At 69.1% G+C, this 55,587-nt stretch carries 58 protein-coding genes (1 of these 58 only partly in view); 40 read left to right on the forward strand and 18 right to left on the reverse strand.

From position 1 onward, the window contains the following. Window positions 1-128: 128 nt before the first annotated feature. A complete protein-coding gene (locus tag LOK44_RS28750; RefSeq protein ID WP_237573568.1) occupies window positions 129-1,097 on the reverse strand; it encodes a TIGR03621 family F420-dependent LLM class oxidoreductase in 969 nt (322 codons plus the stop codon). A 33-nt stretch (window positions 1,098-1,130) separates the two neighbouring features. Then, a complete protein-coding gene (locus tag LOK44_RS28755) occupies window positions 1,131-1,622 on the reverse strand; it encodes a M23 family metallopeptidase (protein ID WP_237573496.1) in 492 nt (163 codons plus the stop codon). A gap of 344 nt (window positions 1,623-1,966) precedes the next feature. On the opposite strand from LOK44_RS28755, the gene rpsB reads away from it, so the two are divergent. The 8 genes from rpsB (at window position 1,967) to LOK44_RS28795 (ending at window position 11,559) form a co-directional block, all read left to right on the forward strand. Then, window positions 1,967-2,809: a 30S ribosomal protein S2 gene (gene rpsB, locus LOK44_RS28760; RefSeq protein WP_237573497.1), complete on the forward strand. Its 843-nt coding sequence runs from the start codon at window positions 1,967-1,969 to the stop codon at window positions 2,807-2,809. Between the two features lie 11 nt (window positions 2,810-2,820). After that, window positions 2,821-3,636 carry a translation elongation factor Ts gene (gene tsf / locus LOK44_RS28765; protein ID WP_237573498.1) on the forward strand — a complete coding sequence of 272 codons (816 nt, stop codon included), beginning with the start codon at window positions 2,821-2,823 and terminating at the stop codon, window positions 3,634-3,636. Window positions 3,637-3,806: 170 nt separating this feature from the next. Then, window positions 3,807-5,234, forward strand: a complete 1,428-nt coding sequence (locus LOK44_RS28770) for an amidase (RefSeq protein WP_237573569.1) — start codon at window positions 3,807-3,809, stop codon at window positions 5,232-5,234. 157 nt (window positions 5,235-5,391) lie between these two features. Beyond that, window positions 5,392-6,558: an ABC transporter permease gene (locus tag LOK44_RS28775; RefSeq protein ID WP_237573499.1), complete on the forward strand. Its 1,167-nt coding sequence runs from the start codon at window positions 5,392-5,394 to the stop codon at window positions 6,556-6,558. A gap of 95 nt (window positions 6,559-6,653) precedes the next feature. Continuing rightward, the gene (locus tag LOK44_RS28780) at window positions 6,654-7,220 is read left to right on the forward strand and encodes an FtsX-like permease family protein (RefSeq protein WP_237573500.1); all 567 of its coding nucleotides are present in this window, start codon (window positions 6,654-6,656) and stop codon (window positions 7,218-7,220) included. Between the two features lies 1 nt (window position 7,221). Then, the gene (locus LOK44_RS28785) at window positions 7,222-7,971 is read left to right on the forward strand and encodes an ABC transporter ATP-binding protein (RefSeq protein WP_237573501.1); all 750 of its coding nucleotides are present in this window, start codon (window positions 7,222-7,224) and stop codon (window positions 7,969-7,971) included. A 46-nt stretch (window positions 7,972-8,017) separates the two neighbouring features. Next, window positions 8,018-9,544, forward strand: coding sequence for an APC family permease (locus LOK44_RS28790; RefSeq protein ID WP_237573502.1), 1,527 nt, complete (start codon window positions 8,018-8,020; stop codon window positions 9,542-9,544). Between the two features lie 5 nt (window positions 9,545-9,549). Continuing rightward, on the forward strand, window positions 9,550-11,559 hold the full coding sequence (locus tag LOK44_RS28795) for a primary-amine oxidase (RefSeq protein ID WP_237573503.1): 2,010 nt from the start codon (window positions 9,550-9,552) through the stop codon (window positions 11,557-11,559). A gap of 157 nt (window positions 11,560-11,716) precedes the next feature. Here the strand turns inward: LOK44_RS28795 and LOK44_RS28800 are convergent, their stop codons facing one another. After that, a complete protein-coding gene (locus LOK44_RS28800) occupies window positions 11,717-12,142 on the reverse strand; it encodes a MarR family winged helix-turn-helix transcriptional regulator (RefSeq protein WP_237573504.1) in 426 nt (141 codons plus the stop codon). A 36-nt stretch (window positions 12,143-12,178) separates the two neighbouring features. Between LOK44_RS28800 and LOK44_RS28805 the strand changes: the two genes are divergently transcribed. From LOK44_RS28805 to LOK44_RS28820, 4 genes are all read left to right on the forward strand, one after another. Then, entirely contained in the window at window positions 12,179-12,862 is a 684-nt protein-coding gene (locus LOK44_RS28805) for a class I SAM-dependent methyltransferase (protein WP_237573505.1), read from the forward strand. 200 nt (window positions 12,863-13,062) lie between these two features. Beyond that, the gene (gene pyrH, locus LOK44_RS28810) at window positions 13,063-13,806 is read left to right on the forward strand and encodes a UMP kinase (protein ID WP_237573506.1); all 744 of its coding nucleotides are present in this window, start codon (window positions 13,063-13,065) and stop codon (window positions 13,804-13,806) included. Between the two features lie 68 nt (window positions 13,807-13,874). After that, window positions 13,875-14,432 carry a ribosome recycling factor gene (frr, locus tag LOK44_RS28815; RefSeq protein WP_237573507.1) on the forward strand — a complete coding sequence of 186 codons (558 nt, stop codon included), beginning with the start codon at window positions 13,875-13,877 and terminating at the stop codon, window positions 14,430-14,432. A gap of 36 nt (window positions 14,433-14,468) precedes the next feature. Beyond that, on the forward strand, window positions 14,469-15,329 hold the full coding sequence (locus LOK44_RS28820) for a phosphatidate cytidylyltransferase (protein WP_237573508.1): 861 nt from the start codon (window positions 14,469-14,471) through the stop codon (window positions 15,327-15,329). Here the strand turns inward: LOK44_RS28820 and LOK44_RS28825 are convergent. Continuing rightward, window positions 15,240-16,184: a DMT family transporter gene (locus LOK44_RS28825; protein ID WP_237573571.1), complete on the reverse strand. Its 945-nt coding sequence runs from the start codon at window positions 16,182-16,184 to the stop codon at window positions 15,240-15,242. The genes LOK44_RS28820 and LOK44_RS28825 overlap by 90 nt on opposite strands. Window positions 16,185-16,353: 169 nt before the next feature. Between LOK44_RS28825 and LOK44_RS28830 the strand changes: the two genes are divergently transcribed. Continuing rightward, the gene (locus LOK44_RS28830; RefSeq protein ID WP_237573509.1) at window positions 16,354-17,205 is read left to right on the forward strand and encodes a LysR family transcriptional regulator; all 852 of its coding nucleotides are present in this window, start codon (window positions 16,354-16,356) and stop codon (window positions 17,203-17,205) included. A 13-nt stretch (window positions 17,206-17,218) separates the two neighbouring features. Then, window positions 17,219-18,346: a dual-specificity RNA methyltransferase RlmN gene (rlmN, locus tag LOK44_RS28835; RefSeq protein ID WP_237573510.1), complete on the forward strand. Its 1,128-nt coding sequence runs from the start codon at window positions 17,219-17,221 to the stop codon at window positions 18,344-18,346. 7 nt (window positions 18,347-18,353) lie between these two features. Here rlmN and LOK44_RS28840 read toward each other — a convergent pair whose 3' ends face one another. From LOK44_RS28840 to LOK44_RS28850, 3 genes are all read right to left on the reverse strand, one after another. Further along, window positions 18,354-18,770 (reverse strand): nuclear transport factor 2 family protein, encoded by a 417-nt coding sequence (locus LOK44_RS28840; RefSeq protein ID WP_372481332.1) that lies wholly within the window; start codon window positions 18,768-18,770, stop codon window positions 18,354-18,356. 5 nt (window positions 18,771-18,775) lie between these two features. Further along, window positions 18,776-20,260, reverse strand: coding sequence for an aldehyde dehydrogenase family protein (locus LOK44_RS28845; protein ID WP_237573512.1), 1,485 nt, complete (start codon window positions 20,258-20,260; stop codon window positions 18,776-18,778). Between the two features lie 121 nt (window positions 20,261-20,381). Beyond that, window positions 20,382-20,933: a TetR/AcrR family transcriptional regulator gene (locus LOK44_RS28850; RefSeq protein ID WP_237573513.1), complete on the reverse strand. Its 552-nt coding sequence runs from the start codon at window positions 20,931-20,933 to the stop codon at window positions 20,382-20,384. 146 nt (window positions 20,934-21,079) lie between these two features. On the opposite strand from LOK44_RS28850, the gene LOK44_RS28855 reads away from it, so the two are divergent. Next, on the forward strand, window positions 21,080-22,252 hold the full coding sequence (locus LOK44_RS28855) for a CaiB/BaiF CoA transferase family protein (RefSeq protein WP_237573514.1): 1,173 nt from the start codon (window positions 21,080-21,082) through the stop codon (window positions 22,250-22,252). 15 nt (window positions 22,253-22,267) lie between these two features. Here LOK44_RS28855 and LOK44_RS28860 read toward each other — a convergent pair whose 3' ends face one another. The 3 genes from LOK44_RS28860 to LOK44_RS28870 are packed head-to-tail and all read right to left on the reverse strand — an operon-like array spanning window position 22,268 to window position 24,513. After that, on the reverse strand, window positions 22,268-22,813 hold the full coding sequence (locus LOK44_RS28860) for a TetR/AcrR family transcriptional regulator (protein ID WP_237573515.1): 546 nt from the start codon (window positions 22,811-22,813) through the stop codon (window positions 22,268-22,270). Window positions 22,814-22,825: 12 nt separating this feature from the next. Beyond that, entirely contained in the window at window positions 22,826-23,638 is an 813-nt protein-coding gene (locus LOK44_RS28865) for a thioesterase family protein (protein ID WP_237573516.1), read from the reverse strand. Between the two features lie 26 nt (window positions 23,639-23,664). Further along, complete coding sequence (locus LOK44_RS28870) at window positions 23,665-24,513, reverse strand: SMP-30/gluconolactonase/LRE family protein (protein ID WP_237573517.1); 849 nt, start codon at window positions 24,511-24,513, stop codon at window positions 23,665-23,667. A gap of 117 nt (window positions 24,514-24,630) precedes the next feature. On the opposite strand from LOK44_RS28870, the gene LOK44_RS28875 reads away from it, so the two are divergent. Genes LOK44_RS28875 through LOK44_RS28900 form a run of 6 tightly spaced genes read left to right on the forward strand, consistent with a single transcriptional unit; the run spans window position 24,631 to window position 30,825 of the window. Further along, window positions 24,631-25,884: a cytochrome P450 gene (locus LOK44_RS28875; RefSeq protein WP_237573573.1), complete on the forward strand. Its 1,254-nt coding sequence runs from the start codon at window positions 24,631-24,633 to the stop codon at window positions 25,882-25,884. Window positions 25,885-25,887: 3 nt separating this feature from the next. Beyond that, on the forward strand, window positions 25,888-26,853 hold the full coding sequence (locus tag LOK44_RS28880) for a zinc-binding dehydrogenase (protein ID WP_237573518.1): 966 nt from the start codon (window positions 25,888-25,890) through the stop codon (window positions 26,851-26,853). After that, on the forward strand, window positions 26,850-27,635 hold the full coding sequence (locus LOK44_RS28885; RefSeq protein ID WP_237573519.1) for an HpcH/HpaI aldolase family protein: 786 nt from the start codon (window positions 26,850-26,852) through the stop codon (window positions 27,633-27,635). The genes LOK44_RS28880 and LOK44_RS28885 overlap by 4 nt, the downstream gene beginning before the upstream one ends. Before the next feature lie 17 nt (window positions 27,636-27,652). Continuing rightward, window positions 27,653-28,375 (forward strand): SDR family NAD(P)-dependent oxidoreductase, encoded by a 723-nt coding sequence (locus LOK44_RS28890; RefSeq protein ID WP_237573575.1) that lies wholly within the window; start codon window positions 27,653-27,655, stop codon window positions 28,373-28,375. 6 nt (window positions 28,376-28,381) lie between these two features. Further along, window positions 28,382-29,896, forward strand: a complete 1,515-nt coding sequence (locus LOK44_RS28895) for a flavin-containing monooxygenase (protein ID WP_237573520.1) — start codon at window positions 28,382-28,384, stop codon at window positions 29,894-29,896. After that, window positions 29,893-30,825 carry an alpha/beta hydrolase gene (locus tag LOK44_RS28900; protein ID WP_237573522.1) on the forward strand — a complete coding sequence of 311 codons (933 nt, stop codon included), beginning with the start codon at window positions 29,893-29,895 and terminating at the stop codon, window positions 30,823-30,825. Before LOK44_RS28895 ends, LOK44_RS28900 begins: the two co-directional genes overlap by 4 nt. On the opposite strand, the gene LOK44_RS28905 is transcribed toward LOK44_RS28900, so the two are convergent. Continuing rightward, entirely contained in the window at window positions 30,822-31,304 is a 483-nt protein-coding gene (locus LOK44_RS28905; RefSeq protein ID WP_237573523.1) for an SRPBCC family protein, read from the reverse strand. The genes LOK44_RS28900 and LOK44_RS28905 overlap by 4 nt on opposite strands. Window positions 31,305-31,409: 105 nt before the next feature. On the opposite strand from LOK44_RS28905, the gene LOK44_RS28910 reads away from it, so the two are divergent. The 4 genes from LOK44_RS28910 to LOK44_RS28925 all read left to right on the forward strand — a co-directional run bounded on the left by LOK44_RS28910 (window position 31,410) and on the right by LOK44_RS28925 (window position 36,269). Further along, on the forward strand, window positions 31,410-32,537 hold the full coding sequence (locus LOK44_RS28910; protein ID WP_372481333.1) for a phosphotransferase family protein: 1,128 nt from the start codon (window positions 31,410-31,412) through the stop codon (window positions 32,535-32,537). Between the two features lie 51 nt (window positions 32,538-32,588). Further along, window positions 32,589-33,791 carry an acyl-CoA dehydrogenase family protein gene (locus LOK44_RS28915; protein WP_237573524.1) on the forward strand — a complete coding sequence of 401 codons (1,203 nt, stop codon included), beginning with the start codon at window positions 32,589-32,591 and terminating at the stop codon, window positions 33,789-33,791. Next, complete coding sequence (locus LOK44_RS28920; RefSeq protein ID WP_237573525.1) at window positions 33,791-34,711, forward strand: LLM class F420-dependent oxidoreductase; 921 nt, start codon at window positions 33,791-33,793, stop codon at window positions 34,709-34,711. Before LOK44_RS28915 ends, LOK44_RS28920 begins: the two co-directional genes overlap by 1 nt. Window positions 34,712-34,841: 130 nt before the next feature. Beyond that, window positions 34,842-36,269 carry a WS/DGAT/MGAT family O-acyltransferase gene (locus LOK44_RS28925; protein WP_237573527.1) on the forward strand — a complete coding sequence of 476 codons (1,428 nt, stop codon included), beginning with the start codon at window positions 34,842-34,844 and terminating at the stop codon, window positions 36,267-36,269. A 22-nt stretch (window positions 36,270-36,291) separates the two neighbouring features. Here the strand turns inward: LOK44_RS28925 and LOK44_RS28930 are convergent, their stop codons facing one another. Further along, window positions 36,292-36,546 (reverse strand): DUF2631 domain-containing protein, encoded by a 255-nt coding sequence (locus LOK44_RS28930; RefSeq protein WP_163918129.1) that lies wholly within the window; start codon window positions 36,544-36,546, stop codon window positions 36,292-36,294. A 92-nt stretch (window positions 36,547-36,638) separates the two neighbouring features. Then, entirely contained in the window at window positions 36,639-37,937 is a 1,299-nt protein-coding gene (locus LOK44_RS28935; protein WP_237573528.1) for a cryptochrome/photolyase family protein, read from the reverse strand. A gap of 59 nt (window positions 37,938-37,996) precedes the next feature. On the opposite strand from LOK44_RS28935, the gene LOK44_RS28940 reads away from it, so the two are divergent. The 4 genes from LOK44_RS28940 to LOK44_RS28955 are packed head-to-tail and all read left to right on the forward strand — an operon-like array spanning window position 37,997 to window position 41,301. After that, on the forward strand, window positions 37,997-38,863 hold the full coding sequence (locus tag LOK44_RS28940; protein ID WP_237573530.1) for a TIGR03619 family F420-dependent LLM class oxidoreductase: 867 nt from the start codon (window positions 37,997-37,999) through the stop codon (window positions 38,861-38,863). A gap of 20 nt (window positions 38,864-38,883) precedes the next feature. Further along, window positions 38,884-39,660 (forward strand): polysaccharide deacetylase family protein, encoded by a 777-nt coding sequence (locus LOK44_RS28945; protein WP_237573531.1) that lies wholly within the window; start codon window positions 38,884-38,886, stop codon window positions 39,658-39,660. Between the two features lie 46 nt (window positions 39,661-39,706). Further along, entirely contained in the window at window positions 39,707-40,525 is an 819-nt protein-coding gene (locus LOK44_RS28950; protein ID WP_237573532.1) for a MerR family transcriptional regulator, read from the forward strand. Next, window positions 40,522-41,301: an SDR family oxidoreductase gene (locus LOK44_RS28955; protein WP_237573533.1), complete on the forward strand. Its 780-nt coding sequence runs from the start codon at window positions 40,522-40,524 to the stop codon at window positions 41,299-41,301. Before LOK44_RS28950 ends, LOK44_RS28955 begins: the two co-directional genes overlap by 4 nt. A gap of 56 nt (window positions 41,302-41,357) precedes the next feature. On the opposite strand, the gene LOK44_RS28960 is transcribed toward LOK44_RS28955, so the two are convergent. Continuing rightward, on the reverse strand, window positions 41,358-41,915 hold the full coding sequence (locus tag LOK44_RS28960) for a fasciclin domain-containing protein (RefSeq protein ID WP_237573577.1): 558 nt from the start codon (window positions 41,913-41,915) through the stop codon (window positions 41,358-41,360). A gap of 160 nt (window positions 41,916-42,075) precedes the next feature. After that, entirely contained in the window at window positions 42,076-42,762 is a 687-nt protein-coding gene (locus tag LOK44_RS28965) for a fasciclin domain-containing protein (protein WP_237573534.1), read from the reverse strand. Between the two features lie 192 nt (window positions 42,763-42,954). On the opposite strand from LOK44_RS28965, the gene dxr reads away from it, so the two are divergent. From dxr to LOK44_RS28995, 6 genes are all read left to right on the forward strand, one after another. Then, window positions 42,955-44,136: a 1-deoxy-D-xylulose-5-phosphate reductoisomerase gene (gene dxr / locus LOK44_RS28970; protein WP_237573578.1), complete on the forward strand. Its 1,182-nt coding sequence runs from the start codon at window positions 42,955-42,957 to the stop codon at window positions 44,134-44,136. Further along, entirely contained in the window at window positions 44,133-45,362 is a 1,230-nt protein-coding gene (locus LOK44_RS28975; protein ID WP_237573535.1) for a M50 family metallopeptidase, read from the forward strand. Before dxr ends, LOK44_RS28975 begins: the two co-directional genes overlap by 4 nt. Window positions 45,363-45,394: 32 nt before the next feature. Beyond that, window positions 45,395-46,543 (forward strand): flavodoxin-dependent (E)-4-hydroxy-3-methylbut-2-enyl-diphosphate synthase, encoded by a 1,149-nt coding sequence (gene ispG, locus LOK44_RS28980; protein ID WP_237573579.1) that lies wholly within the window; start codon window positions 45,395-45,397, stop codon window positions 46,541-46,543. Window positions 46,544-46,598: 55 nt separating this feature from the next. Continuing rightward, complete coding sequence (locus LOK44_RS28985) at window positions 46,599-47,453, forward strand: GNAT family N-acetyltransferase (RefSeq protein ID WP_237573536.1); 855 nt, start codon at window positions 46,599-46,601, stop codon at window positions 47,451-47,453. A gap of 333 nt (window positions 47,454-47,786) precedes the next feature. Next, window positions 47,787-49,604 carry a penicillin-binding transpeptidase domain-containing protein gene (locus LOK44_RS28990; protein ID WP_237573537.1) on the forward strand — a complete coding sequence of 606 codons (1,818 nt, stop codon included), beginning with the start codon at window positions 47,787-47,789 and terminating at the stop codon, window positions 49,602-49,604. A gap of 24 nt (window positions 49,605-49,628) precedes the next feature. Continuing rightward, the gene (locus LOK44_RS28995; protein ID WP_237573538.1) at window positions 49,629-50,237 is read left to right on the forward strand and encodes a DUF1707 SHOCT-like domain-containing protein; all 609 of its coding nucleotides are present in this window, start codon (window positions 49,629-49,631) and stop codon (window positions 50,235-50,237) included. 35 nt (window positions 50,238-50,272) lie between these two features. Here LOK44_RS28995 and LOK44_RS29000 read toward each other — a convergent pair whose 3' ends face one another. Next, the gene (locus LOK44_RS29000; RefSeq protein WP_237573581.1) at window positions 50,273-50,632 is read right to left on the reverse strand and encodes a PaaI family thioesterase; all 360 of its coding nucleotides are present in this window, start codon (window positions 50,630-50,632) and stop codon (window positions 50,273-50,275) included. Window positions 50,633-50,735: 103 nt separating this feature from the next. Between LOK44_RS29000 and map the strand changes: the two genes are divergently transcribed. From map to LOK44_RS29020, 4 genes are all read left to right on the forward strand, one after another. Then, window positions 50,736-51,611 (forward strand): type I methionyl aminopeptidase, encoded by an 876-nt coding sequence (gene map / locus LOK44_RS29005; RefSeq protein ID WP_237573539.1) that lies wholly within the window; start codon window positions 50,736-50,738, stop codon window positions 51,609-51,611. Further along, entirely contained in the window at window positions 51,608-53,092 is a 1,485-nt protein-coding gene (locus tag LOK44_RS29010) for a cobyric acid synthase (protein WP_283817948.1), read from the forward strand. Before map ends, LOK44_RS29010 begins: the two co-directional genes overlap by 4 nt. A 9-nt stretch (window positions 53,093-53,101) precedes the next feature. Then, window positions 53,102-53,797: a hypothetical protein gene (locus LOK44_RS29015; RefSeq protein ID WP_372481334.1), complete on the forward strand. Its 696-nt coding sequence runs from the start codon at window positions 53,102-53,104 to the stop codon at window positions 53,795-53,797. Between the two features lie 63 nt (window positions 53,798-53,860). Next, window positions 53,861-54,424, forward strand: a complete 564-nt coding sequence (locus LOK44_RS29020; protein ID WP_163918117.1) for an alpha/beta fold hydrolase — start codon at window positions 53,861-53,863, stop codon at window positions 54,422-54,424. On the opposite strand, the gene LOK44_RS29025 is transcribed toward LOK44_RS29020, so the two are convergent. Continuing rightward, window positions 54,402-54,809 carry a DUF6463 family protein gene (locus LOK44_RS29025; RefSeq protein ID WP_237573540.1) on the reverse strand — a complete coding sequence of 136 codons (408 nt, stop codon included), beginning with the start codon at window positions 54,807-54,809 and terminating at the stop codon, window positions 54,402-54,404. The two genes, LOK44_RS29020 and LOK44_RS29025, sit on opposite strands and share 23 nt — an antisense overlap. Before the next feature lie 61 nt (window positions 54,810-54,870). Here LOK44_RS29025 and LOK44_RS29030 point away from each other — a divergent pair, with 61 nt between their 5' ends. Then, a complete protein-coding gene (locus LOK44_RS29030; protein ID WP_237573541.1) occupies window positions 54,871-55,449 on the forward strand; it encodes a TetR/AcrR family transcriptional regulator in 579 nt (192 codons plus the stop codon). A 4-nt stretch (window positions 55,450-55,453) separates the two neighbouring features. Here LOK44_RS29030 and LOK44_RS29035 read toward each other — a convergent pair whose 3' ends face one another. After that, a protein-coding gene (locus LOK44_RS29035) for an amino acid permease (RefSeq protein ID WP_237573542.1) crosses the window boundary here: on the reverse strand, window positions 55,454-55,587 show its 3' portion. It continues 1,447 nt past the right edge of the window; only the last 134 of its 1,581 coding nucleotides appear in the window; the start codon falls outside the window, past its right edge; the stop codon is at window positions 55,454-55,456.

Below are 55,587 nucleotides of genomic sequence, written 5' to 3' on the forward strand. Positions count from 1 at the left end.
GGGGCATTACGGTGGGACACGAAGACCTCCGGAGTGAGTTGGTGCGTTCCTAGACAGCTCGCACTTCACTCGGAGGTCTTCGTTATGTCACCACGCCACGCCGTACCTAACGTCCGTGGTCAGTACACCTAGCCGCGCAGCAGTGCGATCACCTTCGCCATGTCGGGCAGCGCCGACGTGCGGCCGGGCACCTCGTCGAACACGGTCCAGTAGCTGATCCCGTAGCGGCGTTGCCGATCGACGAGCGTCTCGGCCATCTCGTCGTGGGTGCCGAGCAGGACGAACGGCGATTCGAGGATCAGTCCGGACGGGACGTGGAACATCGCGGCCAGTTCCGCCGCCGCCGACGCCCGGTCAGACGTCGGAACGACGAACTGAATCAGGGCGTTCAACTCGATCGCGTCGAACCGGTCGCCCGCCGCCTCGCGCACCACCGCGATGCGCTCGGCGAGGCCCGCGTCGTCGAAGTGCGACAGCGTGACCCGCGACGCGTCGTGGCTGTGCGTGATGCCTGCGAAGCCCGCGATGTCGGCGAATGCCCCGGCCAGTTGGAGCACGCGAGTTCCGTTGCCGCCGATCAACAGTGGCACGTCCTTTGGTGCGGGCGACACCAATTCGCCGGCGGCTGCGTGCACCCGGTAATGCTCGCCGGAGACGTCGACCGGATGTCCGGCTAGCAGCGCGCGAATGACCTCGACCGACTCGACCAGCCGGTCCACCCGCGTCCCGCTCCAGTCGAACTTCAGTCCCGCCGCGTCGTATTCGGGCTTCATGTGGCCAGCGCCCAGCCCCAGCTCGAACCGCCCGCCCGAGACCGCCGCCAGCGACACGGTCTCCCTGGCGACCTCGACGGGATGACGGAAGTCGTTGTTGAGTACCAGCGTGCCGGTGTGCATCCGGGTGGTGGCCATCGCGGCGGTGGTTGCGCCCACGAACGGCGAGATCGTGGGAACCAGGTGGTCCGCGAACGTCATGACGTCGAACCCGACGCTCTCGACTGCCACCGCGTAATCCGCGAACTCTCGGCCACGCGGAAGTGCGGTCGTCAGCCCGAACCTCATGGGCCGGGTGCGGTGTGTCTCTGCGGCGATCACCATGCGGACGTGTTCCCGCAACGCGGGGATCTTCAATCACGTGCGTAGCGGCTTGAGCCTGATCCGGGTGGTGACCAGCAGTCCGAGTGGATCGACGTAGTCCGCGCGCGACGCCGCACCCCACATCGCGCCCCAGTGCAGGCACGCCGGCGCCGAGCAGCCGGAGTGGCCGACAGCCAGTTGGCCGATCGGCGTGCCGGCGCCAACGAGCGCGCCAGGCCTGACCGTCGCCCGCACGGGCTCGTAGCTCGTCCGCAACCCGCCGGGATGCGCGACCGACACCACGGGCCGGCCGGCCAGTTCGCCCGCGAACACCACGGTGCCCGGCGCGGCTGCGTACACGGTCTGACCGTCGACGCCCTCGAGGTCGACGCCGCGGTGGCCGGGCTTCCAGTCGGGTTTCGGCCCGTCGAACACCCGCACCACCGCCGGTCGTGGGCGCAGCGGCCAGTCCAGCCGTCCGTCGTCGGCGGCTGCCGGCGAGGCGGCGACCAGCCCAACCGTCAGCAGTGCCATCAGAATCCGCATAAGTCCAGCTCAGCGCATTCGACTCGGAGACGGAAGGGGTCCGGGTCGCGCCTGGGGATAAACGCAGCACCGTCGTGGAGTTCGCGGCTGCGGCCACCGGTTGCGCGTGGCGAAAGCACGCACGTCAACGGTGTAAACTCAGTCCCGCAGTTCGCTTCGGCGGACTGACTTCGCGCGCCTGTGCCGCAGTCCGACCCCGGAGTTCACACGACAGGGTCCAAGGCTGCACACGCATGCCGGGCGGTCCCGCCTCCTATGAGGCGGGTCCGGCACGCAACAGACGCCAGGGTTCGGTGTCACCCGATGCCGGACGGCAACCGTCAACATGTAAGGACAAGGCAATCATGCCTGTTGTAACAATGAAGCAGCTGCTCGACAGCGGCGCGCACTTCGGGCACCAGACCCGTCGCTGGAATCCCAAGATGAAGCGGTTCATCTTCACCGACCGCAACGGCATCTACATCATCGACCTGCAGCAGACGCTGACCTACATCGACTCGGCGTACGAGTACGTCAAGGAGACCGTCGCCCACGGTGGCACGGTTCTGTTCGTCGGCACCAAGAAGCAGGCGCAGGAGTCGATCGCCGACGAGTCCACCCGCGTCGGCATGCCGTACGTGAACCAGCGCTGGCTGGGCGGCATGCTCACCAACTTCCAGACCGTGCACAAGCGCCTTCAGCGGATGAAGGAACTCGAGGCGATGGAGCAGACCGGTGGCTTCGAGGGTCGCACCAAGAAGGAAATCTTGATGCTGACCCGCGAGAAGAACAAGCTCGAGCGCAGCCTCGGCGGTATCCGCGACATGGCCAAGGTGCCGTCGGCGATCTGGGTCGTCGACACCAACAAGGAGCACCTCGCCGTTGCCGAGGCCCGCAAGCTGAACATCCCGGTCATCGCGATCCTGGACACCAACTGCGATCCCGACCTGGTCGACTACCCGATCCCGGGTAACGACGACGCGATCCGCTCGGCCGCGCTGCTCACCAAGGTGATCGCCTCCGCGGTCGCCGAGGGCCTGCAGGCCCGGGCCGGCGCAGGCAAGACCGAAGCCGGCACCGAAGGCGCCGTCGAGCCGCTCGCCGAGTGGGAGCAGGAGCTGCTGGCAGGCGCCACGGCGTCTGCACCCGCCGCACCTGCGGCCGGCGGAGACGCCGCGCCCACCGAAATGACCACTGAATCCTCCTAGGAGAGCCGAGAATGGCGAACTACACCGCTGCCGACGTCAAGCGACTTCGGGAGCTGACCGGCGCTGGAATGATGGACTGCAAGAACGCGCTGGCCGAGTCCGATGGTGACTTCGACAAGGCCGTCGAGGTGCTCCGCATCAAGGGCGCCAAGGACGTCGGCAAGCGCGCTGAGCGTGCGACCGCCGAGGGCCTGGTTGCGGCCAAGGACGGCGCGCTCATCGAGCTGAACTCCGAGACCGACTTCGTCGCGAAGAATGCGGAGTTCCAGGGCGTCGCCGATCAGATCGTCACCGCTGCGGCGGCCGCCAAGGCCACCGACGTTGCCGAGCTGCAGGCTGCCAAGGTCGGCGACACCACCGTCGAGCAGGTCATCGCCGAGTTGAGTGCGAAGATCGGCGAGAAGCTCGTGCTTCGCCGTGCCGCGTACTTCGACGGCCAGGTCGAGACCTACCTGCACAAGCGCTCAGCCGACCTGCCGCCCGCGGTGGGCGTGCTGGTCGAGTACAAGGGTGACTCCAAGGAGGCGGCGCACGCCGTCGCTCTGCAGATCGCCGCGCTGAAGGCCAAGTACCTGACGCGTGACGAGGTGCCCGAGGAGCTGGTGGCCAACGAGCGCCGCATCGCCGAGGAGACCGCCCGCAACGAGGGCAAGCCCGAGCAGGCGCTGCAGAAGATCATCGAGGGTCGCCTCAACGGCTTCTTCAAGGACGTCGTGCTGCTCGACCAGCCCTCGGTGTCCGACAGCAAGAAGTCCGTCAAGGCGCTGCTCGACGACGCCGGCGTGACCGTGACGCGGTTCGTCCGCTTCGAGGTCGGCCAGGCCTAGTCAGCATCAGCGCAACGAAGGACCCCGCGCCCCTCCCTGGGGCGCGGGGTCTTCTCGTTTGCGGGGTCTCAGCCTCGCCGAACTGGAGCGTAGCGTCGCGCAGAGGTGGTTCGGGCGACGTGACGCTCCAGTTCGACGGCACCGCGGTACGGGTTGGTACCGTCAGCGCCATGGATACCGCCCAGCCCATCTCCGCTTTCGCCGACGACGCGCTCGGTGACCTCGACGCCATGGGCGTCGCCGAAGCACTCGCCGCGGGCCGGGTGTCGCGCGCCGAGGTGGTCGAGGCGGCCATCGCGCGCACCGAGAAGGTGAACCCCGCGCTCAACGGACTGGCGTACGAGGCGTTCGACCGTGCGCGAGCCCGCGCCGCGACCCCGCATCGCTTCGGTGGCGCCTTCGACGGGGTGCCCACGTTCGTCAAGGACAACGTCGACGTGGCGGGCATGCCGACGATGGACGGTACGGATGCCTGGGATCCGCGTCCGGCCAAGGTGGACGGCGACTTCGCGCGGGCCTACCTCTCGACGGGCCTCATACCGCTGGGCAAGACCCAGCTGTCGGAGTTCGGGTTCAGTGCCTCGGCCGAGCACTCGCGCATCGGGCCGGTCCGCAACCCGTGGGACACCGAGCGCACGGCCGGTGCCTCGTCGTCGGGGTCCGGCGCCTTCGTCGCCGCAGGCGTGGTCCCGATCGCCCACGCGAACGACGGTGGTGGCTCGATCCGGATTCCGGCCGCGTGCAACGGGTTGGTGGGGCTCAAGCCGACCCGTGGGCGGCTGCCGCTGGACGCCGACATGCGCGAGATGCCGATCAGGATCGTCGCCAACGGCGTCGTGACGCGTTCGGTGCGCGACACGGCGACGTTCTACCGCAACGTCGAAACCGTCTGGCGCAACCCGAAGTTGCCACCCATCGGCGCCATCACCGGGCCCGGCAGCAGACGTCTGCGCGTCGCGGTCTACACCAAGTCGGTGCTGCGCGAAGCCGGCCCGGAGATCCGTGATCGGACGCTGGACACCGGGGCGCTGCTCGAGCGCCTCGGACATCACGTCGAGTACCTGGACGTGCCGCCCGTGCCGGAGTCCTTCATCGACGACTTCCTGCTGTACTGGTCGCTGCTCGCGTTCGCCCTCGTGCGCAGTGGCCGCAAGCGGTTTGGACCGTCGTTCGACCGGACAAAGCTCGACAACCTCACGCTCGGGCTGGAGCGGCACGCCGGGCGCAATCTGCACCGACTACCGCTGACCATCGCCCGGCTCTCCACCATCCGCAGGCGGATGCAGCGCCAACTCGCGGGCTACGACGTGCTGCTGACGCCCACGCTGGCGGAGGAGACCCCGCGGATTGGCCACCTCGACCCGACCGCGGACTACGACCAGATCATCTCGCGACTGGTGGAGTGGGTGGCGTTCACCCCGCTGCAGAACGTCACCGGCGACCCGGCGATCTCGCTGCCGCTCGCTCGGTCCACCTCGGGCCTGCCGGTCGGCATGATGTTCAGCTCGCGGGCAGGGCGTGAGGACGTGTTGCTCGAACTGGCCTACGAGTTGGAGGCGGCGGCACCGTGGCCGCAGCTGCGGAATCCTTCGGGCTAATTCCTAGCTCCAGAACATAATTCGAGTTATGGCCCTGCGAGGTCGACGAAATCCGTTGGTGCACCGAAATCCCTCGGTAACGCAGGGGCATGGCCGTTAACCTTGACGACACCGTAAATAGCTATGCGCGAAACGTGCTGCTCCCAACATCTCTCGTGTGGAGACATCTGCGACCGCCACCGCTCGACCACCGGAGATCGCCACCTCGGCATCGGGAAGCACGTTCATGTGCCTCGTGCGATTCGCGCTGGCGAACATCCGTCGTCGACCCGAGCGGTTCGTGCTGTCGGTGCTGGGCATCGCCCTGGCGATCGCGTGCGTGACGATCGTCAGGACCATCTCGGCGAGTTTCGCAATCACCGGAGCGGATTCGGTCACCGACGTCCTCGACGGCGCCCAGTTGTGGGCGGTGCCCGCGGCCGGAGTGCAGTACGACCCGGAGTCCGAGGCGCTGATCGCGGAGGGAGAGACACCGGCGATCACCGTGCCCGACGGCTGGCGTGCCGTGCGCACCCTGTCGGGTGTGACGGACGTCGACGGCGTCCGGGTGTCCGTGCGCGGGCGGGACGACATTCCTTCGGGGCAAGCAGTTCTCGGCTCGGCCCTCGCCGAGCGGCTGGGCGTGGCGCCCGGTGACTCGATCGTCGTCGGCGGCCAACCGCTCGAGGCGCAGATCACCGGGGAGGGGCAGAGCGTCACCGTCGCCTCGGCCCTGGCGCAGAGCGTCGTCGGCACCAACGGCTGGTGGACGGTGTTCGCGCCGCCGGGGGAGGAGCAGCGTCGCGACCTCGCGCAGCGATTCGGCGCTGCGGTCGATCTGCCCGCCACGGCTGACCCGTCGGTGACGCCGGATCCCGCCGGAGCCGGGCTGATCTACGACACCGTCGGCGGCTCCGGGCCGCTGACCTTCGAGCAGAAATTCTCGGCGCTGTTCTCCGGCAAGGTGACCAGTTCGACGCTCGGGCTCATCTCGATGATCGGGTTGGGGCTGGGCTTCGTCATCGCACTGTCGTCGTTCCTCGCGGCCGTCGCCGAACGCAAGCGCGAGTTCGGCATCATGTCGAGCATCGGGCTGGCCGACGAGGTCCTGTACTTCTTCCTCGTGGAGTCGGCCATCGTGTTCGTCGTCGCCTATCTGGTGGGCGTGCTGGGTGCGGGAGCCGCTGTGGCACTTGTCATCCCGAGTATCGCGACTCCGTTGGCCTGGGCTCAGGCGGCGGGGATGGTGGCGGCCTTCCTGCCCGCGATGGCGATCGTCGGAGCGCTGGTGCCGGTGCACAAGCTGTTGCAACAGAAGCCGGTCGATCTCTTGGGTGACCGATGAGCGCTTTCGCGAAGAGAATCGGACAACGATGAGCGCTCGCGCGAAGAGAATCCGACAACGATGAGCGCTCGCGCGAAGACGAGAGGACCGGAGACATGCTGAGCAAGGGTCTGGCCTACGGCTGGCTGTCCGCGCGTCGCCGCATCGGTGAGATGGTGCTGCCGGTCATCACGACCGCGACGGGCGCATTCCTGGTGGTCATCGTGTTCGGCATGGCCGATGGCATCAGGGCGCAGTCGGCGTCACTCGGCCATGCCGACGAGATCGGACGCGCAGTGATGCTGATCGCCGTCACCGTGCTGCTGGTCGGCGTCGTCGAGGTGGCGGTCGCAACCACGCGCACCGTCGCGCACCGCACCAAGGAACTCGGTGTGTTGGGTGCCAACGGAATTCCGCGCAAGCCCGTGATCGCCGCGCTGCTCGTCGAGCCGATGGTCGCCGCGGTGCTGGGCGCCGTCGCCGGTGCCGCTCTGGCTGCCGTGATCGGTCTCGCGCTCGGTGCCCTCGGTCTGGTCGCCACCGGCGTCTCGACGGTGGGGCTGTTGGCCGGCGCCGGCATCGCCATCGTGGTGAGCATCGCCGCCGCGATCGCCACCAGCATCCTGCCCACCTGGACCGCAGCGTCGCGGCCGCCCATCCGCTCACTGTCCACGGGAGGCTGACATGACCACCATCGACGACGCAGGCGAGATCACCGAGGTCGCCGCTCCGGCAACGGCCTTCGTGGCGGACCCTGGCGCCGCACCCGTCATCGAGGTCTCCGACGTGTGGAAGCTACACAAGTTGGGCGACGAGGTCGTCAAGGCTCTCGTTGCTGCCGAACTCACCGTGATGCCAGGGGAATTCGTCTGCCTCATGGGGCCCAGCGGCAGCGGCAAGTCCACCCTGCTCAACATCATCGGCGGCCTCGACCGTCCGACCAAGGGCGTGGTGAAGGTCGGCGGCCGCGACACCGCGCAACTGTCGGAGAGCCAGTTCGCCGCGCTCCGCCACGACACGATCGGTTTCATCTTTCAGAGCTACAACCTGATCCCGTTCCTCTCGGCGGTCGAGAACGTCGAACTGCCACTGATGTTCGAACCGTACGACCGCAAGGCACTGCGCAAGCGTGCGACCGAGTTGCTCGAACTCGTCGGCCTCGGTCACCGCGTGAACCACCAGCCCACCAAGATGTCCGGCGGTGAGCAGCAGCGCACCGCGATCGCGCGGTCGCTGATCAGCAACCCGACGCTCGTCCTGGCCGACGAACCGACCGCCAACCTCGATCACCGGACCGGCGAGACGGTAGTTCGCATGCTGCGCGAGCTGTGCTCCACACTCGGCGTCACGGTCGTCGCCAGCACCCACGATCCCACGGTGGCCGATGAAGCGAGCCGTGTCGTCCGCATGAGAGACGGACAGATCGTCACCTGACCAGCACCTCACCCCCTGCCGTTCGATCCCCCCTGAAAGAGAACGCATGACACAGAACATCGAGGCGTCACCGCCTTCCACGCCCGCTGACCGCGACAAACTCATGACCACCGAACTCGTCCCCGAGCAGATCCTGCCCAAGGTGATGAGCACGTTCGGCCTTACCGCCGCATACGTTTTCATCATCTGCTGGGTCACCGGCTCCTCGATCATGGCCGCGGGCGGCTGGACGGCGATCCCCATGTGGGTGCTCGGCATCCTCACGTTCCTGGTCCCCGCTGGCATGGCCGTCGTCGAACTGGGCAACCTCTGGCCCGGCCAGGGCGGCGTCTACATCTGGGCCTACCGGACCATGGGTGAGACCTGGGGCTTCATCGGCGGCTACCTGTCCTGGGTGCCAGTCATCCTCAACGCCGCGTCGTCGCCCGCCGTCGTGCTGCAGTTCCTGCTCCTGGCCTTCCACACCGAACTCGGCCTGACCACCAGCATCATCCTGCAGCTGGTCATCCTGTGGACGGTGATCGGTCTGGCGCTGGCGAAGCTGTCGGCGAACCAGAAGATCATGAACGTCGTCTTCGTCGTCTACGGCGTCCTGACGCTGACGATCTTCGTCTGCGGACTGCTCTTCGCGGTCGAGAACGGGTCGGCCACGCCGTTCAGCTGGGCCGAAGCCACCATCCCGAACTTCGCCGTCGCCGGTTTCCTCTACGGCACCGTGCTGCTGTACCTGCTCGGTGTGGAGACGCCCTACAACATGGGAGCGGAGTTCCTGTCGGTGCGCAGGAGCGGCCCGCGGATGATCCTCTGGGGCTCCACCGCTTTGGTGGCGATCTACCTGCTGACGACGCTGGGCACGATGATGGCTCTACCGAGCGACGAAATCGACCCCGTGACCGGGATCATCGGCATGCTCGACGTCGCAGGCTTCCCGGGCCTCATGGAGGTCTCGGCGGTGATCCTCGCAGGCATCATCATCGTGGCGTTGATGACCTACCAGGTCGCCTACTCGCGGCTGATCTTCGTATCCGGCCTCGAGCGTCACCTGCCGCGCATCTTCACCCACCTCAACCCGCGCACCCGTAACCCGGTGTCGGCCATCCTGATTCAAGGCGTGATCTCGTCGCTGATCCTGGTGGGGCTGTACTCGCAGAGCAGCATGGCCAACGTGACGATCTACCTGCAGGGCGGCCTGAGCACGGTGTGGCTGCTGTCCGGGTTCTTCTTCCTGATCCCGGTGGTCGTCGCCCGCAAGAAGTACGCCGATCGCTACGACACCGAGAAGTTCTGGCGCATCCCCGGCGGCATGGTCGGCGTCTGGATCGTGGTCATCGTCGGATCGATCGGCACCATCGGCGGCATCTACTACTCGTTCGTCACCCCCTGGATCGACGTGCCGCAAGCCACGTGGATGACGTGGGTCGGCGGAATCAGCCTGGGCATGTTCGCCCTCGGCGTGGTCGTGTACTTCTTCGGCCGCCGGTCGGCACACAAGGTAAGTCAGGAAGACGCGCTGGCACACCTGGCAGTCTTCGACCTCAACAAGGACGCGAAGTCCGACACGGAAGCGGTGTAATACACATGACGATGGAAGACACGGTTGCCACGTCGACCGGCGAGTCGACGACGCGGTATCCGCTGGATCCGTTGAGCGGGGCGGAGATCGAGGCCGCGGCGTCGACCATAATGGCCTCCGAGTACGGCACGCCCACACTGAAGTTCGTGATGATTCAGCTGGCGGAGCCGTCGAAGAACGCGGGCCTGACGTTCGAGGGCGTGCTCGACGTGCCGCGGTGCGCGTTCGCCAGCATGTACGACGCGGCCGCGAAGATGATCTACGAGGCGGTCGTCGACCTCGGCGCTCGGGTCATCGATTCGTGGAAGGCAGTGCCCGGGCGCTTCCCCTCCTACCTGGTCGAGCACATGGCCGGCGTCGAGGAGAAAGTCCGCGAGGACCCGCGGTGGCAGGAGGCGATGCGCAAGCGTGGCGTCACCGACTTCGGCCTCGCGATGATCGACCCCTGGCCCGCAGGCTATTACGGCGCCCAGGACCACTACGAGAACGCGCCGCTGCTCTGCCGTCCGCTGACGTTCATGCGCTCGGCACCGTCCGAGCACGGGTACGCCCGTCCGGTAGAGGGCCTGATCGTCACCTTCGACCTCGACCAGATGAAGGTCATCGACATCGAGGACCACGGCGTGGTGCCGTTGCCTCCGACCGCGGGCAACTACTCCGAGCAGTTCATGTTCGACCCGAACAACCGGCCGGCGTTCACCGAGTTCCGGTCCGACGTCAAGCCGATCGAGATCACTCAGCCCGAGGGCCCCAGCTTCACCGTCGACGGGTGGAAGGTGCAGTGGCAGAAGTGGTCCCTGCGCATCGGGTTCAACCCGCGCGAGGGCATCACCCTGCACGAGATCACCTACACCGACCGCGGGGAGGTGCGGCCCATCATGTACCGCGGTTCGCTGTCGGAGATGGTGGTGCCGTACGGCGACACGTCGCCCACGCACTGGAACAAGAACGTGTTCGACATGGGCGAGGTCGGCATGGGGTTCTCGGCCAATCCGCTGACGCTGGGCTGTGACTGTCTAGGCGAGATCCACTACTTCGACGGCACGGTCAACGACTCGAGCGGCAATGCGGTGGTGATTCCCAATGCCATCTGCATGCACGAGGAGGACTTCGGAATCTCGTGGAAGCACACCGACTTCCGTACCGAGGAGGTCGAGGTGCGGCGGTCGCGCAGGCTGGTCATCTCGATGATCTGCACCGTCGGCAACTACGAGTACGGGTTCTTCTGGTATCTCTACAACGATGCCTCGATCGAGGTCGAGGTGAAGCTGTCGGGCGTGCTGACCACCGGTGCCGTCGCCGAGGGTGAGGTGCCACGGTGGGGCAAGATGGTGGCGCCGGGCATCTACGGCCCGAATCACCAGCACTTCTTCAACTTCCGGCTCGACATGAGCGTCGACGGTGCGAGCAACAGTGTGTACGAGGTGGATTCGGTTCCCGAGCCGGATCCGGAGCTGAACCCGTACCACAATGCCTGGATCACCAAGGACACGCTGGTGGCATCGGAGGCCGAAGGCGCGCGCGACTGGGATTGGAAGACCGGCCGGTACTGGAAGATCGCCAACCCGTCGAAGCAGAACGAACTCGGTGCGCCGGTGGCCTACAAGCTGGTGCCCAAGGAGATCGTTCCGGTGATGGTGCAGGAGGGCTCCTACATCTACGACCGGGCCCGCTTCGTCCAGCACAACCTCTGGGTCACCAAGTACGACCCCGCGGAGATGTTCGCCGCGGGCGACTACATGTACCAGTCGAACGACGCCCAAGGGTTGCCGGAGTTCATCGCCGACGATGCGCCGCTCGAAGACACCGACGTCGTGCTCTGGTACACCCTGGGTGCACACCACGTGGTGCGGCCCGAGGACTGGCCCGTGATGCCCTGTGCGTACACGGGTTTCCACCTCAAGCCGGTCGGGTTCTTCGATGGCAACCCAGCACTCGACCTACCGCCGTCACCGCCGAAGGCGTGCCACGCCGCAGCGGGCCTGCCGGTCGCGGAGCGCGCCCGGGAGTCCTGACACGTTCGACCCACGTCGGCGACCGCGATCCCTGCGGTCGCCGACGTTGGCGTGTGGGGAGGCAGCAGGCGCGAACGCGTTCCCGTCGCGAGCGTGCGTGAACTCGCGTTCTGCGGCGGCGTGTCGCCCGCAGACACGCACGCTCGCGGGAGAACCGTCAGGTCAGGTTGGCGAGCAGGCGGCGCAGGTGGTGTTGGTCGTTCTGGTCGAGGGGGGCCAGCACCTTGGCCTCCGCGTCGCGCACGCCCGCATCGATGCTCGCGAGCAGGGCCGTGCCGTCGCGGGACAGTTCGGCGGGCAGCGAGCGCCCCGACGACACGCTGGCGGGCCTGACCACCAGCCCCTGTTCCTCCAGACTGCGGACGACGATGTTCATCGCCTGCGGGGAGACGTTGACGTCGCGGGCGAGTTCGGCGTTCGACCGGCCCGGCGAGTGCGACAGGATCCGCATGCAGACGTACTGCGGGAACGACAGCGTGATCGGGTCCAGCACCGTGGCGGTCACCTCGGTGCGCAGCGCCGTCGCCACCCTGGTCAACAGGTAGCCCAGGGGCTGACCTTCATCTCCTGTCATGTCAATCATATTGACACATATCAACTACATTGATAAACAGGAACGATGACGCGACCGACAGACGAGATGTTCGACTCCGCCTACCGCGGCGAGGCCGACGTGGTGGGATTCGGCACCAAGCCGCCGTGGAGCATCGGCGAACCTCAGCCCGAGATCGCCGCACTGATCAACGCGGGCCGGTTCCACGGCGACGTGCTCGACGCCGGCTGCGGGGAGGCAGCGACGGCGCTCCACCTCGCCGAGCGCGGTGTCACGGCCGTCGGCCTGGACCAGTCCGAGACCGCGATCGACCTCGCCCGCGCCGAAGCCCAGCGCCGCGGCCTGTCCAACGTCACCTTCGACGTCGCCGACATCAGCGACTTCACCGGATACGACGGCCGATTCGGCACGATCGTCGACAGCACTCTCTTTCACTCGATGCCCGTCGAGTTGCGGGACGGGTACCAGCAGTCGATCGTCCGCGCCGCGGCACCGGGCGCGTCATACTTCGTGCTGGTCTTCGATGCCACCACGATGCCCGCGGGCACCGTCAACGCGGTCACCGAGCCCGAGCTGCGTGCCGCCGTCGCGCCGTACTGGACCGTCGAGGAGATCCGTCCCGCGCGCATCCACGTCCAGGTCGCCGCGAGCTACACCGGGTTCAAGGAGTTCGCAGGCGAGAGCCTCGAGAACCTGGGCAACGGCCGCATGACGGTCGGTGCGTGGTTGCTGTCCGCCCACCTGGCCTGAGTCGGCACTGGCGAGCGTGCGCTAACTCGGGTTCGGGCGCGGCGTGTCGCCCGCAGACACGCACGCTCGCGGGGAAAGTGCCTCAGGGGAAAGTGCATCGACCCGTTGGCGCCCCTGGTCCTGTCGTTTGGCAGGATTGGGGGCGCTGTCGTACGGGAATCTCCTCCGATGGCGACGAGGTGCGGACCCGAAGGAGTCAGATGGCGGAGACGGTCCTGGCAGCCGACCCGGACGAGCAGTCCGGTTACTCGCGCGTCCTGCTCAAGCTGGGCGGCGAGATGTTCGGCGGCGGGCAGGTGGGTCTCGACCCCGACGTCGTCGCGCTGGTCGCCCGCCAGATCGCCGAGGTCGTCCGCACCGGCGTGCAGGTGGCCGTCGTCATCGGTGGCGGCAACTTCTTCCGCGGCGCGCAGTTGCAGCAGCGCGGGATGGAGCGCAGCCGGTCGGACTACATGGGCATGCTCGGCACCGTGATGAACAGCCTTGCGCTGCAGGACTTCCTGCAGAAGGAGGGCATCGACACCCGCGTGCAGACCGCGATCACCATGGGTCAGGTCGCCGAGCCCTACATCCCGGGACGCGCCCGCAGGCACCTCGAGAAGGGCCGTGTCGTCATCTTCGGCGCGGGCATGGGCCTGCCCTACTTCTCGACCGACACCACCGCTGCCCAACGGGCGCTGGAGATCGGCGCCGACGTCGTCCTGATGGCCAAGGCCGTCGACGGCGTGTTCACCGCCGACCCCCGCACGGACCCCGACGCCCAACTCCTCGCCGCCATCACGCACCGCGAGGTCATCGACCGCGGACTCCAGGTCGCCGACTCCACGGCGTTCAGCCTCTGCATGGACAACCGCATGCCCATCCTGGTGTTCAACCTCCTGACCGACGGAAATATCGCTCGCGCGGTCGCAGGTGAGAAGATCGGAACACTGGTCACCACCTGACCGGGCACCGCAGCGGTACGGGTTCGAGATGAGGCGGCGCAGATGAGAAGCGATATGAGGCAGATGCAGTGATCGACGAAACGCTCTTCGACGCCGAGGAGAAGATGGAGAAGGCGGTGTCGGTGGCGCGCGACGACCTCGCAGCCATCCGGACCGGCCGAGCCAACCCCGGCATGTTCAACCGCATCAACATCGACTACTACGGCGCGATGACACCCATCACGCAGCTCTCGAGCGTCAACGTGCCCGAGGCGCGCATGGTGGTCATCAAGCCCTACGAGGCGACGATGCTCCGTCAGATCGAGGACGCCATCCGCAACTCCGATCTGGGCGTCAACCCGAGCAACGACGGCAACATCATCCGCATCTCGATCCCGCAGCTCACCGAGGAGCGCAGGCGCGACCTGGTGAAGCAGGCCAAGTCCAAGGGCGAGGACGCGAAGGTCTCGGTACGCAACATCCGTCGCAAGGCGATGGAGGAGCTGGCCCGGATCAAGAAGGACGGCGAAGCCGGCGAGGACGAGGTCAGCCGCGCCGAGAAGGAACTCGACAAGAGCACCTCCACCTACACCGGCCAGATCGACGACCTGGTCAAGCACAAAGAAGGCGAGCTGCTGGAGGTCTAGGTCATCACCAGACCAGACCTTTCAGCAATCAGCACGGTGGCCGAAACCGACACCGCTCCCGCCGGGGAGCCCAAGAAGTCCTCGCGGGCCGGGCGCAACCTCCCCGCCGCCATCGGGGTGGGAGCGTTCCTGGGGTTCGGCGTCATCGCGATCCTGTTGTTCGCTCCGCGCCTCTGGGTTCCGGTCGTGGCGGTGGCCATGGTGGTCGCGACGCTGGAGGTGACGCGCAGGCTCACCGAGGGCGGCTACTCCATACCGCTGCTCCCGCTGCTCGTCGGCGGGCAGGCGATGATCTGGCTGACGTGGCCGTACGGCGCGGCCGGTGCGCTTGGTGCCTTCGGCGGAACCGTCGTCACCTGCCTGATCTGGCGGCTGCTGAGCGGCGGGCTGAAGGCGCCGCCGGTCAACTACCTGCGCGACGTCGCGGTGACGGTCTTTCTGGCGACGTGGATACCGCTGTTCGGCGCCTTCGGGGTGCTGCTGGTCTACCCCGAGGACGGGGCGGGTCGGGTGTTCTGCCTGATGCTCGGCGTCGTGTTCTCCGACATCGGCGGCTACACCGCGGGCGTTCTGTTCGGCAAGCACCCGATGGCCCCGGCGATCAGCCCGAAGAAGTCCTGGGAGGGTCTCGGCGGCTCACTGGTGTTTGGCATCGCCGTGTCCGTGCTGGCGGTCGAGTTCCTGCTCGAGAAGCCGTGGTGGGTCGGCATCCCGCTGGGCATCATGCTGGTGATCACCGGAACGCTCGGCGACCTCATCGAGTCTCAGGTCAAGCGCGATCTCGGCATCAAGGACATGGGCACGCTGCTACCGGGTCACGGCGGGCTGATGGACCGCCTCGACAGCGTCCTCCCGTCGGCCGTCGCGACCTGGATCGTCCTGACGCTTCTCGCCTGACTTCTTGGCTGCTGACCTGCCGTTCAGCCAGCACGCCAGCGCCCCCAGGACCAGTCCGACGCCGATGCCCAGGTCGACGCGCTCGCCCAGCATGAAGTACGACATCACGCCCGCGACGGCGGGGATGACGCAGAACAGCATCGAGACCGCCGACGCGCCGTGCAGGTTGATGGCCCGCACGTACAGCGACACCCCCAGCACCGCGTTCAGCAGGACCACGCCGGTCACCGCGAACGCCGCCTTGGTGGCGTCGTGCACCTCGAACGGCGTGACGAGCGAGAGGACGACGGCCGGCACGAATGCGACCGCGTTCTGCACGGCCGTCGAGGCGCGGAAGTCGACGTCGGCGCAGAACTTCTGCTGGTAGACCCCGCCTGCGGCAAGTCCGAGCAGCGCGACCATCAGCAGGAGCACCGCCGGGTCGAAGCCACCCTCGGCGATCAGCCGACTCGCACACGCCGCCAGCACCGCGGCCACGCCGAGCACCAGCGCGACGATGCGCCCCGGGGTCAGCCGGTCGCGCAGGAACGCCGCGGCAAGCAGGGCCGTGGCCACCGGGTTCATCGCGATGAGCACTGCGCACAGCACCGCGGGCGCACCGTTCTGGATGGCGAAGTACAGCGCGCAGAACTGGACGGCCTGCATCAAGAGTCCGGTGACCAGGACGTGGCCGAGCTTGCGGCCGCGCGGCAGCGGCACCCGGGCGATGACGGCCCACAGCCCGAGGATCAGGCCAGCGAGACCGAATCGGAGCACCAACACGGCCATCGGCGACATCGCGTGCACGGCCATGTTGCCGATGGGGTAGCCCAGGGCGTAGGTGACGGTCACGAACGCGGCGGTGCGCAACGGCATGCGGGTGGGGGTCACCCATCCATGGTTGGCCCGATGGTGCGCCGGGTCCAACGAATATCGGCGATCGAGACTGATCGCCGCCCGTGATCAGTCAGTCTCCGAAGTGCGCCAGATCACTGCCCGATCGCGTTTCTTTGATCGTTTCTACTGATCGGAGTACCTTGGGGCCATGTCCCAGGTGCTCGACATCGCCCCGCTGCGCAGCGTCGCGGCGGTGGCCGACTGTGGCGGATTTCACCGCGCGGCGGCGGTCCTGCACATCACGCAGTCGGCCGTCAGCCAGCACGTGCGCCGGGTCGAGGCGGTCGTCGGAGGTCCGGTCGTGGAGCGGTCGGGACGCGGGGTCGCATTCACCGAACTCGGCCATCGCGTGCTGACCCACGCCCGCTCGATCCTCGCCGCACACGACGCCGCACTCGCCGACCTCGGAGCGGCCGAGGAGCGGGTGCTGCTGATCGGCGCCACCGAACACGGCGCCGACGTCATGCTGCCCGGCCTCACGGCGGCACTGGGCCAGCGTCTGCCCGACTGGCGGCTGCGGTTCCGGCTCGACCGCAACGTGATGCTCGCCGACGCCATCGAGCAGGGCGTCGTCGACCTGGCCGTCATGCTGGACGGCTCCGGCCTCGATCCCGCGAACGCATCGGGCATGGTGGCGCTGAAGTGGATCTCGGGCCGCAACTTCTCGGTGCCCGCCACCGAACCGCTGCCGGTGGTGATGTTCTCCGAGCCGTGCACGCTGCGCGAACCCACCTTCGCCGCGCTCGATCGCCTCACGGTGCCCTACCGGATAGCCGCCGAGAGTTCCGACCTCTCGGGGCTGTTCGCCGCCGTGCGCTCGGGTCTCGGCGTGGCGCTCCTGCCGATGATCGGCCGGCTGCCCGACGGACTCTGCCTCGCCGAGGGGCTCCCACCCACCAGTCGCGCCTCGGTGTTCGTGCGCGGCCGTGCCGGCGTCGACGCCGACGTGCTCGCCGACGTGGACCGCGCCGTCCGCGACGTGCTGGCCCAACAGATCTGATACGGGGCGAAACATGAAGCAAGAGTTGATCTTCGAAGCACCGCGTCGCGGCCTGCCGCCGCGGCACTTCGCCGACCTCGACGACGACGCGCAGGCTGCGGCAGTCAAGGAACTCGGGCTGCCCGGGTTCCGGGCCAAGCAGTTGGCCAACCAGTACTTCGGCAGGCTCATCGCCGACCCCCAGCAGATGACCGACCTTCCCGCGGCCGTCCGCGGCCAGGTGGCCGAGGCACTGTTCCCGGAACTGCTGTCGGTGGTGCGGGCCATCCAGTGCGATGCGGGGGAGACGCGGAAGACGTTGTGGCGGGCGGGCGACGGCACCACCTTCGAGTCGGTGCTGATGCGCTACCCCGAGCGCAGCACGGTGTGCATCTCCTCCCAGGCCGGCTGCGGCATGGCCTGTCCGTTCTGCGCGACCGGTCAGGGCGGGCTGACCCGCAACCTGTCCACCGCGGAGATCCTGGAGCAGGTGCGGGCCGCCTCGGCGACGATGCGCGACGAGTTCGGCGGGCAGGAGCGCAGCGACTCGGGGGGTTTGTCGCGGGGACGACTGTCGAACGTCGTCTTCATGGGCATGGGGGAGCCGCTGGCGAACTACAACCGCGTGCTCGCGGTGGTGCGTCGCATCATCGCGCCCGCACCTCACGGGTTCGGCATCTCGGCCCGCTCGGTGACGGTGTCGACGGTGGGCCTGGCCCCGGCCATCCGCAAGCTCGCCGACGAACGCCTCGGCGTCACGCTGGCGCTGTCACTGCACGCACCCGACGACGAACTGCGCGACACCTTGGTGCCGGTCAACAACCGGTGGAAGGTCGGCGAAGCATTGGACGCCGCACGGTATTACGCCGACGTGACCGGGCGTCGCGTGTCGATCGAGTACGCGCTGATCCGCGACGTCAACGATCAGCCGTGGCGCGCCGACATGCTCGGCAAGAAGCTGCACGCGGCACTTGGCCCGCTCGTGCACGTCAACCTGATCCCGCTCAACCCGACGCCGGGCAGCAAGTGGGACGCCAGCCCCAAGCCGGTCGAGCGGGAGTTCGTCCAGCGCGTCCGCGATCGCGGGGTGTCCTGCACCGTCCGCGACACCAGGGGCCAGGAGATCGCCGCGGCGTGCGGCCAGCTGGCCGCCGAAGGCTAGACCGCGCTCAGCGCGCCGGCGCGTTGTCGAACCACACGTTCTCCTCGCGCAGGCTGCGGCTGCGCCAACCGTCGGGCGTGCGCACCAACTCGTGGTGGTAGTACCCGCCGCACGACGACATCGCGGCCATGCCGGGCAGTTGCATCGGGTTGTAGAACATCGCCCGCACCGTGGCCGAATCCGCAGTGCGGTCGAGGATCTCGACGTTCGTCACGTAGTGCATGCTCCACGGGATCACCGCAAAGTTCGCGGCGAACCAGTCGATCACCTCGTCGCGGGTGCCCACCACCGCACCGGCCGACGAATAGTCGACGCGCGCGTCGTCGGTGAACACCGACCGGTACAGCTCCCAGTCCTTGGTGTCGACGGCGCGGGCGTAGCGGTAGAGCAGCGCCGTGATCTCGCCGTCGTCTGCCCCCGCCACGGCACTCACTCCGGCATGCCGATGGTCTTGCCCTCCAGGTACTCCCGGTAACCCTCGTCGCCATTGCGCCGGCCGAGGCCGCTCTGCTTGGTGCCGCCGAACGGGCTGGTGATGCCGAAGTGGCTCTTGCCGTTGATGGTGACGTTGCCGGTGCGCATGCGGGTGGCGACGGCGAACGCCCGGTCGACGTCGCCGCCGGACACCTCGCCGGACAGACCGTAGATCGAGTTGTTGGCGATCGCGATCGCGTCGTCGTCGGTGTCGTACGGCGTCACCGTCAGGACCGGCCCGAAGATCTCCTCCTGCGCTACCTGGGAGTCGGGGTCGACGTCGGCGAGCAGCGTCGGCTGCACGTAGTAGCCGGTCGGTAGGTGCTCGGGAATGCCGCCGCCGGTGACCAGACGGGCGCCGGAATCAATTCCGGAGCGGATCAGGCCGAGCACCTTCTTGCGTTGGCCGTCGCTGATCTGCGGGCCCTGCATGTTGCCCGGATCCCACGGATCGCCGTACGGGAAGTTCTCCATGCTGCTCTTGAGCATCTCGACGCCCTCGTTGTACCTGCTGCGCGGCAACAGGATTCGGCTTGGAAGAATGCACGACTGGCCCGACATCACGCACGCCATCATGGCCGCCATGGGCAGCGCCGAGTTGAAGTCGGCGTCGTCGAGCACGATGTGAGCGGACTTGCCACCGAGTTCGAGCAGCGTCTTCTTCACCGTCGGTGCGCCCGCGGCCAGGATCGCCCGGCCGGTGGCCGTCGACCCGGTGAAGGTGATCATGTCGACGCGCGGATCGGCCGAAAGGGCAGCCCCGACCTCGTTGGCGTTCGACACCACGACGTTGAACACGCCGGCGGGGATGTCGGTCTCCTCGGCGACGATGCGGCCGTACTCGCTGCCCGACCACGGCGTGAGCTGCGCGGGCTTGAGCACCACGGTGTTGCCCGCCATCAGCGCGGGCACGGTCTCGGCGACGTTGAGGTAGAACGGCACGTTCCACGGGGTGATCGCCCCGACCACGCCGATCGGCTCGTAGTGGATCTTGCGGCGCGCCGGGCCCATCTGGGTGGGATGCACGCCGGTGTCGACCAGATACTCGAAGGCCTTGCCGTGCTCGGCCCAGTGCTTGACCTCCTCGATGGGGCTCTCGATCTGCGAGCCCGACACGGTGACGGGGCAGCCGACCTCGGTGATGAGGATGCGGCGCAGACGCTCTTTGTTGCGGTCGAACGCGTCGTGCAACTGGGTGAGGCAGTGGTAGCGGAAGTCGAGGTCGCGCGACCAGTCGGACTCGTCGAACGCGCGCCGGGCAGCAGCGACGGCCCGCGACATGTCCTCGACGGTGCCGTCGGTGGCCTGGCCCGCGACCTGTTCGCTGGCGGGGTGGATGACGTCGAACGTCGCGCCGCTGCGGGTGTGCTGCAGTTCCCCGTCGATCAGCATGCGCTGCTCGCCGGCCAGAACTCCGGATTCGGTCTCTACGGTCGTCATGTGGATAGCTTTACAAACTATCTCCGAAGTGTCAGGCGTTTCGGCGAGCGTGGGGGCTATGTACGCAAAGCGGCACTCAGGCGTGCACGAGGCTCACGCTCGGGCGGGGAGGTGCGGGCGATCAGTCGCCTGCGGGCGGTTTGATGCCCACCGCATGCCGCAACTGGGCCAGGAACTGGTCGTCGTCGTCACTGCGAACGATGTAGTGCGAGACCGCAACCCGGATTGCCGTCGCCGCCTTGACCGCGCGGTTGGGACCCTGCAGCAGGCGTTCGAGCCTGGTCCGCATCACCGGGATCACCCGGTCGAGCTGCGCGATGACCACCTCGGGCTCGATGTCGATGACCCGCACACCCGAGTACGACTGCTGGTAGGAGACGATGAACTGCAGCGCGGCGTCCAGCTTCTCGTTGCCGCGCAGACCCGCGGTGGCCTTGCTGATACCGGAGTCGAACATCTCGCGCTCGTACACGCCGAACGCCTGGAGCAGTTCCTCCTTGGAGGCGAACCAGCGGTAGAGCGTGGGGCGCGACACCCCGGCCTGCATCGCGACCTCGGAGAGGCTGAGCTTGGACTGGCCGCTGCGCGCGAGCACCTCGGTGGTGGCCGACAGTATCCGGTGGCGCGTCGAGGTGTCGTCGCCGAAGTCAGGGTGGGCCTGATCGGCGCTCATCGGCTCACCACTTCCAGCTCGGAACTTCTACCTCGGACAACGGGCGTCACCTGCCCCGACGGTTACGAATGCTCCGATGATCGTAAGGTACGCGGTGGCCGCGAGGGCGCCAACGGCGTGATCGCCGGAGTGACTGGAGGATGACGGTGGCCGGACCGCTCGAAGGCACCAGGGTCGTCGAACTCGGCGTGTGGGTCGCCGCACCGGCGGCGGGCGGCATCCTCGCCGAGTGGGGCGCGGACGTGATCAAGATCGAACCGCCGCAGGGGGATCCGGCCCGCACGTTCGGCCGGATGCTGCAGATCGAGTCCGGCGTGAACCCGCCGTTCGAGATGGACAACCGCTCCAAGCGCAGCATCGTCGCCGACCTGACCACCGCCGAGGGCAGGGGCGTCGCCCTCGACCTGGTGGCCGACGCCGACGTCTTCGTCACCAACGTCCGGCCGGGCGCCCTGACGCGCCTCGGCCTCGACTTCGCCACGCTCGCCGAGCGCAACCCCCGGTTGGTTTATGGGCTGATCACCGGGTACGGCGCCGACGGGCCCGACGCCGACCGCGCCGCCTACGACGTCGCGGCGTTCTGGGCCCGGGCCGGCATCGCCGACCTGCTGACCCGTCCCGGTGACGTGCCGCCGTTCCAGCGCGGCGGGATGGGCGACCACTCGGCGGGGATGACGCTCGCGGCCGCGGTGTGCGCCGCGCTGGTCGCACGTCAGCGGACCGGGGAGGGGCAGCTGGTGTCGACGTCGCTGTACCGCCAAGGCGCCTACACCGTCAGCTTCGACCTCAACACCGTGCTGCTCACCGGCCAGCAGATCGCCGTCGGACAGCGCGAGACCATGGGAAACCCGTGCATGAACAACTACGCCACGGCCGACGGGCGACGGTTCTGGATCGTCGGCCTGCAGGGTGACCGACACTGGCCGGCACTGTGCCGCGCCGTCGGCCGGACCGAATGGCTCGACGACAAGCGGTACGCCACCGCGCGGGCCAGGGCGGCCAACGCCGTGCAACTCATCGGCGAACTCGACGCCATCTTCGTTACCCGCCCGCTCGAGGACTGGGCCGAGGTGTTCGCAGCAGAGCCGGACTTCTTCTGGTCACCGGTCAACTCGCTCGACGACGTGCTCGCCGACGACCAGTTCCACGCCGCGGGCGGCGTCGTGTACGTGCCGGACACCGATGGCGTCCAGCCGATGGTCGCCACGCCCGCCGACTTCCACGGCACGCCGTGGGAGCCCAGGTCGACCGCACCCACGCTGGGGCAGCACACCGAGGAGATCCTTGACGAACTCGCGCAGCGGCGCCGTCGCGGCTGAGTAAACGGCGCAGGGTCACCCGTCGGCGCGCGGCGCTTTGATGCCCGCCGCGTGCCGCAACTGCGCGAGGAACTGGTCGGCGTCGTCGCTGCGAACGAGGTAGTGCGCCATCGCCACCCGCGCCACCGTCGCGGCCGCGGTGGCTGCGTCGGGACCAGGGATGAGGCGCTCCAGACGCTGGCGCATCAGCGGGATGAACGCCGACAGCCGCGCGATGACGTGCTCGGGCTCGATGTCCACCATGCGCAGCCCGGGATAGGACTGCTGGTAGGCGACGATCGTGCGCAGCGTCGCGTCGAGCCGGTCGGCGCGGGCCAGCCCCTCGGACGCCTCGGCGACCGCCCGCTCGTAGTACTCCCGCTCCCAGACGACGAAGGCGTCGAGCAGATCCCGCTTGGAGCCGAACCACCGGTACAGCGTCGGACGGGAGACGCCGGCCTGGTGTGCGACGTCCGACAGGCTCAGCTTGGTGGTGCCCCGGCGCCCGAGCACCTCGGCCGCCGCGGTCAGAATCCGCTCCCGGGTGGGGTGGTCGATCTCGGGCTCGGTGAGGTCGTCCACGGTGGCGTTGCCCTATCGGCCCGGCATCGGACGGACGAGCACCGACTGCTGGATGCCGCCGACCGCACCGTGGGCGTCGAACAGCGTGCCGAAGGTCGTCCCGATCCCGTCCGGCCCGTAACTCGTCTCGGCGCGGATGCCGATCCACTCCCCATCGGGCACGCGGTGCACGTGCACCACCAGGTCGGTGTTCATGAACGTCCACTGGCGGATGTCGAGCCGGGTGCCGATGCCGTTCGCATCGTCGGCCACCGTGAACAACCGCTGCAACGGTGTCAGCGTCTCGCCCTGCACCAGGTCGACGGTGGGCCGCAGCCACGACTCGCCGGGGCCCTCGGCCAACGGCGTGGTGAGCCAGCGCCAGTCGATGCTGTGCACGTAGTTGCGGTCCCAGTCCTTGGCCATGTCGCGGCTCGCCGCGTCGGCCAGCGGGCGCAGGGGCGGTGCCGCCGCGTGCTGCACGGCCGAGGTGTCGAGCGTCGCCAGCCGCCATCCGCTGGCGCGGGCCACGTCCCGCGGCGCGCCGTCCGGCCCGGCGGCCAGCAGTTCCGCGCCGACCAGTTCGATCTGCCTGCCGGGGCGTAGCACCCGGCTCTGGACCCACAGGTCACCGTCGGCGGGCACACCGCCGAGCAGGTCGACCATCACCCGGCTCAGCCTGGTGTCGGCACGCGGCGCGCACCGCTCGAGTCCGCGGACCAGCAGCGCCGACACCGGCGCACCATGCTGGATCGACGCCGACCACGTGCTGCGCACCAGATCGCCTGCGCGGAACCGCTCGCCGGTGTCGTCGGCGTCGATCATCTCGTAGTAGCAGTCGGACATCGCGACCCTCCGTCAGTGCTCGTGCGTCAGTGCTCGAAGATGCCCGGCGCGGGCACGTCGACGACGATCGCGTCGACGCGCGACGCCTTCGTGCCGATCAACCGCTCTGGGTAGGCGTCGGTGCTCGACAGCAGGAACAGCGTGCGGCCCGCGGGACCGCCCAGCGCGCAGGCGATCGCGGTCCGCCCGGCCATGTCGATGCCGTGGGTGACCTCGTGTCGTCCCTCGCCGGTGTCGACGATGCGTTCGAAGCGGTGGGCGAGCGTCATCGCCGCCCACACCCCGCCCTCGGCGTCGAGTGCCAGGCCGTCCGGCGGACCCGAGAGGCCGTCGGCGAACACCCGCCGCTCCGTCAGTGCGCCCCGGCCGTCGACGGTGAACGCGGTGAGGCGCCGTCCCGTCGACTCCGCGACCACCAGCGTGCTGCCATCGGGGGTCAGCACCATGCCGTTGGGGAACTCGAGATCGTCGGCGACGACGGACACCGAGTCGTCGTCGCCCTCTCGCGGGTCGATGCGGACGATCAGGCCGCCGTCGCGCGCCTGCGACCCGACGTAGGCGCGACCGGCGTCGTCGATGACCATGTCACCCAGGTTCGCCGGGGCCACGTCGGACAGATCGGCCAGCAGGGTCACGTCGTCCCCGTCGTACCGTAGTACCTGGCGGTCCTCGGTGGAGACGATGAGAAGCGTTCCGTCGGGCCGGAATCCGAGCCCCGACGGTGCGCGGCCCGGTAGCGGAAGTGTGCTCATCGCGCCGTTGAGGTCGACGGTGTGCACGGCCTCGCCGAGCATGTCGGAGAACCACAGCAGGCCCTCGAACCACCGCGGCCCCTCGCCGAAGCAGAACCCGTTGGCCAACGGTGTGGGGTTCACGACGCGCCGAATCGGGGCGACAGCGGCACTACTTTACAAAACACGCCTTGAGTGTCACGCTCGCTGGGTGTCACTGTCAACCACCGGCCCGGCTCTCGGACGGTCGTGACGCCGGCGATGCGGGACTTCTCGTACGACCCGTTCGATCCGGCGGTGATGGCCGACCCGCTGCCGTACTACCGGGTGCTGCGCGACCGCCATCCGGTGTACTACGTCGAGCAGTGGGACACCTTCGCGCTGTCGCGCTTCGCCGACGTCTGGGACGTGCTGGGCCGCAACGACGGAACCTTCGTCGCGTCAGAGGGCACCTTGCCCGCGGCGACGGTGCTCGCGCGGCACAACGACGGGCCCGTCGACGATCCACCGTTGCACCCCATGCCCTTTCACGCCAACTTCGACGATCCCATCTACGGGGGAGTGCGCGGGTCGCACTCCAAACCGCTGCGGCCGCGCAATGTCGCCGGGCTCGCCGACCGGATCCGCACGCTGGCCAACGAACGGCTCGACGACTTGCTCGCCCGCGGCACGTTCGACCTGACGCAGGACTACGGGGGCATCGTCGCCGCGTCGATGGTCTGCGGACTGCTCGGCCTTCCCGACCGCGTGGCGCCCGACGTGCTCGGCACCGTCAACGCGGGCAGCCTCGCCAAACCCGGTGACGGCGTGAACACCGCGACCGCCCGGCCCGGCTACCTCGAGTACCTGGTGCCGCTCGTCGAGACGAGGCGCGCCGAGGGTGCCGACGGCACGCAGCCGATCGTCGATGGACTGCTGAGGTACCGCCTGCCCGACGGCTCCGCACTGTCCGACGTCGAGGTGGCCACCCAGATGCTCGGCGTCTTCATCGGTGGCACCGAGACCGTGCCCAAGATCGTCGCGCACGGGCTGTGGGAGCTGTCGCGCCGACCCGACCAGCTCGCCGCCGTGCGAGCCGACCTCGACGCCAACGTCCCCGTTGCCCGTGAGGAGATCATCCGGTTCTGCGCTCCCGCACAGTGGTTCGCGCGCACTGCCCGCAAGCCGTACACCGTCCACGGCACCACGATCCGGCCTGGCCAGCGGATCATCACGCTGCTCGCGTCGGCGGCCCGCGACGAGCGCGAGTACGCCGACCCCGACGAGTTCAGGTGGGACCGACCCATCGAGCGACTACTGGCGTTCGGCCGCGGGCAGCACGTCTGCCTCGGCGTGCACCTCGCGCGCCTCGAGATCACGATCCTGATCACCGAGTGGCTGAAACGCGTAGCGGACTTCGAGGTCGACGTCGACGCCGCCTGGCGACCGCCGTCGAGCTTCCAGTGGGGCTGGAACAGCCTCCCAGTGTCGGTCTCGGCCACGGTGGCGTCCTCGGTGCCGTCGAGGGGGAACTGACACGTGTGGTCCTACCGGCTCGTCGCACCGTTCACCTTCGAGCGCTCCGAACGCCCAGAACCGTCACCGGACGCACTCGGTGACGGTGAGGTGTTGCTGCGCTTCCTCGCAGCAGGCATCTGCGGCAGTGACCTGCCGGGCTTCCGCGGCAGCCAGGGCAAGCTGCCCGGCGACACCGGCGTCCAGGCGTCGGGCATGCACGGCTTCCCGGTGCACGAGATCGCAGGCGAGGTGCTGGCGAGCCGTCACGGGAGTCACGCACCCGGTGACCGCGTCGTCGGGTGGGCGTCCGGCTTCGACGGTCTCAACGGTTGCGTGATCGCCGACGGCGAGGGACTGGCGGCCTACGACCCGGCGCTCACACCGGAACTCGCGGTCGGTCTGCAACCGCTGGCCTGCGTGCTCTACGCCGTCGAACAACTCGACGTCGCCGACAGGCACGTCGCGGTCATCGGACAGGGTTCGATCGGGTTGCTGTTCTCGTACGTGGCCAAGGCGGCGGGCGCACGCCTGGTGACCGGCGTCGACCCCGTGGACCGGGCGGACATCGGGCCTGCGTTCGGGGTCGACCACGTGATCCGGGCGACCAGTGACCGGTGGATCCGGCATCTCGATGCCGATGACAAGCCCGACGTCGTCGTCGAAGCCGTCGGGCATCAGGTGGCCACCCTCGGGCACGCCATCGAGGCAGCGGCCTTCGGCGGCACGGTGTTCTACTTCGGGGTCCCCGACGACGACAGCTATCCGATCAGCATGCGGACCATGCTGCGCAACAACCTCACGCTGAAATCGGGTGTGACGCTGGAGCGCCGGCGCATGCTGACCGCCGCGTCGGAGTTCGCGGCGGCGCACCCCGGGCTCCTGACGAGCTATCTGACGCACCGGTTCTCGGTAGACGACGTCGCCTCGGCGTTCGAGTTGGCGTGCCGACCGACCCCGGGCCGGGTCAAGATCGCGATCGTGGCGTGACGGGCCGCTTCGGTGCGCTGCTCGCCACGAACCCGACGATCTGGGGTGGCTGGCTCGTCGGCCCGACCGCGATCGGCCCGGAGGCCTTCGCCCACGCCGGCTACGACTACGTCGGATTCGACTGTCAGCACGGTTATCTCGACGATGCGGACGTGGCGATGCTGCTCGCCGGGCTCGAACACGTGCCAGTGGCCACGGCCGTGCGGCTGCCGTCCACGGCGCCCGCACCGATCGGCCGCGTCCTCGACGCAGGCGCCGACGCCATCGTCATCGCCATGGTCGAGACGGCAGGCCAGGCCGCCGACGCGGTCGCCGCGACGAGGTTCGCGCCGCACGGCGTACGCAGCTTCGGACCACTGCGTGCCAGCCTCGGGCACGACGTGGCGGCGCTGGAGGCGCGGGTCGCCGTCTACCCGATGATCGAGACGGAGCCGGGTGTGGCCGCGATCGACGAGATCTCGTGCGTGCCGGGACTCGCCGGGGTCTACGTCGGACCTGCGGACCTCGCGATCTCGATGGGTCGGCCGGTGGCCGACGCGTGGCGTGACCCCGCGGTGCTCGAGGCGATGTCGCACGTCGTCGAGCGGGCGGCCGCGGCCGGGCTGCCCGCCGGGGTACACGCGGGCGACGGGACCATCGGTGCCACCGCCGCGGCCATGGGGTTCCGCATCATCACCCTCGCCTCGGAATCCCAGGCGCTGCGCCATGGCGCTAGCCAACACCTCGCGACCGCCAAGCGTGCCGACGACGGAATCGATTCGCGCGGAGGGGGATACAGCTGACCACCACGAACCCAGGCATCGCACTGGTGACCGGCGCGGCGCGCGGGCAGGGCGCGGCGATCGTGGCCCGGCTACGAGCCGACGGCATGCGCGTCGCCGCATGCGACCGCGACGTCGACGGACTGCGGCAGAACACCGAGACGGGCGCCGACGTCGTCACCGTGCCGCTCGACGTGACGTCCGAGGAGATGTGGGTGGCCGCCGTGCGCACCGTGGTCGGCCGGTTCGGCGGGCTGACCACGCTGGTCAACAACGCGGGTGTCCTACACCGCGCGAGGCTCGGCGACGAGACCGTCGCCGGGTTCGAGGGCAGCTGGCGGGTCAACTGCCTCGGCCCGTTCCTCGGCATCCGCACCGCGCTGCCGCATCTGAGCACCGCCGCGGCCGACGGCGCAGAGGCGTCGATCGTCAACACGTGCAGCACCGGGGCCTTGCGGCCGTTCCCCAGCCACGCCGCGTACGGGTCGTCGAAGTGGGCGCTGCGGGGCCTTACCCAGATCACGGCCGCCGAACTCGCGCCGACCGGCATCCGGGTCAATGCCGTGCTGCCCGGGCCGATCGAGACCCCGATGCTCGACGCGGCCACGCAGCGCCGACTGGTCGAGACGTCAACCGGTGGCCGGCTCGGCAAGCCGATGGAGGTGGCCGACGCCGTCGCGTTCCTCGTCTCGGATGCGGCCTCGTTCATCACCGGCACCGAACTCGTCGTCGACGGTGGTCAGTCGCTACGGATTGGATGACCGAACGTGTCGCGGAACATCTCAGTGGGCATCATCGGCGCCGGACCCGGCGGCATCGCGCTCGGAATCTTCCTGCGCAAGGCGGGATTCGACGACTTCACCATCTTCGACCGTGAGGACGGCGTCGGCGGAACGTGGCGCATCAACACCTACCCCGGATTGGCCTGCGACGTGAAGTCGCACCTGTACTCCTACTCGTTCGAGCTCGACCCGGGCTGGTCGCGCCTGTGGTCGGGGCAGGCCGAGATCCTCGCGTACTTCGAGCGGTGCGCGCAGCACCACGGGCTCGCCCCGCACCTCGCGCTGCGAACCGAGGTGGTGTCGGCGCGCTGGAACGAGACCACCCGCACGTGGCATCTGGGCACGTCGACCGGCGCCGAGCACGTGTTCGACGTCGTCGTGTCGGCCGTCGGACTGTTCACCCAGCCGGTCATGCCCGACCTCCGCGAGGAGGAGCCGTTCACCGGAACCGTCGTCCACACCGCCCGGTGGGACCACTCGCTGGACCTGACCGGCAAGCGCGTCGCGGTCCTCGGAACCGGTTCCACCGCAGCGCAATTGGTACCCGAGATCGTCAAGGTGGCCAGCGCCGTGTACTCGATACAGCGGTCGCCGACCTGGGTGCTGCCCAAACCGGACCGCGAGTACACCGACCGGGAGCGCTGGCTCTTCGCCCACGTGCCGCTCGCCAAGAAGGTCTACCGCACGCGCCTGTGGCTGCGCAGCGAGTCCAACATCTCGGTGATCGAGCACGGCAGCGACAAGACCCAGCAGTTCCGTGCGGCGGCCGACGCGATGCTCGATCGCGCCGTGCCGGACCGCGAGCTGCGCCGACGATTGACGCCCGAAACACCCTTTGGCTGCAAGCGTCTGGTGTTCTCGTCGGACTTCATCCCGGCGCTGACCGAGCCGCACGTGGAGGTGGTGTCCAGCCCAGCCAAGGCGCTGCGGACGCGGTCGCTGGTCACCGAGGACGGTCGCGCACTCGACGTCGACGTGGTGGTGTGCGCGACCGGATACGCCGCGGCCGACTATCTGGGCCAGATCGAGGTGACCGGCGAGGGCGGCCGCTCGCTGCACGACGCCTGGCGCGATGGCGCCTACGCCTACCTCGGGATGGCGGTGCCCGGCTTCCCGAACATGTTCATGCTCTACGGCCCCAACACCAACGTCGGTTCCAACAGCGTCATCTTCATGCTCGAGGCCCAGGCGCACTACGTAATGCGCGCCCTGACGCATCTGCGCCGCCACGGGAAGTCCTACGTCGCGGTGCGCCCCGACACCATGCGGGCGTTCGTCGAGCGGATCGATCGCTGGATGCAGGGCACCGTGTGGACCACCCGGTGCAGCAGCTACTTCCGCGCTGCCAACGGCCGCGTCGTGACGCAGTGGCCGCGCAGTGCCCGCGACTTCTGGGTGATGACGCGCCGATTCCGGCCGCGGGACTACCGGTTCGAGCCGTCGACCGACCGGCCCGACGTCCACGTGGACCCGCACGCCGTGCTCGAGGGTGCGCCGTGACGGGCGACCACGCGCGCCGGCTGGTGCCCGCGCTGCGCCACCTCGCCACCTTTCGCGTCGACCTGAGCAGCGACGCCCTACCCGTGGTCCGGGCGTCGCTCGACGCCCGCCGCCGCGAGGGCGTCGCCGCGCTGGATACGCGCGGGGTCGAGGTCGTCGACGCCACCACCGCGGAGTCGATGGGCCACGCGGTGCAGGTGCGGATCTACCGCGGCGGACCGGTGCCCGCACCCGTCGTCGTCTACTGCCATTCGGGTGCGTTCGTGCTTGGCAACCTCGACACCGACCACCGCCAGTGCATGGAACTGGCGCGCCGGGCCCGGTGCACCGTGGTGTCGGTCGACTATCGGCTGGCACCCGAGCATCCCTTCCCGGCGGCCCTGCGGGATGCCTTGACGGTCGTCGAATGGGTGGTCGCAGAGGCGAAGTCGCTCGGGGTGGACGCCGCTCGCGTCGCGGTGGCGGGCAACAGCGCAGGGGCCGCACTCGCAGCGACGCTGGCGCAGTGCGCGGCGGTGGGAGCTGCTCCCGCCGTCGTCTTCCAACTCCTGCACCAACCCGTCCTCGATGACCGGCCCACGCCGTCGAAGGACGAGTTCGACGACACCCCGGGGTTCGACGGCGTGGCATGCGAACGGATGTGGCGCCACCTGGCGGTCGGTGCGGGGTTGCATGCCGAGGCGGTGCCGGCGCGGCTGGCCGACCTGACCGGTGTCGCTCCGGCGCTGATCACCTGTTCGGAACTCGACCCCCTGCGCGACGAGGCGGTCGACTACGCACTGCGACTCATGTGGGCAGGCGTGCCCACGGAGCTGCACGTCTTCCCGGGAACGTGTCACGGCTTCGACTCGATGGCTCCCGAGTGCGACGTCAGCCAGGCGCTGTTCGCGATGCAGGCCGAGGCGCTGCGCCGAGCCTTGGACGGCTAACCCGTTGTCGCCGAATCGAGTTCGCGGGCGATTGCCTGGTGGTAGGTGTCGATGTTCGCCGGGTTGACGATGCGGAAGAAGCCGTCGGGCAGCGGCGCGTGCTTGGGCGCCTCGATGGTCATGGTCCTCGTGAACAACGTGACGTCCTGACCGGGCCGGGTGAAGTGGTACTGCACGGTGATGCGGCCCTCCATGCCGCCATTGCCTTCGCGATCGTGACCGAGCCGACCGACGGAGGTGAAGACCCACATCGTCGGGCGCATCGCGATCGCGAGGTGCCAGGTGAAGATGCGCTCGCCGTCGGGACCTGCCTCGGTCCACGTGTCGCCAACGCGCAGCGGCATGTCGTTGTCGGCGTTGCCGACGTGCGAGCTGCCGGGGTAGGTCTTGGTCCAGTTTTGCGGGTTGGTGACGAAGTCGTAGAGCGTCTCGGGGGAGTGGGTGAACGCGGTTTCCGAGCTGGTGGTGACGATTCCCATGGGTCTGGCCTCTCCGAAGTTCCGCCGCCGTCGGCGACACTCGACGAGTAGCTTTACAAATCGGGCGCGGATTGTCACGCTCTGTCGTGACGACTGGAGACGATGATGGCGATGCGCGCCGCCCGGCTGGGCGCACACGTGGCACACGGCGCGGGACGGATCGCGCTCGACGCCGCGCTGGGCGGGCGGCGGCGATTCCCGCGCAGCGTCACCGATCTCACGCCGGACGCGTTGTCGCGAGTGCTCGGCCGACCGGTCGAGTCGGCATCGGTCGTCGACGCGGAGTCCGGCACGTCCTCGCGCGCTCGACTGGCGCTCACCGGGTCGGGTCTGCCGGGCACGGTGTTCGTCAAGGTCTCCGCCACCACCGCCGCCACTCGCATGCTCGGCGAACTCGCTCGCCTCGGCGAGACCGAGGCCCGTTTCTATCGCGACCTGGCGCACGAACTCGGGGACGGGGTGCCGCGCTCGTACGGTGCGGCATTCGACCCGCTGACCGGGCGCTACGTCGTCGTCCTGGAAGACATGACCGTCACGCCGTGCCGGTTCGCGGACACGCTGCACCCGCTCGAACTCGACCAGATGGCGCAGCTGATGGAGGTGCTCGCCAAGCTGCACGGGACGTTCTGGGGCAGGCTTCCCGAGAAACCTGGCGGCGCAGGACCATTGGGGTGGCTCGCCGCGCCCGCGAGCGACCCGGCCAACCTGCTCACACCCGCGTTGATGAAGGCGTCGGCGCGCACACTCGCCGACCGCGCAGGCGTGCCGATCGACGCCGGGCGATGGCTCTGGCAGCACTACCAGCGCGCCACCGACGTCGTCGACGAAGGACCGCACACCGTCCTGCACGGGGATTCCCACCCCGGCAACACCTACGTCCGCGACGGGCGTGCGGGACTGCTGGACTGGCAGGTGGTGCGTCGGGGTCACCCTTCCCGCGATCTGACCTACACGCTCGTACTCGGTCTGCCAGTCGCGCAACGGCGTTCCGCGGAACGGGATCTGCTCGACGTCTACCGTGATGCTCTCGAGGCCGCGGGCGGACCTCGACTCGACCGCGAGAACCTGTGGCTGCGTTACCGCCAGGCCGTCACCTATGCCTACGTGTCACCGCTGACCACCGCGGGGCTCGGCGGAATGCAGGACGAGGCCGTCGCGCTGGAGGGGGTGTCCCGCGCGGTCACGGCCATCGAGGACCTGGAGACCGTGTCGGCACTTCGGCGGGCACGCTGACGCCGCTGCGGAGTGCTTTACAAATATCCGAGCCGGTGTTAAGCACGACCAATGGACTTCTCACGGGTCGAACTCTCCGACGAGGACGCGGAGTTCCAGGCCCGGCTCGCCGGGTTCCTGGCAGCCGTCGTCACCGACGAGGTGATCGAACGCGACCGCAGAACCGGCGAGAACTTCGACGAGGCAGTCCATCTCGCGCTCGGTGAGCAGCGCTACCTCGAGCGCGACTACCGTGATGCCGCCGACGGTGGGTTCAGGCGCGTGCAGCGGCGGATCTGGGAGCTGGAGATCGGCCGTGCGCACACGCCGTGGTTCCACTGGGGCACAACGGCGATGGTCGCCAAGTCGGTCGAACGGTTCGGCTCCGACGAACTCGTCGACGAGGTGCTCGACGGCGTGCTGGCGGGACGGCTCCGGCTGTGCCTCGGCTACACCGAACCCGACGGCGGCTCGGACGTCGCCACCTGCAAGACCAGGGCGGTGCGCGACGGTGACCACTGGATCGTCAACGGCTCCAAGATGTTCACGTCGAACGCCCACAACGCCCAGTACGTCTTCCTGATCACCAACACGAATCCGGATGCGCCGAAACACCAGAACCTGACGATGTTCCTGGTGCCGCTGGACACGCCGGGGGTCGAGATCCAGGGCATCCGCACCGTCGACGGAGACCGCACCAACATCACGTACTACACCGACGTCCGGATTCCCGACCGGTATCGCATCGGTGAGGTCGACGGCGGCTGGGTGGTCCTGCGCGGGGCGCTCGACGCCGAACACGGCACCGTCGCAGCCGAAGCCGACGGTCTGCAGAAGCTCGCCGTCATGACCGAGCACCTGCTGCTGCTCGCCGAGGGGTGTGACCGGGTCGCCGCCGTCGCGGGAAGCCCCGACGAGTACGGCAGGCGGGCGATGGACGACGATTCCGTGGCCTACCGGCTCGGCCGGGCCATCGCGCGGACCGAGGTCGCCGCCAGCACCGCAGGCATGTTCGGCCGGGTCGCGATCGCGCAGGCGATGCGAGAGGTGACACCGGAACTGATGGACGTCCTGGGCTCCGCCGGAGGGTTGACGAGGGGAACCGAAGGGGCCGCCGACGACGGCGGTGCGGAATACCTCTTCCGGTTGGCCTCGCCGATGGGCGTCTACGGCGGCACGCTGGAGGTGTTCCGAAACATGATCGCCCAGCACGCCCTCGGTCTGGGGCGGCCGTCGTACGCGGCCCGATCGGCCCGGAAGGCTGGGGCGTCCTGATGCGCTACACGTTCACCCACCCGATGCACAGCCACCCGTACAACCCGGAACTGGTCACGGGGGCGGGCGTCGCCGCGGTGGCCGTGGCCGCCGAACGGGCCGGATTCTCGGGGTTCGGCTTCACCGATCACCCAGCGCCCACGCAGAAGTGGCTGCAGTCCGGCGGGCACGACGCGCTCGATCCGTTCGTGGCGATGGGCTTCGCGGCCGCCCACACCACCACGCTGCGCCTGATCCCCAACGTCGTGGTGCTGCCGTACCGCAACCCGTTCGTCGTCGCCAAGGCAGGCGCGACGCTCGACGTCCTGTCCGGCGGCCGGTTCACGCTCGCCGTCGGGGTGGGCTACTTGCGGCGCGAATTCGCCGCGCTCGGTGTCGACTTCGACGAGCGCGGTGGCCTCGTCGAGGAGGCACTCGAGGTGATCCGCGCCGTCTGGACGGGCGACGACGTGTCGTTCGAGGGCAGGCACTTCACCGCGAGCGGAATCACCGCGCACCCCAGACCCACCTCGGATCCGCATCCGCCGATCTGGATCGGTGGCAACACCGGCGCTGCGCGGCGCCGCGTCGCGGAGTTCGGCGCAGGGTGGTGTCCGTTTCCGGCGCCCGCCCTGCTGGCGCAGACTGCGCGCACGGCACCGCTGGAGACCCTCGACGACCTGAGGGCGGGGATCGCCGACCTGCATCGCCGCTGCGAGGCGATCGGGCGCGACCCGGCGACGCTCGACGTCACCTTCACGAACGCAGCAGGGGGAGTGCCGGGCGACGACGGCTTCGATGCCGACGCCTTCCTCGACGGCGCTGCCGAACTCGCTGCCATCGGCGTCACCTGGGTCCAGGTGCAGGTGCCCGGCGACAGCCTCGCCCACGCCACCGAGGCGATCGACCGGTTCGGCCGGCTCGTCATCGCAGCCGGCTGACCGGCCGCCGTCACCCCGCCCGGCGCGAGCGTGCGCGAACTCGGGTTCTCGCCCGGCGTGTCTGCCGCAAACACGCACGCTCGCCGGAGGATGGGGTACACAGGGTGCGACGACGACGGCTGGAGGCCCTGTGCGGCGGCTCAACGGTGTGGACGCCCTGCTGCTGTACAGCGAGGCGCCCGAGACGCACATGCACACGCTGAAGATCGGCGTGGTCGACGTGTCGGGCATGCCGGGCGGCTTCACCCACGAGCTGTTCCGTCGCATCGCGAGCGAACGTCTGCACGAGCTGAAACCCCTGCGCTACCAACTGGTCGACATTCCGTTCAAGCTGCACCACCCGATGTGGGTCGAGAACGCCGAGATCGACCTCGACTACCACCTGCGGCGGGTGTCGGTACCGGCGCCGGGCGGTAGGCGTGAACTCGACCGGGTGATCGGCGAGATCGCCAGCACGCCATTGGATCGCAGCAGGCCGCTGTGGGAGATGTACGTTGCCGACGGACTCGCGGGCGGCAGGATCGCGATCGTGCACAAGGTGCATCACGTCCTGGCCGACGGCGTCGCCTCGGCGAACCAGATGGCGTGGGCGATCCAGCCGCACCCGCCGGAGTTGCCGACCCCGGCGCTGCGCACCACCGATGCCGAGCGCACCACGGCCGGCCTGGTCCTGGCGGCGGGCCGTGACCACGCCCGGCAGATCCGGCGCCTGCCCGGACTGCTCGCCCAGACGGGACTCGGTGTCGTGCGCGTGCGGCGCCGGGCCAGGGAGCGGGGTGCGACGGCGGGGCTCGCGTCGAACTTCGCGCCGCCGGACACGTTCCTCAACCACGTCGTGTCGCCGGGCAGGCGCTTCGCGACCGCACCGCTGGCGCTGTGCGACGTCAAGGAGACGGCCAAGGCGCTCGGGGTCACCCTCAACGACATCGTGCTCGCGGTCGTCGCGGGCGCGCTGCGCGAGCTGCTGATCCGGTACGACGGTGCGGCCGACGTGCCGCTGATCGCGGGCGTGCCGGTCAGCTACGGCAACCCGGATCGCTTGGTGGGCAACGAGTTCACGTACATGACACCGTCACTGGCGGTGCACGTCGCCGACCCGGTGGAGCGCGTTCGGCTGACCGGGACGGCGACGCGGATCGCCAAGGAGAACCACGAACTGCTCGGGCCCAGCCTGCTGCCGTCGTGGATGAATTACCTGCCACCGTCGGTCGCGCCCGCCGCGTTCCGGTGGCAGTCCAAGCGCATGGGCACCAGCGCAGTCATGAACCTGACCATCTCGAACGTCCGCGGGCCGCGGGAGCGCGGCTCCATCGACGGCGCGTCGATCAGCGAGATCTACTCGGTGGGACCACTGGTGGTGGGCAGCGGCATGAACGTCACGGTGTGGAGCTACGTCGACCAACTCGACGTCTCGGTGCTGACCGACGACCTGACGACCGACGACCCGCACGAGGTCACCGACGCGATCACCCGCGCGTTCGTCGAGACGCGGATCGCTGCGGGACTGTCGGGCGAACTGACGTCCGTCGGGGACGTGCTTCCGCCGGTAACCGTCTGACCGGTCGCCTTCCCAAAAGGGGCTAGCGGGTCCAGCCGCGGCGGCGCAGCCACCAGTCGCGGCCGACGAAGAAGAAGATGCCAACGGCGAACAGGATGACGAAGATGTCCTCGACGCGTCCGGTGTGATTGCCGCGCAGCATCGTCAGCAGGAAGATGCCGATCACGATCCCGAAGACGTGGATGACGCGGGGACTCTCGCGCGACCATCCCCAGCCTGCCGAGGGCACGTCCTCGACGTCGACGCCGGTGTATCGCTCGACCTCGGTGTTGGCCACGGGTGCTCCTCACGGTCGGGGTGTTCACGGCCATTCTGACACAGGCGGCCCGGCCCTACGACGAGGCGTCGTACAGAGGCTGGGTGGGCCGCTCAGCGGATCCCTTCGTACCGGCGCAGCGCCTCGAGACGCTCGACCTTGTGGTCGACGATCGGTTCGGGGTAGTCGTCGGTTCCCGCTTCGGGCAGCCACTGGCGGACGTACGCGCCGTCGGGATCGAACTTGTCGCCCTGAGTGGTCGGGTTGAAGACCCGGAAGAACGGTGCCGCGTCGGTGCCACAGCCTGCCGTCCACTGCCAGCCGTGCTGGTTGTTGGCCATGTCGCCGTCGACGAGCTGGTCGAGGAACCAGCGGGCACCCCACTGCCACGGCAGATGCAGATCCTTCACCAGGAACGACGCAGTGATCATCCGCACCCGGTTGTGCATGAAGCCGCTCTGCGAGAGCTGCCGCATGCCTGCGTCGACGATCGGGAAGCCGGTGCGTCCCGCCTTCCACGCCTCGAACCGCTGCTGTGCCTCCGGCCCCTCGTCGACCTCGATGCCGTCGAACGCCTTGTTCCAGTTCCACCAGACGCTGTGCGGCCACTCGTTGAGGACGTTCGCGTAGAAATCGCGGAACGCCAGCTCTCGGAGGTAGGCCTGCGCTCCCTTGCCGCTGCCGAGGTCGGGCACCATGGTCCGCGGATGGATCGCCCCGAACTTCAGGTGGGCTGACATCCGGCTGATGCCGTCGATGTCGGGGCGGTTGCGGTCGTCGGCGTAGTCGTCGAGACGATGCGCGACGAAGTGCTTCCACGCCGCGCGCGCCGCAGTCTCGCCCGCCGCGATGTCGATGTCGACGTCGACCCGTGGAATGTCCTCGTTCTCGATGCCACCGACGGCGGACGGGTCGATCCACGTCGCCGTCTTCGGGCCGGTCTTCGCCGGTCCGCGCCAGCCATGCTGCTTCCACGCCGTGAAGAACGGGCTGAACACTTTGTACGGCGTGCCGTCGTCCTTGGTGACGCGACCGGGTGAGACCAGATACGGCGAACCCGACCCCTCCAGCGGTACGTCACCGAGCGCGGCGCGAACCTCCGCGTCGCGACGGGTGCCGAACGGCGTGAAGTCCTCCGACACGTGCACCGCGGTGGCCCCGACCGCCTTGACCAACGCGGGAATCCGGTCCTCGGGACGTCCACTGGTCACCAGGAGTCTGCCGTCGAGACCGTCGCGAAGGTCCCGCAGCGCGTCGTAGAGGTAGCGCAGCCTGCGCGCGCCCGACGACGCGTGCAGACGGGGATCGAGGACGTAGCAGGCCAGCACCTCACCGTCGCCTGCAGCGGCGTCCAGCGCCGCGGGCAGATCGTGGAGGCGCAGGTCGCGGCGGAACCACAGCAGCGTGGGCATGCCCTGACTCTGCCCGGATTCCCCAATGCGGAAACACCCGGGTGAGGCAGTCTGTGCCGATGCAGTTCTGGTCCGGCACCGCGTTCCTCGACACCGCCGACGCGCTCGCGGTTGCCCGCATGCTCGACGAGACGGGCTACGACGGGATGATCTGCGCCGATCACCTGATCTACCCTCGCGAGCTGAGGTCGCGCTATCCGTCGGGCGCCGACGCCCCGCCGTGGCCGCCGGAGACGGCGTGGCCGGATTCCTGGGTGATGATCGGCGCGATGGCCGCCACCACCACGCGACTGCGGTTCACCAACGCCGTCTACGTCGCGCCCGCGCGTCCGCTGCTCGAGGTCGCCAAGCAGGTCGCCACCGCGGCCGTGGTGTCCCAGGGGCGGGTGGCGCTGACGGTCGGGGCGGGGTGGATGCGCGAGGAGTTCGAGCTGCTCGGGCAGTCCTTCGGCAACCGCGGCAAGCGTCTCGACGAGATGATCCCCGCGCTGCGCGCGCTGTGGCAGGGAGGTTGGGTGTCCTGGACCGGCGAGCACTACCGGGTGCCGGAGTTGATGATCGAGCCACACCCACCCGGCCCGGTGCCGATCATGTGCGGCGGCGAATCGGAGGCGGCGATGCGCCGCGCGGCCCGACTGTGCGACGGGTGGGTCGGTGCGGCCTACGGGTGGGACGACGCGGTGGGCCAAGTCGAGCGACTGCGCGCACTGCGCCGCGAGTACGGCCGCGGCGACGAACCCTTCGAGATCATGCTCGCCCTGCTCGAGGCGCCGACCGCGGATCTGTACCGGCGGGCCGAGGACGCAGGCATCACCGCCGTCATGTGCGCGCCGTGGATGGGCGCCACCGAGCCGGGCGCGGGCGTCGAGGAGTTCCGTGCGCCGATCGAACGGTTCGCCGAGACGGTCATCGCGAAAGTCCGGTGACGCGCTGCGACAATCGCAGCATGACGAATCCGCCTGACCGCGCGCGCGACATGGTCGGGTACGGCGCACATCCGCCCGACCCGAAGTGGCCCGGCGAGGCGCGCATCGCCGTGCAATTCGTGCTGAACTACGAAGAGGGCGGCGAGAGCAACGTCCTCCACGGCGATGCCGCGTCGGAGACGTTCCTCTCCGATGTCGTTGGGGCGCAACCGTTTCCGAACCGACGCATGAGCGTCGAGTCGCTCTACGAGTACGGATCGCGGGCCGGGCTGTGGCGGCTGCTGCGGATGTTCGACCGACACGACATGCCGCTGACCGTCTTCGGCGTGGCGACCGCGCTGGCAACCCACCCCGAGGCCGTCGCCGCATTCGCTGCCCGCGGTGACGAAATCGCCTGCCACGGATTGCGCTGGCTGAGTTACCAACTGGCCGATCCCGAGATCGAGCGCGAACACATGGCGCGGGCGGTGTCGATGCTCGCTGAGTTGACCGGCGCCGCACCCCGGGGCTGGTACACCGGCCGCGACTCCCCGCACACCCGGGGGCTGGTGGTCGAGCACGGCGGATTTCTCTACGACTCCGACTCCTACGCCTTCGACGTGCTCTACTCCGAGGGGGAGGCGGGTGCGCCGAAGATGATGTCGGTCGGTCTGCACTGCCGGCTGGCCGGGCGGCCGGGGCGCGCCGCCGCGTTGGAGCGCTTCATCGACCACGTCCGGGCGCACGACCGCGTGTGGATCGCACGACGGATCGACATCGCCGAGCACTGGGTGCGCACCTTCCCGCCGGGGGCGTGAAGTGATCCCTTGACCCTCCCGCAGGGGGAGACCCCAGACTGGCGGCATGCTCACGATCGGCGACTTCTCCAGGATGACGCAACTCAGCGTCAAGACCCTGCGGCACTACCACGACGTCGGACTCGTTACGCCCGCGCGCGTCGACCCCGACACCGGATACCGCTACTACAGCAGGGATCAGGCGGCGAGCGCCCAGGTGGTGCGCAGGCTGCGCGACCTCGACATGCCCGTACCCGAGGTCAAGTCGGTGCTGGCCGCCGACCCCGACGACCGCAATGCGCTGATCGGCGCCCACCTGGCCCGTCTCGAGGCGAGGCTGGCCGGGACGCAGGCCGCGGTCGAGGCCCTGCGGGCGATCCTGGACCGTCCGGCAGGTACACCCGGACTCGAGCACCGCAGTGTCCCCGCGCAACGGGCACTGGCCATCCACGCCGACGAGGTGGACCGCGACGACCTGGCGCAGTGGTTCCTCGACGCCGCAGCTGAACTGATCGACGTGACCGAGTCACGCGGAGTGCGCCGCGACGGCCCGGTCGGCGGGCTCTACTCCTTCGAGGTCTTCGCCACCGATTGCGGACCCGCGACGGCGTTCGTGCCCGTGGCCGGTGAACTCGGCGCCGCCGGGCGGGTACGCGGAATAACAGTTCCCGCAGCCGAACTCGTCGTGATCCGACACCGCGGACCGCACGACGACGTCGACCTGGCGTACTCCGAACTCGGCGCCTACGCCACCCGACACGAGATCAGCGTGGAGGCACCGCTGCGCGAGTACTACGACCGCTTCATCTGGGACACCGAGGACTCGTCGCAGTGGATGACCGACCTCTGCTGGCCCGTCTTCCGGTCCGATCGGTCGGCATCATGAGCGCCGCACTGAGCCTGGATGGCCGACGAGCGCTCGTCACGGGCGGAAGCAAGGGCGCGGGCGCGGCAGTCGTCGCGCGACTCCGGGTGGCGGGCGCCCACGTCACCGCCGTGGCCCGCAACCGCCCAGACGACGCCGACGGATCCGTCGACTTCGTCGCCGCGGATCTCACCACGGCCGACGGTGCCCGCACCGTCGCCGACCACGTAGCCGGCCACGGATGCATTGACATCCTGGTACACGTCGCCGGTGGATCATCCTCACCCGCAGGCGGATTCGTCACCCTCACCGACGACGACTGGGCCAACGAGCTGAATCTCAACCTGCTCGGCGCCGTACGCTTGGACCGTGCGTTGATACCGGCGATGATCGAGGCCGGCCGAGGCGCCATCGTGCACGTCGGCTCCATCCAGAGCCGACTGCCGCTGTACGACGGCACACTCGGCTACGCCGCAGCCAAGGCCGCGCTGCGCACCTATGGCAAGGGGCTGGCCGACGAACTCGCGCCGAAGGGCATCCGGGTGAACATGGTGTCGCCAGGCTTCATCAGGACCAGCGCCGCCGACGCGCTGATCAAGCGCATCGCGGCGGGCGCCGACGGTGACGAGGCGGCGGCGCTCCAGTCGGTGATGGCTTCGCTGGGCGGCATCCCGCTCGGCCGCCCGGCCCAGCCCGAGGAGGTGGCCGAGGTGGTCGGGTTCCTGGTATCGGACGCGGCGGCATCGGTGGTGGGGGCGGACGTCGTCGTCGACGGCGGGACGGTCCGCACGATCTGACTGACGACGAAGGCGGCCCGGCCAATGGGCCGGACCGCCTTCTGCGTGAGGTGCGATTACATCGCGGGCTGCGCCGGGGGCATCAGCACCGTGTCGATGAGGTAGACGTTCGCGTTGGCGGTCTGCACGTTGCCGCAGACGACCGATGCGTCGTTCACCTTCAGGTCGTTGCCCATGCCGGTGACGGTGACGTCCTTGCCCTCGACCGTCTTGTGCATCCCGGCCAGGTCGGCGGGCGCTACGCGTCCGGGGACCACGTGGTAGGTGAGGATGCTCGTCAGCAGGGGAGCGTCGGTCTTGAGCTTGTCGATGGTGGCCGGGTCGATCTTGGCGAACGCGTCGTCGGTCGGCGCGAACACCGTGAACTCACCGCCGTTGAGCGTGTCGACGAGGTTCACCTCGGGGTTGAGTTGGCCGGAGACGGCCGCGGTCAGCGTCTTGAGCATCGGGTTGTTCGACGCTGCGGTGGCGACGGGATCCATCGACATGCCAACAACGGATCCGGGGCCCATGGGGTTCTGCGCGGCGTAGCCGGCGCACCCCGGTCCGATCAGTCCGGCTGCGGGATCCGCAGCGGCAACGCCGTTGGAGAGCAGGATTCCTGCGAACGCCATGCCAGCGATCGAGGCGCCCGTCACGGCCTTCTTGGTGTGGTCCATCAGGTTCATTGCGGTAGCACCTTTCAAAGTGGAGAAACGTTCAGGCACGAGGGGCGCCCCGACGCGAGCACGGGGATGATGCGCCGGGGCGCCACTCGTGGGTCTTGGGGTGGATCTAGCCGGCGGCCGGCGGCATGAGGACGGTGTCGATCATGTAGACGGTCGCGTTGGCGGTCTGCACGCCACCGCACACCAGGCCGGCGTCGTTGAACTTCAGGCTCTCGCCCTCGCCGGTGACGGTGACGTTGGCGCCCTGCACCGTCTTGTGCTCACCCGGGACGTCGGCCGGTGCGGCACCGGGGCCGGGCACGACGTGGTAGGTCAGGATGCTGGTCAGCAGATCCGTGTCGGTCTTGAGCGTCTCGATGGTGGCCGGGTCGATCTTGGCGAACGCTTCATCGGTCGGCGCGAACACGGTGAACTCACCGCCGTTCAGCGTGTCGACCAGGTTGACGTTCGGGTTGAGCTTGCCCGTGAGCGCCGAGGTCAGCGTCGTGAGCATCGGGTTGTTGGACGCCGCGGTGGCGACCGGGTCCATCGCCATGCCTGCGACCGAGCCGGGGCCCGAGGGCACCTGCTCGGCGTAGGCCGCGCAGCTCGCGCCGACGAGGTTGGCGGCGGGGTCGGCCATGGCGGTCGAGGTCTCCGTCGGCGACGACGAGGAACTCGTGACGCTCGAGGCGGCGCTGCTCGCGCTGCTCGACCCTTCATTGGCAGTCTCACTCGAACACGCAACTGCGCCGAAGGCGGCAATCGCGCTCAGGCTTGCTGCGGCGATCACCCTGCGGTGAGCTGAATTCATTGCTGATCACACTCCAATGTGTCTGGGGCTGCGGAGCCGCGGCCCTAGGTCGATGACGTGGGTGATTCGCGCCGACCTGGGGGATGGATGGGACGAGGCGACTTGCGTCACAGTCGCGTCACAATTCGGACCTGCGGCAGCCGGGCGGCACAATGAGTGAGTGACAACCGACGAGCGCACGCGCGGGCAGCGATGACCGGCGATCGGCTACGCGTTCTGGTGCTCGGCAGCACGGGGTCGATCGGTACCCAGGCGCTCGAGGTGATCGCGGCCAATCCCGACCGCTTCGAGGTCGTGGGTCTCGCCGCGGGCGGTGCCAACGCCGACCTGCTGGCCCGCCAACTCACCGCGACCGGCGTCACGAACGTGGCGGTCGCGGACCCCGGGGCGGCCGACCGGATGGGCGACGTCACCTACGCCGGACCCGACGCCGCCACCCGGCTCGTCGAGGAGACCGAAGCCGACGTCGTACTGAATGCCCTGGTCGGGGCGTTGGGCCTGCGACCGACGCTCGCCGCCCTCGAATCCGGCGCCCGGCTCGCGCTGGCCAACAAGGAGTCCCTGGTCGCGGGCGGACCACTGGTCGTCAAGGCCGCGGCACCGGGACAGATCGTTCCGGTCGACTCCGAACACTCCGCGCTGGCGCAGTGTCTGCGCGGCGGAACGCCCGACGAGGTGGCCCGGCTGGTTCTCACGGCGTCGGGTGGACCGTTCCGCGGTTGGACGGCCGACGCGCTGGACGCGGTGACGCCCGAACAGGCCGGCGCCCACCCGACGTGGTCGATGGGCCCGATGAACACGTTGAACTCGGCGTCGCTGGTGAACAAGGGGCTCGAACTGATCGAGACGCATCTGCTGTTCGGCGTGCCGTACGACCGCATCGACGTCGTCGTGCACCCGCAGTCGATCATCCACTCGATGGTCACCTTCGTCGACGGGTCCACCATCGCCCAGGCCAGCCCGCCCGACATGAAGCTGCCGATCGCCCTGGCTCTCGGCTGGCCCGCCCGCGTGCCGGGGGCCGCTGCGGCGTGCGACTGGACCACCGCCGCGACCTGGGAGTTCGAGCCGCTCGACGACGAGGTGTTCCCCGCCGTCGACCTGGCCCGACACGCAGGCACGGTGGGAGGCTGCATGACCGCGGTCTACAACGCCGCCAACGAAGAGGCGGCCGAGGCGTTCCTGGCGGGTCGGATCGGCTTCCCGGCCATCGTGCGAACCATCGGTGACGTGCTGCACGCCTCAGACCAGTGGGCAGCGCAACCGGCTACCGTGGAAGACGTACTCGAAGCGCAGGACTGGGCCCGGGCCAGGGCCCGGAGCGCTCTGAAGCCCCACGCGAGCGCGACACAGGAGGTCTTGGGAACTCGATGATGTTCGTCACGGGCATCGTGCTCTTCGCCCTGGCCATCCTGATCTCGGTGGCCCTGCACGAATGCGGACACATGTGGGTCGCGCGCGCGACCGGCATGAAGGTGCGTCGCTACTTCGTCGGCTTCGGTCCGACGATCTGGTCGACCATGCGACCCAACCGGCTCGGCCAGACCGAGTACGGGGTCAAGGCGGTACCGCTCGGCGGGTTCTGCGACATCGCGGGCATGACGTCGGTCGAGGAACTGGCGCCCGAGGACCGCCCGTACGCGATGTACCGCCAGAAGGTGTGGAAGCGCGTCGCCGTGCTGTTCGCCGGACCGGGCATGAACTTCATCATCGGCCTGGCCCTGATCTACGGCATCGCGATCGCCTGGGGTCTGCCGAACCTCAACCAGCCCACCAACGCCATGGTCGGCGAGACCGCCTGCGTCGCCTCGCAGATCTCCAAGGAGGAGCTGGGCGAGTGCACCGGACCGGGCCCCGCCGCGCTGGCGGGCATCCAGACCGGCGACGTCGTGACCAAGGTCGGTGACACCGACGTGGCGAACTTCGACGAACTCGTCGCCGCGGTCCGCAAGCTCGACGGCCCTACGGCGTTCACCGTGCTCCGCGACGAGAACGGGCAGCAGCGCGAGTTCACCACCACCGTCGACGTGACCCGCGCCGACCGATTCACCTCGGCCGACGCCACCGCGCCGACACCCGTCGGCGCCGTCGGCATCGCGCCCGCGACGTTCGGCCCGACGCAGTACAACCCGCTCTCGGCGGTACCCGCGACGTTCGCGTTCACCGGAGACCTCGCGGTCGAGCTGGGCAAGTCGCTCGCGAAGATCCCCAGCAAGGTCGGCGCGCTCGTCGACGCCATCGGTGGAGAGGAGCGCGACAAGGAGACGCCGATCAGCGTCGTCGGCGCCAGCATCATCGGCGGCGACACCGTCGACCGCGGCCTGTGGGTCATGTTCTGGTTCTTCCTCGCGCAGCTGAACTTCGTGCTGGGTGCGGTGAACCTGCTGCCACTGCTGCCATTCGACGGCGGCCACATCGCGGTCGCGACGTACGAGAAGCTGCGCGACATGGTGCGCCGTGCGCGCGGCCTGGTCGCCGGCGGCCCGGTGAACTACCTCAAGTTGATGCCCGCCACCTACGTCGTGTTGGCCGTGGTGGGCGCGTACATGCTGTTGACCGTCACCGCCGACCTGGTCAACCCCATCAGGATCTTCCAGTAGGAGAACTCGTGACCACCTCCATCGGCCTGGGCATGCCGGCGCCACCGGCGCCCACCCTGGCGCCGCGCCGCAAGACCCGTCAGCTCATGGTCGGCGACGTCGGGGTCGGCAGCGACCACCCGATCGCGGTGCAGTCGATGTGCACCACCAAGACCCATGACATCAACGCGACGCTGCAGCAGATCGCCGAGTTGACCGCGTCGGGCTGCGACATCGTCCGCGTGGCGTGCCCGCGGCAGGAGGATGCCGACGCGCTGCCCGCGATCGCCAAGAAGGCGAACATCCCGGTGATCGCCGACATCCACTTCCAGCCCAAGTACATCTTTGCGGCCATCGACGCCGGCTGTGCCGCGGTGCGCGTGAACCCCGGAAACATCAAGGAGTTCGACGGCCGGGTCAAGGAGGTCGCGAAGGCGGCAGGCGCGGCGGGCATCCCGATCCGCATCGGCGTCAACGCCGGGTCGCTGGACAAGCGGTTCATGGAGAAGTACGGCAAGGCCACGCCCGAGGCGCTCGTCGAGTCCGCCCTGTGGGAGGCGTCGCTGTTCGAGGACCACGGCTTCGGCGACATCAAGATCAGCGTCAAGCACAACGACCCGGTCATCATGGTTGCCGCCTACGAGTTGCTCGCCTCCAAGTGCGACTACCCCCTGCACCTCGGCGTCACGGAGGCCGGTCCGGCATTCCAGGGCACCATCAAGTCGGCCGTCGCGTTCGGTGCGCTGCTCTCGCGCGGCATCGGCGACACCATCCGGGTGTCGCTGTCCGCCCCGCCGGTCGAGGAGATCAAGGTCGGAAACCAGATCCTCGAATCGCTCAACCTGCGGCCCCGTGGCCTGGAGATCGTGTCGTGCCCGTCGTGCGGCCGCGCCCAGGTCGACGTGTACACACTCGCCAACGAGGTGTCGGCGGGTCTCGAGGGCATGGACGTACCGCTGCGCGTAGCCGTCATGGGGTGCGTGGTGAACGGACCGGGCGAGGCGCGCGAGGCCGACCTCGGCGTGGCGTCGGGCAACGGCAAGGGCCAGATCTTCGTGCGCGGCGACGTCATCAAGACGGTGCCCGAGTCGATGATCGTCGAGACGCTGATCGAAGAGGCGATGCGCATCGCCGAGGAGATGAACACGGAAAACGGCCCCGCGGCAAGTTCGAGCGGTGCACCCGTGGTGACCGTAAGCTGAGCACGACCCTGTGAGCGGGGTCACCGCAGACCGCATCGCCGCAGAAAGAGTCCCCATGTCGGCTCCTCCGCTCTTCCGCATCGCCGACGAGCGACGCGTGACGGTCGTGCGCGATCCAGCGGCGGTGCACCGCGTCCTCGCCGAAGATCCCGTCGGCTCCTGCATGGTCGCCTCGCGGGTCGCCGATCACGGCGTGGACCCGACGGCCATCGGCGGGGAACTGTGGACGCGACGCGAGCCCACCCAGTCACTGTGCTTCGCAGGCGCCAACCTCATCCCGCTGCGCGGTGACCCGGCCGACGTCGTCGCGTTCGCCGACAAGGCGATGAGTTCGCCTCGGCGGTGCTCGTCGCTGGTGGGGCACGCCGATCTGGTGCTGCCGATGTGGTCGCGGCTCGAAAGGGCTTGGGGCCCAGCGCGTGACGTCCGCGACGACCAACCGCTGATGGCGCTCGACCGCGAGCCGACGTGCGCACTCGACGCGGGCGTGCGCCCCGTGCGGATGGACGAGCTGGACGCCTACCTGGTCGCGGCCATCGACATGTTCATCGGCGAGGTCGGCATCGATCCCCGGCTCGGCGACGGCGGCCGCGGGTACCGCAGGCGCGTCGCGGGTCTGATCGCGGCAGGCCGCGCGTGGGCCCGGTTCGAGCGCGGCGAGGTCGTGTTCAAGGCCGAGGTCGGGTCTCAGTCGCCTGCCGTTGGCCAGATCCAGGGCGTGTGGGTGCATCCGGAGTGGCGTGGTCGCGGCATCGGCGCGGCCGGGACGGCGACCCTTGCCGGCGCCGTGGTGCGCAGCGGCCGCATCGCGAGCCTCTACGTCAACGCGTTCAACACCGTCGCCCGCGCGACGTATGACCGAATCGGCTTCAACCAGGTCGGCACGTTCGCCACCGTCCTGCTCGACTAGCCCATGGGCCCGGCCGCGAGAGGCGTCGGGTCACGCGAACCCCAGACTTCACACCCGTCACCGCGCGGCTTGCGCGACTCGACTGCGGGTTGTCCCACCTGACGAGCGAATCTCGAGAACGGAGGTCGCGTCCGTCGAGTCCAGGGGTGAGCCGCCGTCGAATTCGCTCGTTAGATGGAACATCGGCGAGTCGACCGGGCCGCGCCGGCCAGTGACTGGCGTGACTGATGTGGTTCGGCAGCGTCCAGTCGCCGACCGAACACGGACCGATCACGATGCGATCTCGGTGCGCCTCCGACGCATCCGGTCGTCACACTCTTAACATCAGCCTCAATGGCATCGATAACCTCATCTGTATCGCGCGTCGCAGCGCTGATGACGGTCACCGTCCTCGCCGCAGGCGCGCTCAGTGCATGCACCCCAAAACCGCAGGGGCCCGAGCCGACGGCCGAGGCCTTCTTCACCGCGCTGGGCAAGGGCGACACCGCGGCGGCCGCCGATCTGGCCGACCAGCCCGCCGAGGCACGCGAGGCGCTCAACGAAGCGTGGAAGGGCCTGCAGGCGACCTCCCTCGAGGCGACGGTCACCGGCTCGCGCTACGCCGAGGACACCGGCAGCGTGAAGTACCGCTACACGTGGCACCTGCCGAAGAACCGCACCTGGAGCTACGACGGTCAGCTCAACATGATCCGCGACGAGGGACGCTGGGAAGTCCGTTGGAGCGCAGCGGGTCTGCACCCCAAGCTCGGACAGCATCAGAAGTTCGCGCTGCGGTCGGACCCGCCGCGCCGGGCCTCGGTCAACGAACACGGCGGCACCGACGTGCTGGTGCCCGGCTACCGGTACGGCTACGCCCTCGACGCCCGCGCCGCCGGGGCCGAGTTGATGCCGACCGCCACCGCGGTGGCCGACGCGCTGCGCCCCTTCGACCCCGCGCTCAACGGCCAGCGCCTCGCCGAGCAGGCCAGTTCGTCGCCGCGCCCAATGAGCCTGGTGACGCTGAACCAGGCCGACCACGACCGCGTCCAGGGGATGCTCGCCAACCGGCCCGGTGTGGTCGTCACCCCGCAGCCCGACCTGCTGCCCACCGACGACGGCTTCGCGCCGGCCATCGTGAACCAGGTCAAGACGTCGCTCATGGACCAACTCGACGGCGAGGCCGGCTGGCGGATCGTCAGCGTCAACCAGAACGGCGCCGAGGTCGACGTGCTCAACGAGGTCCCCGGCGCGCCGGCTCCCTCGGTCACGATCAGCCTGGACCGCGCCGTGCAGAACGCCGCGCAGGACGCCGTCGACATGGTCGGCAAGAAGGCCATGATCGTGGCGATCAAGCCGTCGACGGGGGAGATCCTCGCGGTCGCGCAAAACGCCGCCGCCGACCAGGACGGCCCGACCGCGACCATGGGCCTCTACCCGCCCGGCTCGACGTTCAAGATCGTCACCGCCGGTGCCGCGATCGACCGCGACATGGCGACGCCCAACACCCTGCTCGGTTGCCCTGGCCACCTCGACATCGGGCATCGCACCGTGCCGAACTACGGCGGCTTCGACCTGGGCACGGTGCCGCTGTCACGCGCCTTCGCCAGCTCGTGCAACACGACGTTCGCCGAACTCGCCAGCAAGATGCCGCCGCGAGGCCTGACCAACGCGGCCGCGCAGTACGGCATCGGCCCCGACTACGTCGTCGACGGCATCACCACCGTCACCGGCTCGGTGCCGCCCACGGTGAACCTGGCCGAGCGCACCGAGGACGGCTTCGGCCAGGGCAAGGTGCTCGTCAGCCCGTTCGGCATGGCACTGGTCGCGGCCACCGTCGCGGCCGGCAAGACGCCCGTGCCGCAGCTGATCGCGGGCAGGCCTACCGAGGTGACCGACGCGGGCGCACCCATCTCGCCGAAGATGGTCGACGGTCTGCGACCCATGATGCGACTGGTCGTCACGAACGGCACCGCCAAGGACCTCGGCGATGCGGGCGACGTGCGCGGCAAGACCGGTGAGGCCGAGTTCGCGGGCGGCTCGCACGCGTGGTTCGCCGGCTACCGCGGCGACATGGCCTTCGCCGCACTCATCGTCGGCGGTGGCAGTTCGGAGTACGCCGTCCGGATGGTCGGCGACATGTTCGGTGGACTGCCGTCGGACTACCTCGCCTGAAGCAGCGGTAACGTTGACGCTGCCATGACCGACGAGCACCTCGCCCGCCCACCAGCGGTGACAGCCGCGGACGCGCTGCGCATATCGGACGCCGATCGCAACGGCACGCTGCGGCGCCTGCACAACGCGGTCGCGCTCGGGCTCATCGACATCGACGAGTTCGAGGAGCGGTCCGCCGCGGTCGCGGGCGCCCGGCTGCAGGCCGAACTGGCCGCACTCGTCGGCGACCTGCCAGGTCCCGGCGCCATCGTCACCACCGCAACGGACCGCGTCGAACTACGCGGCGTGCTCGGATCGCTGAAGCGCCAGGGGGAGTGGGTGGTGCCCACCCGGCTCGCGCTGCACCGCCGGATGGGGTCGGTGGACCTCGATCTCACCAAGGCGCGCTTCGCGGGGCCCATCGTCGTCATCGAACTCGACATGAAGTTCGGCTCGGTCGACATCCGGCTGCCGGAAGGGGCCAGCGCCTCGATCGACGACGTCGAGGTGATCGTCGGCAGCGCGCGCGACCACCGCAAGGATGCCCCCGCCGAGGGCAGGCCGCACGTCGTCCTCACCGGCCGCAGCGTGTGCGGGTCGATCGACATCCGCGGGCCGAGGCGCGCCGGGTTGGGTCGCATCCGCCGCGGCTAGGGTCATCGCCGACGAGCGCTTGCGCGAGGAGCAGACTACCGGGGTTCGAGCACCGCGAAGGTGAGCGTGGCCCGCGTCGCCAGGCGATGCGCGCCCGCGTCGTATACCTCGACCGCGGTGACGATCAGCCGCCGTCCCGCCCGCACGATCGTGGCCTCGGCCCGCGCGGGTCCCTCGACGATCGGCGCGAGGAAGTGCACGTTCATGTCGGCGGTGGTGACGTCCTTGCCGGCCCCGGCGACCTCGCCTGCGAGCCGCCCGGCCACGATGTCGATGAGCGTGGCCACCAGCCCGCCCTGCAGGGCACCGCGGATGTTGACCAGATCGGGGCGGTTGTCCATCTCGATCACCAGCCGCTCGTTGCCCTGGTCGAGGCATTCCTCGACGTCGCGCATGCCGAGTCGGCGCAGGATGTGTCCCTCTTCGATCACCGCCGTACGGTAACACCATTACCGCTGGTGCCCGCCGGTCCCCGCGCCGACCAATTAGGCTTGTCCGATGGCTGTACGCACTGCTCTGAGCCCCGGTGACCTCTCGCCGACACTGCCGGTCCCGGCCGCGATCCCGCGGCCGGAGTACGCGTGGAAGCCGACCGTGCGCGAGGGCGACGAACCGTGGGTGCAGACCCCCGAGGTAATCGAGAAGATGCGCGTCGCCGGACGCATCGCGGCGAACGCGCTTGCCGAGGCGGGCAGGGCGGTCGCGCCCGGCGTCACCACCGACGCGCTGGACCGCATCGCGCATGAGTACATGGTCGACCATGGCGCCTACCCGTCGACGTTGGGCTACAAGGGTTTTCCGAAGTCCTGCTGCACGTCGCTCAACGAGGTCATCTGCCACGGCATCCCGGACTCGACGGTGATCTCCGACGGCGACGTCGTCAACATCGACGTCACCGCGTACATAGACGGAGTGCACGGCGACACCAACGCCACGTTCCTGGCCGGCGACGTGTCCGAGGAGCACCGGCTGCTCGTCGAGCGCACGCACGAGGCCACGATGCGCGCCATCAAGGCCGTCAAGCCGGGGCGCGCCCTCTCGGTCGTCGGCCGGGTCATCGAGGCCTACGCGAACAGGTTCGGCTACAACGTCGTTCGCGACTTCACCGGCCACGGAATCGGCACCACCTTCCACAACGGTCTGGTGGTCCTGCACTACGATTCTCCGGCCGACCGTCTCGCGTCTGAGACCATCCTCGAACCCGGGATGACCTTCACCATCGAGCCGATGATCAACCTGGGCGGACTGGACTACGAGATCTGGGACGACGGCTGGACCGTGGCGACCCGCGACAAGAAGTGGACGGCGCAGTTCGAGCACACCCTGGTCGTCACCGACGACGGAGCCGACGTCCTGACGCTGCCGGATAGTTGAGCGGCGCGCTGCTGGTCGCAGGCACCACGTCGGACGCGGGCAAGTCCATGGTGGTCGCCGGTCTGTGCCGGCTGCTGGCGCGCCGTGGGGTGCGGGTCGCGCCGTTCAAGGCGCAGAACATGTCGAACAACTCGGCGGTCACCGCCGACGGCGGCGAGATCGGCCGCGCCCAGGCGATGCAGGCGCGTGCGGCGGGTCTGGCGCCCAGCACGCGGTTCAATCCCGTCCTGCTCAAGCCCGGCTCCGACCGCACGTCGCAACTCGTCGTCCGGGGCAAGGTCACCGGGACGGTTCGGGCGGGAGACTACTTCCGGTACCGCGCGCACCTCGCCGAGATCGTGCTGGACGAGTTGACCTCCCTGCGAAGCGAATTCGACGTCGTCGTGTGCGAGGGCGCCGGATCGCCCGCCGAGATCAACCTGCGCGCAACCGATCTTGCCAACATGGGCTTGGCGCGTGCGGCGGATCTTCCCGTCGTCGTGGTCGGCGACATCGACAGGGGCGGACTCCTCGCGCACCTGTTCGGCACGGTCGCAGTCCTCGAACCCGACGACCAGAGACTGATCGCCGGCTTCCTGGTCAACAAGTTCCGCGGTGACCCCGCGCTGCTCGCGCCGGGTCTGGACCAGTTGCGCGACCTGACCGGGCGCCCCACCTACGGCGTGGTGCCGTACAGCGACGAACTGTGGCTCGACGCCGAGGACTCGTTGTCGGTCGACGTCCATCGCACGGTCGGCAGGCCCGGCGCGCCGCGCGGCACGGAATGGCTGACGGTGGCTGCGATCCGGCTGCCGCGGATCTCGAACACCACCGACGTCGAGGCGCTGGCGTGCGAACCCGGCGTGCTGGTGCGGTGGGTCGCCGACCCTGCCGACCTCGCCGACGTCGACGTCGTGGTGATCCCGGGGAGCAAGGCGACGGTGTCGGATCTGGGGTGGTTGCGCGAACGGGGTCTGGCCGACGGCATCGCCGCCCACGCCGCGTCCGGACGTGCCGTGCTGGGAGTGTGCGGTGGCTTCCAGATGCTGTGCCGCCGGATCGACGATCCCGTCGAGTCGGGCAGCGTCGACGTCGACGGCCTCGCGCTGCTGGACGCGGACATCGAGTTCGACGCGGAGAAGACGCTGCGGCACTGGGAGACCCCGTTGCACGGCTACGAGATCCACCACGGCAGGGTCGCGCGCAGCGGCGACGACGACTGGCTCGGGATCGGCATCCGGCGGGGCCGCGTCTACGGCACGCACTGGCACGGCCTGCTCGACAACGACGACGTCCGCCGGGCGTGGCTGGCCGACGCGGCGACGGCTGCCGGCCGGTACGGCTTCACCGTTGCCGGCGACGTCGACGTCCAGGCACGCCGCGACCGGCAACTGGACCTCACCGCAGACCTGCTCGAGCAGCACGTGGACGTCGAGGCCCTGCTCGGGCTCGCCCGGCAGGGGCCGCCGCGACGGCCGATCATCGCGTCGACGCTCCAGTAGCGTGGAACCGTGACCGGCCGTTCCCGGCGATCGAGTGCCCGCGTCGCCGCGCTGGTGACCGTGGCGGTGGTCGGCGGCGGCTGCGCTCCGCTGGTCGACGGCACCGTCGTCGGGGGCACCCCGAGTTGGCCCGGCGCACGGCTCGAGCGCGGCGTCCTGCGCGCCGAGGACTTCCCGCCCGGTGTCCGGTACGACCGCGCCGAGGCCGACCCCGGCAGGGCCGACGGCGCGGGCGCCCCGCCGCCGATGCTGTCGAAGCCGACCGGGTGCACCGATGGACTGACACGGGTCATCGCGGAATCGGCCGAGCGCGGACCCGGCAGCGCCATCGAGTACGTCGTCGGCTACGACGGCGCTCGGATCTCGATGACCGTGCTGTCGTGGCGCCTCGACATCGACGCGCTGGCCGCAGAGGCGCAGCGGTGTGCACGATTCGAGGCGTTCTTCGATTCGTCGTCGCCGGGAATTCCGATGACCACTGCGCGGTTGACCACCACGGGCGCCGACACGCTGGCGTACCAACAGACGATGCGACTGGGCAGCGCCGAGAGCAGCGTCTACTTCTGGTTCGGCAACGTCGGTTCGTCGGCCCTATTCGGCATCGCATTCCCGACGCCGAATCCCGACATCGCAGTCAAAGCCGAGTTGCCCCAAACGTTTATGGAGATCGCGGCTCGGCAGGCCGCACGCCTGAAGACCGGCTGAGTGTCGGGTTCCAAGGCGGTTGAAACCCGCACCCGGCATGATCATTGCCTGTAGCGTGGCCGGATGCCTTCGACCGTTCTCACCGTCGACGGGTTCGCCGCGACCGTCGACGTCTCAGGCCCCGAACAGGGGTCGGTGGTGGTGTTGCTCGGCGCCGCGCACCAGGGGCCGTCGGCCTACGACGGCGTGTGCCAACGCCTGCACACCGCGTCGCTGAAGACCATCGTGATCGGGCCGGACCCCAACCTCTCGGCGAAGTCGGTGATCGGCATCCTCGATGCGCTCGGCGTCCGGTGGGCGCTGCTCGTCGGTGACCGGGTGGGGGGCGAACTGGCGTGGGAGTTGGCCGCCACGCGTCTCGACCGCTTCATCGGATTGGTCGTGGTCGACCGCGGTCACCCGTGCGTGGCCGATCAGGCAGGAATCGTCCGCGACGCCGACTGCCCGCCCGTCGAGGTGAATACGACCGCGTTGGTCAGCTCACCGGCCGCTCGCGCGGTGGCCAGGGCCAGCCAGCGCTACGTGTACGGCGACTACCGCCTTGTCGAGTTGCTGGGCCGACGCAACGCCCAGGAATCCACGGCCCAGCTGGCGGCCGAGATCGTCATGCGGACGAGTACCTGGTGATCGCCGGCCGTCGGCTCAGCCGGCGTGCCGCGACCCCCTCGGCGAGCAGCAGCCAGAACCCCGACTTCGGCATCGCGACGGCCCCGACGGCGCCCATCGCGGTCATGCCGGTCGCGATCGGGCGGATGGCTCCGTCGCCGGCACCGCTGCGTCGCACGGCTGCACCCAACGTCATGAACGCCGCACCCGACATCAGGAACCACAGCGCCGTTTCCCGCCGGCCCCGCTCCGCCCCGTCCAGCCGCGAGTTCTCCACGGCGTCGACCAGGCCGTCGTGCACGAATCCGGCGAGCTGGCGGCGGTAGAGCCACGCTCCGATCAGGTTGTGGCCGATGCCGGTCGCGATGGTCGCAGCGCCGACGCGGTGCAGGTGGTTGGTGGTCATGGCACCCTCCGGGTCGATTCCATACGCGCCCGTATGGATTTCCATACGGTACCGTACGGACATGCCGCCGAGAAGCCCTTCTGGCACCGTGACGCGCGAGGATTGGGCCGCCGCGGCGCTGCGGGCGCTGCGAACCGGTGGGCCGTCGGCGGTCCGGGTGGAGGCGCTGGCCCGCACACTCGGGATCTCGAAGGGGTCCTTCTACTGGCACTTCACCGATCGCCGGGCATTGCTGGAGACGGCCATCGACGCCTGGGAGGCCGAGAGCACCGAGGCGATCATCGCCGAGTCCGAGCGCGGGGAGGGTGCGGCCGACAGACTCCGGCGCCTCCTCGCCCGCGTGGTGTCGACGTTCGACGGCACCGTGGCACCCGGTGAGCTGATGCTCTACCTCGAAGCCGGCGGCGAGGGCGTCACGGCGTCGGTCGAGCGCGTGGTCGCACGCCGCTTGGACTACGTCGCGGACCTACTCGTCGAACTGGGTCAGCCGGAGGCCGAGGCTCAGCGCCGGGCCGCGATGGCCATCACGCTGACCGTCGGCATCTACCAGTTGAGCATCGGGGCGCCCGGGCCGCTGGCACGACGGTCGTTGTCGGAGAACGCATTCGTCGACACGCTCTACGACGCGCTGACGCGGTGACGCGTCAGGGCCTGTCCAGCACGACCTCGTCACCGGTGTCGGTGAGTTCGACCTGCTTGATCGGACCGGTGAACCACTTCTTCACCGATGCGTGCCAGTAGATCCACAGCAGCAGCAGCACGCCGCCGACCAGTAGCG

The sequence above is a fragment of the Mycolicibacterium lacusdiani genome (assembly GCF_021916785.1).
In the GTDB taxonomy this organism is placed as follows: Bacteria; Actinomycetota; Actinomycetes; order Mycobacteriales; family Mycobacteriaceae; genus Mycobacterium; species Mycobacterium lacusdiani.

Bases quoted from the DNA above. Each gene is read 5' to 3' on its own strand.
- LOK44_RS28750 (WP_237573568.1), bottom strand. From the start codon at position 1,097: ATGGTGATCGCCGCAGAGACACACCGCACCCGGCCCATGAGGTTCGGG.
- LOK44_RS28755 (WP_237573496.1), bottom strand. From the start codon at position 1,622: ATGCGGATTCTGATGGCACTGCTGACGGTTGGGCTGGTCGCCGCCTCG.
- rpsB (WP_237573497.1), top strand. From the start codon at position 1,967: ATGCCTGTTGTAACAATGAAGCAGCTGCTCGACAGCGGCGCGCACTTC.
- tsf (WP_237573498.1), top strand. From the start codon at position 2,821: ATGGCGAACTACACCGCTGCCGACGTCAAGCGACTTCGGGAGCTGACC.
- LOK44_RS28770 (WP_237573569.1), top strand. From the start codon at position 3,807: ATGGATACCGCCCAGCCCATCTCCGCTTTCGCCGACGACGCGCTCGGT.
- LOK44_RS28780 (WP_237573500.1), top strand. From the start codon at position 6,654: ATGCTGAGCAAGGGTCTGGCCTACGGCTGGCTGTCCGCGCGTCGCCGC.
- LOK44_RS28785 (WP_237573501.1), top strand. From the start codon at position 7,222: ATGACCACCATCGACGACGCAGGCGAGATCACCGAGGTCGCCGCTCCG.
- LOK44_RS28790 (WP_237573502.1), top strand. From the start codon at position 8,018: ATGACACAGAACATCGAGGCGTCACCGCCTTCCACGCCCGCTGACCGC.
- LOK44_RS28795 (WP_237573503.1), top strand. From the start codon at position 9,550: ATGACGATGGAAGACACGGTTGCCACGTCGACCGGCGAGTCGACGACG.
- LOK44_RS28800 (WP_237573504.1), bottom strand. From the start codon at position 12,142: ATGATTGACATGACAGGAGATGAAGGTCAGCCCCTGGGCTACCTGTTG.
- LOK44_RS28805 (WP_237573505.1), top strand. From the start codon at position 12,179: ATGACGCGACCGACAGACGAGATGTTCGACTCCGCCTACCGCGGCGAG.
- pyrH (WP_237573506.1), top strand. From the start codon at position 13,063: ATGGCGGAGACGGTCCTGGCAGCCGACCCGGACGAGCAGTCCGGTTAC.
- LOK44_RS28825 (WP_237573571.1), bottom strand. From the start codon at position 16,184: ATGCCGTTGCGCACCGCCGCGTTCGTGACCGTCACCTACGCCCTGGGC.
- LOK44_RS28830 (WP_237573509.1), top strand. From the start codon at position 16,354: ATGTCCCAGGTGCTCGACATCGCCCCGCTGCGCAGCGTCGCGGCGGTG.
- rlmN (WP_237573510.1), top strand. From the start codon at position 17,219: ATGAAGCAAGAGTTGATCTTCGAAGCACCGCGTCGCGGCCTGCCGCCG.
- LOK44_RS28845 (WP_237573512.1), bottom strand. From the start codon at position 20,260: ATGACGACCGTAGAGACCGAATCCGGAGTTCTGGCCGGCGAGCAGCGC.
- LOK44_RS28850 (WP_237573513.1), bottom strand. From the start codon at position 20,933: ATGAGCGCCGATCAGGCCCACCCTGACTTCGGCGACGACACCTCGACG.
- LOK44_RS28865 (WP_237573516.1), bottom strand. From the start codon at position 23,638: ATGTCCGACTGCTACTACGAGATGATCGACGCCGACGACACCGGCGAG.
- LOK44_RS28875 (WP_237573573.1), top strand. From the start codon at position 24,631: ATGCGGGACTTCTCGTACGACCCGTTCGATCCGGCGGTGATGGCCGAC.
- LOK44_RS28905 (WP_237573523.1), bottom strand. From the start codon at position 31,304: ATGGGAATCGTCACCACCAGCTCGGAAACCGCGTTCACCCACTCCCCC.
- LOK44_RS28910 (WP_372481333.1), top strand. From the start codon at position 31,410: ATGGCGATGCGCGCCGCCCGGCTGGGCGCACACGTGGCACACGGCGCG.
- LOK44_RS28915 (WP_237573524.1), top strand. From the start codon at position 32,589: ATGGACTTCTCACGGGTCGAACTCTCCGACGAGGACGCGGAGTTCCAG.
- LOK44_RS28920 (WP_237573525.1), top strand. From the start codon at position 33,791: ATGCGCTACACGTTCACCCACCCGATGCACAGCCACCCGTACAACCCG.
- LOK44_RS28935 (WP_237573528.1), bottom strand. From the start codon at position 37,937: ATGCCCACGCTGCTGTGGTTCCGCCGCGACCTGCGCCTCCACGATCTG.
- LOK44_RS28940 (WP_237573530.1), top strand. From the start codon at position 37,997: ATGCAGTTCTGGTCCGGCACCGCGTTCCTCGACACCGCCGACGCGCTC.
- LOK44_RS28945 (WP_237573531.1), top strand. From the start codon at position 38,884: ATGACGAATCCGCCTGACCGCGCGCGCGACATGGTCGGGTACGGCGCA.
- LOK44_RS28950 (WP_237573532.1), top strand. From the start codon at position 39,707: ATGCTCACGATCGGCGACTTCTCCAGGATGACGCAACTCAGCGTCAAG.
- LOK44_RS28955 (WP_237573533.1), top strand. From the start codon at position 40,522: ATGAGCGCCGCACTGAGCCTGGATGGCCGACGAGCGCTCGTCACGGGC.
- LOK44_RS28960 (WP_237573577.1), bottom strand. From the start codon at position 41,915: ATGGCGTTCGCAGGAATCCTGCTCTCCAACGGCGTTGCCGCTGCGGAT.
- LOK44_RS28965 (WP_237573534.1), bottom strand. From the start codon at position 42,762: ATGAATTCAGCTCACCGCAGGGTGATCGCCGCAGCAAGCCTGAGCGCG.
- dxr (WP_237573578.1), top strand. From the start codon at position 42,955: ATGACCGGCGATCGGCTACGCGTTCTGGTGCTCGGCAGCACGGGGTCG.
- LOK44_RS28975 (WP_237573535.1), top strand. From the start codon at position 44,133: ATGATGTTCGTCACGGGCATCGTGCTCTTCGCCCTGGCCATCCTGATC.
- ispG (WP_237573579.1), top strand. From the start codon at position 45,395: ATGCCGGCGCCACCGGCGCCCACCCTGGCGCCGCGCCGCAAGACCCGT.
- LOK44_RS28985 (WP_237573536.1), top strand. From the start codon at position 46,599: ATGTCGGCTCCTCCGCTCTTCCGCATCGCCGACGAGCGACGCGTGACG.
- LOK44_RS28990 (WP_237573537.1), top strand. From the start codon at position 47,787: ATGGCATCGATAACCTCATCTGTATCGCGCGTCGCAGCGCTGATGACG.
- LOK44_RS28995 (WP_237573538.1), top strand. From the start codon at position 49,629: ATGACCGACGAGCACCTCGCCCGCCCACCAGCGGTGACAGCCGCGGAC.
- LOK44_RS29000 (WP_237573581.1), bottom strand. From the start codon at position 50,632: ATGCGCGACGTCGAGGAATGCCTCGACCAGGGCAACGAGCGGCTGGTG.
- map (WP_237573539.1), top strand. From the start codon at position 50,736: ATGGCTGTACGCACTGCTCTGAGCCCCGGTGACCTCTCGCCGACACTG.
- LOK44_RS29020 (WP_163918117.1), top strand. From the start codon at position 53,861: ATGCCTTCGACCGTTCTCACCGTCGACGGGTTCGCCGCGACCGTCGAC.
- LOK44_RS29025 (WP_237573540.1), bottom strand. From the start codon at position 54,809: ATGACCACCAACCACCTGCACCGCGTCGGCGCTGCGACCATCGCGACC.
- LOK44_RS29030 (WP_237573541.1), top strand. From the start codon at position 54,871: ATGCCGCCGAGAAGCCCTTCTGGCACCGTGACGCGCGAGGATTGGGCC.